Consider the following 57,671-nt stretch of genomic DNA (forward strand, 5'->3'; position numbering starts at 1 on the left):
GCCGGGTCGGCCGGCTCTTCGCCCCGTACCGCTGGCAGCTCGCCACCGTCACCGCGATCATCGTGGTCTCCTCGATCGTCGCCATGGCCTCGCCGTTCCTGCTGCGTGCCGTGATCGACCGGGCCCTGCCCGAGCGCGACCTGCCCCTGTTGTCCCGGCTGGTCCTCGGCATGGTCGCCGTCGCCGTCGTGACCGCCGCCCTCGGCGTGGTCCAGACGTGGCTCTCCACCCGCGTCGGCCAGCAGGTCATGCACCGGCTGCGCACCGACGTCTTCGCCCACCTGCACCGGCAGTCCATCGCGTTCTTCACCCGCACCCGCACCGGCGAGGTGCAGTCCCGCATCACCAACGACATCGGCGGCATGCAGACGGTGGTCACCTCCACCGCCACCTCGATCGCGTCGAACCTCACCACCGTCGTCGCCACTGCCGTGGCCATGGTGGCGCTGTCCTGGCGGCTGTCGCTGATCTCCCTGGTCGTGCTGCCGCCGTCGATCTGGCTCACCCGCCGGGTCGCCCGGATGCGGCGCGAGATCACCGCCCAGCGGCAGCGCGAGCTGGCCGACCTCAACGTCACCATCGAGGAGGGGCTGTCGATCAGCGGCGTGCAGCTCAGCAAGACCCTCGGCGCGGGCGGCGCGCTCGTCGACCGGTTCGCCGCCTCCTCGGCCCGCCTCGTCGACCTGGAACTGCGCTCCGACCTCGCCGGCCGCTGGCGGATGGCCTCGATGAGCGTCATCTTCGCCGCCATCCCCGCGTTCATCTATCTCGGCGCGGGCCTGCCCGGGGCCGCCGGCACGCTCAGCATCGGCACGCTGGTCGCGTTCACCGCCCTGCAGGGCGGGCTGTTCCGGCCGCTCATGGGCCTGCTCGACGTGGGCGTCTCGGTCACCGCGTCGATGGCGCTGTTCGCCCGGATCTTCGAGTATCTCGACCTGCCCGTCGAGGTCGACGACCCCGCCGACCCGGTCGACATCGACCCGCGCCGGGTGCGCGGCCACGTGCGGATCGAGGGCGTCACGTTCACCTACCCGGGCAGCGACACCGCCGCCCTCGCCGGGATCACCCTCGACGTGCCGGCCGGCACCGGCCTGGCCGTCGTCGGGCACACCGGCTCCGGCAAGAGCACCCTTGCCGCCCTGGTCAGCCGCCTGCACGACCCGACCGCCGGCCGGGTCACCATCGACGGCGTCGACCTGCGCGACCTGCGGCTGACCGACCTGGCCGCCGTCGTGGGCGTGGTCAGCCAGGAGACCTACCTGCTGCACACCACCGTGCGGGAAAACCTGCGGTACGCCCGGCCGGACGCCACCGACGCCGAGATCGAGGACGCGGCCCGCGCCGCGCAGATCCACGATCTCATCGCCGCCCTCCCCGACGGGTACGACACCATGGTCGGCTCGCGCGGCCACCGGTTCTCCGGCGGGGAGAAGCAGCGCCTCGCCATCGCCCGCACCCTCCTGCGCGACCCCCGGGTGCTCATCCTCGACGAGGCCACCAGCGCGCTGGACACCGAGACGGAGCGCGCGGTGCAGCGGGCGTTCGACGAACTGGCCCGGGGACGCACCACGATCACGATCGCCCACCGGCTGTCCACCGTGCGCGACGCCGACCAGATCGCCGTGCTCGACCACGGCCGCATCGTCGAGTCCGGCACCCACGCCAGCCTGCTCGACCGCGCCGGCCGCTACGCCACCCTCGCCGCCTGACCCCCGACCCCCCTTCCCTCCCGTCCGCCCCACGTTCGCGCCGGTGATCAAGAGAAGAGCGTCAGATTTGATCTCGACGATGGCGCAAACCTCTTGGTCACCAGGGGTGGGCAGAACGCGGGGCCGGGCGATCGCGGGTGGGATCGGGAAGTTGACAGTTCCGGTGGGGACCTCGATCACCGCCTACCATCGAGCGACCGGTTTCACTGTTCGTTGTGCGGCACGACGGGGTGTTCCTTTCCGGCGAGGCGGCGGGACCGACGATTTCGCGGATTCTTCGGCGGCTTCGGGGCGGGGGACATGACCGAGGAGAGGGTGCCCGAGCAGGGCCGGCGGGCGTACGCCGAATTCCACCGGCTGGTGGAGCTGATCGAGTCGATGGTGCTGCGGCCCGCGCGGCGCGGCTGGCGGCTGCCGCTGCTGTGCCTGGTGTCCCGGCCCGGCACGCCGTCGCCGCTGGCCATGCTGGCGCACGTGTTCGCCGCAGAGGAGCGGCGGGTGCCGCACGTCCGCCTCGACGCCACCGGCCGGGACGTGCGCGCGCTGCTGCACGAGGCGTACACGGGGCTCGTCGCCGGGAACTTCGGCGGCGCGGACCGGCTGGCGTTCCGCCACTACGCGCTGGCCGACGGGCTCATGCAGGTGAACCTGACCGGCGTGGCGACCAACCGGCGACGCCAGGAGCTGATCCGGCAACTGCGCGAGCGGATCTCGCAGCGGGCGGCCTCGGACGGGCAGCAGGCCCCGCCGGACCCGGGCGGTTGGCTCGGGGTGCTGCTGTGGTTCACCCTGCGGGTCCTGCCCCGCCTGATGTTCTGGCTGCTGACCAAGGGCTGGCTGTTCGGGGCGGGCCGCCGGTTCCGCTGGTTCCTGCGCCAGCAGTATCTCGCCCCCGAGCTCGCGGCCGGCGACTTCGTCGCGTTCGCCAGCCGGCTCACCGTCCCGTCCCGCCAGACGGAGGACCAGGAGCAGATCGACCTGCTGCTCGTGCACGCGTTCCTGCAGGACCTGCGCGTGGAGTACCGCCGCCGGCCGTGGCGGCTCAAGCCGTGGCGGCGCACCTCCTGCCCGGTGCTCCTGCTCGACGGCCTCGCCCCGGGCAACGGCGGGTACGCCCTGGTCAGGCTCATCAACGCGGTGCGCGACGAGACGGGCCGCTCGGATCCCCTGCTGGTCATCGCGAACGGCCACGACGTGCCGCCGGACGGGCTGTCGCCCACCGACCCGGCCGTCGCCGGCCAGCTCGTGCCGCTGGACGGGGTGGAGGGGGCGTACCGGGCGTGGCGCAGCGGCCTGGCGCGGGCCCGGCGGGCGCGGGAGGACAACGCCTGGTATCTCCAGGTGGAGGTCCCTGCGGCCGACCTCACCCCGTTCCGCAACCGGCTGTCCCGGATCGTGCCGCCCCGCCCGCCGTGGCTGGCCCGGCCGGTCGCCCTCGTGGCGCTCGTCGCGGTCGTGCTGACCACCTTCGGCGTGTGGCAGATCCCCGGGCAGGTGCAGCGGTGGCGGGCGGACTGCGAGTGGCCGCCGTCGGCCACGGGTGGGCTGGTGCACACGGCGGTCCGCGACGGCCAGTGCATCGGCTACAGCGACAACGGGCGGCAGCTCTTCAGCCGCGACGCGTCCCTGCTCGCCGTGCAGCGGCAGATCTTCGACCAGAACCGGGAGGTCGAGGCGGCGTGGGCCGTCCGCCGGGACCGGCCCCGGGTCACCCTGGTCTACTTCGGGTCGCTGACCAAGCCCGACGCGCTGCCCGGGGAGGAGACGTTCGCCGGGGAGCGGGAGGAGTTGCAGGGCATGGCGGCGGCGCAGCGCCGCGCGTACCTGGAGGCCAACGACGACCGGGCCAACCCGTACCTGCGGATCGTGGTCGCCAACGCGGGCCAGGAGATGCGGTACGCCGCCGACGTGGTGCGGATGCTGGCCGACCTGGCCCGCGACGAGCCGACGGTGCTCGGCGTGGTCGGGCTGGTGGAGAGCCGCAAGGCGGTGCAGGACGCGATCAAGGCGCTGGGCGACCTCAATCTGCCCGTCCTCGCGCCGACCCTGTCGGCCGACCGGATCGCCGACGCCTCCAGCCGCTACCTGCAGATCTCCGCGCCGAACATCGACGAGGCGACCCTCGTGCACGACCACGTCACCGAGGTGCTGAAGAAGAAGCGGATCTTCAACTTCTACACGTACGGCAACGTCGACCCGGACGAGGGCGCGCGCGGCGACCTGTACGTCAACACGCTGCGCGACGGGCTGCGGTCCCGCTTCGGCGGCGACGCCTACCAGGAGACGTACTGGCGGCAGGGGGTCGACCTGACCCCGGTCTGCGCCGACCGCTTCGGCGACGGCGTGGTCTTCTTCGGCGGGCGCTACACCGAGTTCGGCGCGTTCGCCGCCCGGCTGGCCGAGAACTGCAGCGGCCGGGTGCCGCTGCTCATCGGCGACGACTCGGTCAACCGCTACCTGGCGAACACCGCCGCCCGCCGGCCCGCGCCGGACAACCTGCCTTTGGCGTACGTGGTCAAGGGCGAGCTGGCCTACTGCAACCGGGTCATCGGGGCGACCGACATCGAGCGCAAGCTCTTCCTCACCGACGTGCGGACGGTGCTGTCGCTGTGCCAGTCCAACTCGCCCATCGGGGAGCGGGTCGGGCTGGCCTACGACGCGACCCGGCTGCACCTGCGGGCGGTGCGCACCATCGCCGGCAACCTCTCCGCCCCCGCCGGCCGCGAGTGGAACCCCCGGGAGGTCACCCCCACGACGGTGTACGTCACCATCCGCGACGTCGCCGACCCCGCGTACCGGGGGGTGACCGGGCTGATCCGGTTCGACGCCAACGGCATCGCGGTCGGCAAGCGGCTCACGTTGCTCTGCGTGCCCAACATCCGCAGGGCGTTCGACTCGCCGTCGGACGTGCCGAGGGAGATCGACCGGTACCCGATCGACCCGGCGGAGAACAAGCTGTACGGCACCCCGCCACCCGACCGCCGGCCGTGCACCGCGCAGGGGTGAGCGTGGCTACCGCCGCGCCCACTGCTCGTTGGTGATCTCGTAGAGCACGCCGCCGTGCTCGGCGCCCTCGATCATCGCCATGTCGTCGGGGACGGGGGTGGTCTCCGTGAGCGTCATGCCGAGCTTCTCCATGATGTTGCGCGAGGCCCGGTTGACGGTCATCGTCTCCGCCCAGACCCTGCGCACGCCGAGTTCCGTGAACGCCTTGCCCAGCAGGGCCCGCGAGCCCTCGGTGGCGTAGCCGTTGCCCCAGGCCGCCCGCCGCAGGCGGTAGCCGAGCTCGACCTCGTCCAGCGGGCCCTGCGGTGCGGGGCGCAGGATGAACCAGCCGACGAACGCGCCGCCGGCCTTCTCGTGCGCGGCGAACAGCCCGAGGTTGCCGTTCCACTTCTGGTAGCCGGCGAGGATGTTCGGCAGGTAGCGCTCGCGGACGATCTCCGGCGGGGTCGGTTCGCCGCCGCTGAGGTAGCGCATCACCTGCGGGTCGCTGTCCAGCTCGATCAGCAGGTCCGCGTCGTCGGCGGTGAAGTGGCGCAGCGTCAGGCGCTCGGTGTCCAGATAGGTGTCCACGCGGTGATCGTGCCCGAGTCGCGGCGGGCAGCCCAACGGGTTTTCCCGACGCCGCCCTCTCACCTCCGCCGCCCGGAGACCCGACCGGCTCGCGAGGGGGTCGACGCGGACCGCTACGCGGGGCGTGACGACGAGCCACGCGGGACGGCCGCCGTCGCCGGGGCCGCAGGCCGGAGCCCGGCGAGCTGGACGTAGATCTCGCGCTTGGCGGTGGCCAGGCCGCGCTGGTCGAGGACGTAGCCGGCGAGCCAGATCCAGCCGTGGTAGGTCGGCAGGTCGGGCACCGACACGACGCGGAAGGTGACGGCCCGGTCCCCGGCGAACTGCACCGAGGCTCGGCCGTCGACGGTCAGCAGGTCACCGGGGGCCGGGCGCACCGCTACCAGTGACCCCGGTTGGGCCGGGCGTCGTCCGGCGGGACGCACTCCCGGGCGTGTATGACCTGCCAGTCGCGCAGCGCCCGTTTCAGCCGGTCGTTCTCCTGGGTCAGCAGCCGCACGTCCTCGTGCAGCCCGGCCAGCTCGTCGGCCAGCCGGGTCTGGAACTCGCGCACCTGGTCGGCGTCGACGCCCCGCCGACGCGGGTCGAACGCCCAGGTACGCACCTCGTGCGGGGTCAGCCGGTCGGGCCGGCCCGTTCCGTAGAGCCGGCCGCCTCGATACACGTGGGCCACGACGGTCCTTTCCGGGGCAGGGGGGCGGGCGAGGGCCGTGCGATGGGCCGGGGCGGGCGTGCACACCCGCCCCGACCAGGGAGAGAGCCGATCTCGTTGCCACGCGAGGAGCGGCCCGGCACCAACACTAACGGCTTAGCCGTTTAAGTCAACCACTGGCTGTTGTCGTTTCTGGGCGCTTCGTGATCGAATTGGCGAGCCACGCAAGGAGCGCCATGCCTACGACACCCGACTACATCCGTATCGCCGACGACATCGTTGCTGCCGTCAAGGCGCGCAAGCTCAAGCCCGAGGACAAGCTGCCATCGATCGCGCAGATGGCGGCAGACAACAAGGTCGGCACGTCCACCATCCAGATGGTCTACGTGCGACTGGAGGCGCTGCGCGTCATCCGGCGACACCAGGGGAAGGGCATCTTCGTCACCGACCCGAAGACCTGGATGCGGGAGCCTTGACTGCGACACGGAGTAGCGATACCTAAACGGGTCGTGTAAATCGTTGGGTGCGATGCGATGCTGGGGTCTGTGCGACGGAGGGAGGCGCAATTGATCGACAAGGTTCAGGACGCGCTTCTGACGCCGTCTGACACCGCCCGCTATCTGGGCATACCCCGCAGCACCATGCACTCGTGGTTGGCGGAGAAGGCAGCCGGAGCGCCCCTGGTGCACACGGTGCCGCCCGTCAAGCGCGGATGGCCCTCGGTGCCGTTCGTCGCCGTGATCGAGGCGTACGTCCTGCGGTCCCTTCGTGAGCTGAAGCTCGGGAAGGACAAGATCAGGGACGCGGCAGCCGAGATTCGCAACGTCTTCGGCAACCCGTACGGCCTGGCGGACCGAAGGATCGCCACGGATGGCATCGACGTGTTCGTCCACTACGTGGACACCGACGAGCTTGCGCGTGCCGGTGACCGGCAGATGCCCATCCGCGAAGTGATTTCGGACTACCTGAACTACATCGTCTGGGAGCCCTCCGACGCGTATCCCGCCCGGCTGCGGCTGCGTCAGTATCCCGACACTGCCCAGGTGGTCATCGATCCGCGATTCGGTTGGGGTGCTCCTGTCGTCGCACGCAACAAGGTCCCGGTCGAGGCGGTTGTGGGGATGTGGCGTGCTGGTGAGTCGTCCGAAACTGTTGCTGACGAGTACGGGCTGACCGTTGACGAGGTCGAAGCCGTCGTTCGAGTCGCTGCCTGAGTTCTTCGTCGATCGTTGCTTGGGTAAGACCACGCCTCGGACGCTGATCGAGGCGGGCTGGCCCCTGCACCTGGTGACCGATGTATTTCCTGCCGATGGCCAGTTCACCGGCGACGACGAGTGGATCGAGTATGGCCTGAAGCAGGGCTGGACGATGCTGACCCAGGACAAGCGCATCCGCAACCAGCTTCCGGTCCTCGACCGTCTGGCTGCCTCGGGGCTTACCATCCACTGCCTGAGCAGCGCCGAGTTGTCGCCGGCAAAGCGTGCCGAGCGCTTCGAGCGCCACCGCGACAGGATCTGGCGATACGGGACTGAGGGGCCACCCGGGTTCTATGTCGTCTACGAGGACTCAGTCGTTCGGCGTTGGCCATAGGTGGCGAACCACCGCCCACCCACGTTGGGCCTGTGAGCGTCTGCGTCGAAGTGGGGCTGGGCCGTGGGCCAAGGCAAGGCCGTCGTGTTCTCCGAGCAGCCGGCCGACTTCGCGACGCGCCCCGCCCGGAGGCCCGATGTGATCGCAGCCGCGCCCGGTTCGCCTCACGTGCAGGGGCGTGCCCCCAGGTAGGTGCTGCCGTCGCCGGTGCCGCCCTCCGGGTCGAGGGCGTAGACGTGGAGCTGGGTGCCCGGTGTGCACCCGGAGAGCGTGAACCGGAACCCGTGCACTCCGCTGATGCCGAAGTAGGCGTTCACGTCCGGCCGGTTGGTCGCGGTCGGGAAGTCGCCCAGGTGCGTTCCCACGCCCGCCGGCCCGCCCCGGTAGACGGCGACCGTCGAGGAGGTCCCCGGCTGGTCCGGGTCGACGGCCCAGCCCTCCACGGTGGAGCCGGTGAGCAGCTCGAAGTTGCCGCGCGGGGGCGTAGTCCAGCGGAACACCCGGGTGTCGCCCGCGTTGAACGGCAGGTTCGCCAGCTGCGAGCAGTTGCGGCACAGCTCGACGTCACTCGGGTACAGGGCGGTCTCGTACACCCGGGGCATGGCCTGCGGCAGCCGGACGGTCCTCGTGCCGGTGGTGCCGGCGTGCACCATCAGCGTGTTGCCGGCGGCCTCCACCGCGTCGCCGGCCGGCGCGAAGTGGTGCACGCCCGCGTCCTCGCTGATCCTGCGCAGCGCGGCCAGGGGCAGCTTGGGCGCGGCGGCGTACACCGACGTCCAGCTTCCGCCCGCGACGGGGATGGACTTGCGGGCCAGGGAGACCCCGCCCGCCTGGTACGTGCCGAGCGTCGTCGCGCCCGCGTCGGTGACGGTGAACCACGGCGTCAGCGGGTACGCCGGCCCGCCGCTCTGCCCGACGAACGAGTAGTTCTGCCCCAGGTTGGGGGTGCCGGTGCCCTTGGCGACCGTGATGCCGGTGAGCGCGGCCATCGAGGCGGTGGAGGCGGCCTGGTCGCCCTGCACGTACCCGGCGGCGTACAGCGACAGCACGGTGCGGCCGGGGGTCTTCAGCCTGGTGTCGATCGCCGTGCGCACCGTCGGGGAGACCGCGTAGGCGTTCGGCAGGACCGCGAGCTTGATCGCGCTCAGGTCGAGGTTGCCCTTGGTCAGGTCGCTGAGCAGGTAGTGCCGCACGGGTGTGCCCAGCCGGGTCAGGTCGTCCACCAGGTTGGAGAGCTGGTCGCTGGCGAAGGCGTACGAGTTCTCCCCGGCGGGGGTCAGGGCGGGCTGGTAGTTGGCCGACACGTCGTCGACGAACACCGCGACCTGGGGCTGGTAGGCGTTCGCCCCGCCGTGCTGGATCTTGTCGGCGGCCCGGAACACCGACTGGAGGTTCGCCCACATGGCCTCCGAGTCGCCGGCGCGCGCCGGGTCGCCGAACCAGCCGACGCCCTGCAGGTCGAGGAAGTGGAGGGCCCGGCCGCCGATCGCGGCGGTCGTCAGGTCGCGGCGCAGCAGGCGGATGCTGTCCCACAGGTTCGTCGCGGTCTGGAACGGGACGGGCTGGCAGTTCGTCGGCGCGCAGGCCAGCAGCGTACGCGTGTCGTCCTCGTCAAGCCACAGCTTGTTGGCCAGCCGCATGGTGTCCGGCGGCCCCTGCTGGACGAAGCCGTTGCCGAGGCTGCGGCTGTCGCCGTACGAGTAGGGCACGCCGATGATGTCCACGGACGGGCTGTCGACCAGCGTCGCCAGGTCGTTGCTCCCGCTCATGCCCAGTTCGGCGCGCAGGCCGTAGAGGTAGCCGTAGAAGACGGCGGTGAGGATGCGGTTGCCGGTGGCCTGCTTGGCCCTGGCCAGCAGGCGGGTGATGGCGGCGACGTTGCGCGACGACAGGTACTGCTGGTATTTGGCGGCCCGCAGCGAGTTGACGTCGGCCGGGTCCAGCACGGTGCCGCGTGCGGCCCCCGAGGTCGGCGGAGACTGGCCGGGGACGGCATTGTTGCGTTCGGTGGGGGTGGCCGACCGGCAGCCCGGGACCAGGCTCGCCGGCAGCGCGCTCCAGGCGCAGAAGCCGGCCTCGGCGCTGGCGGAGTAGTCGTCCAGGTAGAACGAGTGCCGTCCGCGCGGGCCGGGCCGGGTGCCCGCGTCGTTGGTCCAGGGGTAGAGCTGGCAGACCCGCACGCCGTCCGGGCCGGTGGCGCAGAGGTTCGGGCTGCCCCAGTCCAGCATCTTGTTGGTGGTGTCGTCGTAGCCGTACGGCCGGTAGAACCACTCGCCGCCGTTCTCGTAGGCGATCAGCACCGCCATGACCCGGCCGGGATACTGGGCGTCCATCCGCGTCAGCACCCGGCTGATCTGCTGTTCCTGGTAGGCCAGCCACGCCTCGCTGAACGTCCACGGGTGGCCCGCGCCGTTCGTGTCGTCGCGGACGTTGCCCTGGAGGTCCTTCATCCGCATGGGCTCGGCGCCGGGCGGCGCGTCCTGTAGGTACATGCGGACCATCAGGTACGGCCGGGGGTTGAGCTGGTTGAGCCGGCCGGCCAACTGGTCGATGAACGCGTCGCTGGTGTTGTTGAGGTGCACCTGGAGCATGGGTGCGACGTTCATCTCCGGCGCGGCCGTGTTCGCCGCGGCCAGTTGGGCCTGGTAGTTGAAGTACGACCAGTTGTTCTGCCCGATCGGGGTGCTCTGCGTGTTGAGCGCCATGAAGAACGGCGTGGTCGTCCGGCAGCCACCGCCCTGGTCGCACAACTGGATCACCTTGCGGCCGTTGCGGTTGACGATCGTCGACTGCGGCCCGGACCAGCCGTCGGCGTGGGCGTACGCGGTGGGCAGGACGGGGGTGAACGGCAGCACGATGAGCGCGGCCAGAACGGCGAGCAGTCGTCTCATGCGTCCTCCCGACGCGGCGTGGGGCGGTGGGGTCAGGTGGGACGGGCGGGGCGCGGCCACGGGACCGGGTCGCGCCCCGCCCGTCGGTCAAGGGGCGGGCGGGTGGGGCGGGCGGCTCAGAGGAGCAGGTAGCCGTGCGACCCCTCGGCGATCTGCCCCTCGCAGTTCGCGTCCGGCGAGTCGAAGTGCTCCCCGTTGCTGCGCACCCGGCACCGGTAGAAGACCTGGCTGGGGGCGGCCGGCGGCGCGTCGTAGGCGTAGCCGATCACCCCGAGGAAGGTCTTCCCCTCGCAGCCGGCGGACAGGGAGGTGAACCTGTCGCTGCCCACCTGGCACTGGTAGAGGGCGTGCGTGCCGGCGACGGCGCTGGTGTGCACCTTGCCGAGCGGGCCCTCGGCCTGGTAGCTGCCGCCGGGGTGGGTGGTGGAGCTGACGTGGTCGCCGGCCCCGTAGTACCGGGTGAGCGTGGCGGTGCCGGGGGAGGGCGGCGCGGAGCCGGTGTAGAGCAGGCGGTTCGGCGAGCCCGTGCCCGGGTTGGTGATCTTGCCGGGGGTCGAGGCGTCGAAGAGGGCGCTGGCGACCTGGGCCGGGGTCAGGCCGGGGTTGCCGGCGAGGACCAGCGCGGCGGCGCCCGCGACGTGCGGGGTGGCCATCGAGGTCCCGCTGAGCGTGGCGGTGGCGGTGTCGCTGCCGTTGGACGCCGAGACGATGCCGTCGCCGGGGGCGAAGATGTCGGTGCAGGTGCCCCAGTTCGAGAACGACGCGCGGGCGTCGGCCGTGGTGCTGGCGTTGACGGTGATCGCCTCGGCGACCCGGGCGGGGGAGTAGTTGCACGCGTCGAGGTTGCTGTTGCCGGAGGCGATGGCGTAGACGATGCCGTCGGCGATCGAGTTGCGCACGGCGTCCTCGAGGGCGCCCTGCGCGCCGCTGGCGCCGAGGCTCATGTTGGCCACAGCCGGCACGCCGGCGGCGTGGTGGCCGGTCACCCAGTCGACGCCGGCGGTGACGCCGGCCAGGGTGCCGCTGCCGCCGCAGTTGAGCACCTTGACCGCGACCAGGGAGACCGCCTTGGCCACGCCGTACTGGGAGCCGCCGATGGTGCCCGCGACGTGGGTGCCGTGGCCGTTGGTGGAGCAGTCCGAGTCGAGGCCGTCGCCGGTGGTGTTGGTGCCCCAGGTGGCCCTGCCGCCGAAGGTGGTGTGGGTGGTCCGGATGCCGGTGTCGATCACGTACGCGCGCACGGTGGACGCCGTCGTCGGGTACGAGTAGCTGCCGTCCAGCGGCAGGTCGCGCTGGTCGATCCGGTCCAGGCCCCACGACGGCGGGCTGGGCTGGGTGTCCAGGGCCCGCACCGCGCGGTTCTGCTGGACGTACGACACGCCGGACTCGGCCGCCAGGCGTCGGGCCGCGCCGCGGCTCATCGTGCCGGCGAAACCGTGCAGCGCGTGCCCGTAGGTGTGTTCCACCCCGACGTCGTACTTCGCGGCCAGCCGTCCGGTCAGGGCGGCGATGTCCGCGCGATTGTCGGCGGCGACCCGGTCGTCGAACACGACGAGGTAACTGCCGTCGATGGCACCCGGATCTCCGGTTCCCCGCACCTGTCCCGCAGCAGTTGCCGGAGATGCGATTCCCATTGCCAGGATGGTTGTCGCTGCCGCGAACGCGGCGAGACCGACCACATTCGGTCGACGCACTCGGGAATGATCCATGGTGGTGCATGATTCAGGACCAATAGCCAGGTGTCAATATTTTAGAATGACTTTGCTGGTCAGGTGTAGGAACACGATGCACTGACGATGCCGGCTAGATCCTTTTCGCAGGGCATTGCCGCGTGCAGGGCGATCGGTTATGGTCCATGTCTGCATTGATGGATATTGCTGCCGATCCCGGCGATCCAGGCCACGTAACCGCCATCCTCGTCATAGCTGGAGTAATGCGCGATGGCCGTGAACAATCGTCACCTGCTGCTGATCCACACCAGTCCGTTCCATGGTTGTGAGAACGAGTTCAACCACTGGTACGACGACGTTCATCTCGCCGAGGTTCTCGCCGTTCCCGGTTTCGTCGGGGCGCGGCGTTTCGTCCTCCCGGAGACCGCGGGCGAACGCCGGCGGTACGTCGCGATCTACGAGGTCGAAACCGACGACATCGCGGCCACCATGAAGCGGTTCGAGAAGGCCCGACCGGCCATGTCGACCACGCCGGCCCTCGACCCGTCCAGCGTCGCCATCGAGCTGCTGACCCCAGTGACTCCGCCGGTGACCCCAGGGCAACCGCAGTGACGACGGAGGAGGGACTCATCGAATCGACGACGCCGGTATCCGCAGGACAGGCCGCCACCGGCAACGGGCTGTCGACCCTGGGCCACGACGGGGACCCGGGGTGGCGGGTCGACGCCTCCCAGGCCGTGAGCTACGAGGTGCGCCTCTGCCGGGGGCTGCTCGACCCGGCCTCCGACCTGATGGTGACGGCCGCGAGCACGGGGGACGGCCCCGGCCGCCGCCGCCTGGTCGTGCTGGACTCCCAGGTGGACGTCCTGTTCGGCGAACGCATCAGGGCATACCTGGAGGCGCACCGGGTGACCTACGAGCTGTGCGTCGTCGAGGCCGACGAGCGCCGCAAGACGATGACGTCGGTGTTCCGCGTGGTGTCGGCCATGGACGCGTTCGGCGTGGCCCGCCGCCGCGAGCCCGTCATCGCGGTGGGCGGGGGAGTGCTCACCGACATCGTCGGGCTCGCCGCCAGCCTCTACCGCCGCTCGACGCCGTACGTGCGGGTGCCGACCACCCTCATCGGCATGGTCGACGCCGGGATCGGCTCGAAGACCGGCGTGAACTTCAGCGACCACAAGAACCGGCTCGGCACGTACCACCCCTCCGCGACCACGCTGATCGACCCGGGTTTCCTGGTCACGCTGCCCGTGCGGCACCTGCGCAACGGGCTCGCCGAGGTGCTCAAGATGGCGCTGATCAAGGACCGCCGCCTGTTCGAGCTCCTCGCCGTCCACGGCGCCCGCATCATCGCCGAGCGGATGCAGTCCGCCGGCAGCGCCGACGGCGGCGCGGCGGCGCTGGCCGTGATCCGCCTCGCGATCGGCGGCATGCTGCAGGAGCTGCAGCCGAACCTCTGGGAACACCAGCTCGAACGGGTCGTCGACTACGGGCACTCGTTCTCGCCGGTGATCGAGATGCGGGCGCTGCCGGAGCTGCTGCACGGCGAGGCCGTCGCCGTGGACATGGCGCTGTCGCTCGTGCTCGCCCACCACCGGGGCCTGCTCTCCGCCGAGGACCTGAGCCGCGCGCGCCTGGTCATGGGCGAACTCGGCCTCCCGACCTGGCACCCGGTCTGCTCCACCGAGCTGCTCACCGAGGCGTTGGCCGACACCGTGCGCCACCGCGACGGCCGGCAGCTCATCCCCCTCACGGCCGGCATCGGCCAGGCCCGCTTCGTCGACGACGTGACCCCCGCGGAGCTGGCCGCGGCCCTGGCCCGCCTGGAACCCAACTGGACGTCGATGGCGGCGGCCCCGTCCGCGCCGACGCAGGGGAGCAACGGATGAACGGCGTACGCGCGGTGCTGCTGGCCGGTGGCCGGGGGGAGCGCATGGGCCCGCTGGGCGTCGGCCGGCTCAAGCCGCTGATCCCGTTCGGCGGGACGAGCCGGCTCATCGACTTCAGCCTGCGCAACGCCTGCGACTCCGGCCTCGACGAGGTGCTGCTGCTGTCGCAGTACGAGGAACGCATGCTGATGGACGACCTGCACCGGGTCTGGAACCGGACGCCGGGGTTCCGCGTCCACTTCGGGCCCTACGACGAGGCGTACCGCAGCGTCCCGCCCGGGACCGTCCCCGGCGCGTTGCCGGAGCGGACCTGGCCCGCCGAGCGGGGCACCGCCGACGCCCTGATCAGCAAGGAACGCTGGGTCTTCGGCGGCGCGCCCCGCGACGTCCTGGTGCTGCACGCCGACCACGTCTACCGCTTCGACTACCGGGACATGCTGCGGGAGCACCGGGCGTCGAAGGCCGCGCTGACGGTCGCGTACCAGCGGATCGAACGCCGCTTCGTGCACCTGTTCGGCATGGTCGAGTTCGACGACGCCGGCCGCCTCACCGCGTTCGTCGAGAAACCCGCCGACCCCACGAGCGACCTGGTGTTCGCGGCGTTCTGCCTGTTCGACGCCCGGATCCTGCGCCGCTACCTGGAACAGCTCGCCGGCACCGCCTGGCAGCACGACATCAGCCGCGACGTGATCCCCGCCATGCTGGCCGGCGGGGAGCTCATCCGCGGCCACCGGGTGCCCGGCTACTGGGAGGACATCGGCACCGTCGACCGCTACCACCTGGCGCACCGCTCGCTGCTTCGGCAGCCGCCGTCGATCCCCCTCGCCGACCTGCCCGCCACCGTGCGGCCGGAGGTCGCGCGGCGGATGGTCGATGAAGCGCCGGGGATCCGCCGCTCGCTGGTCCCGGCTGACCTGGTCAACCACGGCCAGATCACGCACAGCGTCGTCTACCCCGGGGCCCGGGTGGGCGCGGGCGCGGTGGTGCACGACAGCGTGCTGCTGCCGGGGGCGGCGGTGGCGGCCGGCGCCCGGATCGACGGGGCGATCGTCCTGGAGGACGGCACCGTCGCGCAGTGCGCCGCCGGAGGCGACGCCGTCGCCGAGGCCCACCGATGACCGACCGGGACGACACGTTCGTCGTCGCCGACATCGGCGGGACGACCCTGCGAATCGGGCACGTGACGGCGGGCGATCCCGTCGTACGGGGGGTGCGCCGCGTCGCGACCGAAGGGTTGGCCCGCCATCCCGGCGCGCCCGTGGCCGAACTCCAGCAGCGGGTCCTGGGCCAGCTCACCACGGAACTCGCCGCGTACCTGGTCAGGTCGGAGGCCGCCGGCAGCCGGGCGGTGGGCCTGTCGTTCGCCGGGCCGACCACCGCCGACGGAGTCGCCCTCGCCGCCCCCACCATCTGGGGCGAGGGCGGCGGGTCCGTGGCGCTGAACGCCCACCTCGGCGCGCGGCTCGGGGTCCCGGTGCTGACCGTCAACGACATCACGGCGGCGGCGTGGCGCTACGCCCGCGCCGCAGACGACGCCTTCTGCCTGTTCACCGTCAGCTCGGGCGTCGGTAGCAAGGTCTTCCGCCGGGGCGAGGTGCTGGTCGACGACGCCGGCTTCGGCGGCGAACTCGGCCACTGGCGGGTCGACTGGAGCGGCACCGGGCCGCCGTGCGACTGCGGCGGGCGCGGGCACCTCGGCGGCATCGCCTCCGGACGCGGCATCCTGCGGGCCGTGCGGGTCGCCGCCCGGCAGCGGCCCGGCGAGTTCGGCGTCTCCGGGCTGGCGGCGTCGTCGGCGGGCCGCCCGGAGGGCATCACGAACGAGGCCGTGGCCCTCGCGGTGCGGGGCGGGGACAGCTTCGCCGTCGACGTCCTGCGCGCCGCGCTCCGGCCGCTCGCGCTGGCGGTGGCGAGCGTCTTCTCCTCCATCGGCATCCGCCGGTTCATCTTCATCGGCGGCTTCGCGGTGGCCGTGGGGCAGCCGTTCGTGGACATCCTCGGCGACGAGCTCACCGAGCTGGGCTGTTTCGGCCTGACCCCGACCCAGGTACGCGCGATGCTCACGCTGGGCGCGGCCGACGACGACCACAGCCTGATCGGTGTCGGCCGGATGCTCGCCGCGGCCGGCGCGGATCCCCGACTCGCAGCGGAGGCCGCGCATGCGTACGTTGATCGTCGGTAGCGGGTTCGTCGGCAGGGCGGTGGCCGACCGGCTCGCCCGCGCGGGCGAGCGACCCGTCCTCGCGTCGAGGCGGCCGCCGCCGCACGCGGCGGCGCCGTGGACCCCGCTGGACGTGACGCGCCCGGCCTCCTGCGCCCGCGCGCTCGCCGACACCGCCGCCGAGCAGGTCGTGCTGGTCCACGGGCCGTCCGACGTGACCTGGTGCGACCGGCACCCGGCCGAGGCGATGGCCGGCCACGAGACGGCGGCCCGCAACATGCTCGCCGCCGCCGGCGACTGCCGCCTGGTGCTCATCTCGACCGACAACGTCTTCGACGGCAGCCGGCCCGACTGCGCCGAGGCGACGCCGACGGCCCCGCCGAACGCCTACGGCCGGGCCAAGCTCGCCGCGGAACAGGTGTTCGCCGGGCACGCCGCCGCGACCGTGCTGCGGGTCAGCCTCGTCTACGGCTGGGAGCCGGCGGACAGCGCCAAGTGGCTCAACTTCTTCGCGGCCTGCGCGCACCGCCTGCTCGCCGGGGAACCGGTGGCCGTCCCCCACGATCAGTGGACCACCCCGGTGCTGGTCGACGACGTCGCCGCGGTGACCGCCGCCGTGCTGACCGCCCGCGACGTCCCGCTGCTGCACCTCGGCGGACCGGACCGGATCTCGCGCGCCGACTGGGCGCTGCTCATCGCCGCGGAACTCGGCGTCGACCCGGGGCTCGTCGTCGCCGAGCCGCGCGCCGCCGGACGCTACGCGGGACGGCCGGAGAACACCTGCCTGACCAGCACCCTGCTGTCCCGGCTGCCCGCCACCGCCGGCGTGCCCGTCCGGGGCGTCCGCGAGGCCGCCCGGCTGTTGGTCGCCGACGGCGTGCGGGCGGCGCGGTGAGCGCCGCGAACGGCCCGGTGACCCGCCGGATCACCGGTCGCACCGTCTACCGCAACGCCTGGATGACGGTGCGCGAGGACGCCGTGGAACGCCCCGACGGGTCCCGTGGCGTCTACGGCGTGGTCGACAAGCCGGACTTCGCCCTCGTCGTCCCCGCCGAGCCGGGCGGATTCCACCTCGTCGAGCAGTACCGCTACCCGGTCGGCGGCCGGTACTGGGAGTTCCCGCAGGGCTCGTGGTCCGAACCGGCCGGCGGGCGCGGCGCCGAGGAACTGGCCGCCGCCGAACTGCGCGAGGAGACCGGCCTGACCGCCGGCACGATGCGCCACCTCGGCCGGGTCCACGTGGCCTACGGCTACGCCAGCCAGGGCTGCCACATCTTCCTCGCCACCGACCTGGTCGCCGGGCCGCCCGCGCGGGAGGCCAGCGAGAGCGACCTGGTGCACCGGTTCGTGACCCACGCCGAGCTGCGGCAGCTCGTCGCCGACGGCAGCTTCACCGACGCCGTCTCCCTGGCGGCGCTCACCCTGCTCGACGGGAGATACCGATGACCGGCCCCGGCATACCCGGCGCGCAGCGGGTCGACCACGTGGCGCTCACGGTCGCCGACCTCGACGCGGCCACCGCGTTCGCCGTCGACGTCCTCGGCGGCGAGGTCGTCTACCGCCTGCCGCCGCTGGCCCGCACCGACGACTGGATGAGCGAACACCTCGACGTGCCGCCCCGGGCCACGGCGGAGATCGCCTTGATCCGTCTCGGCCCCACCACCAACCTCGAACTCTTCCAGTACGCCGTGGCCGGGCAGGTCACCGCGCCGCCGCAGCGCCACGACCCCGGCCACCAGCACCTCGGCTTCCTCGTGGCCGACGTCGCCGAGGCCACCGCCGCCGTCGGTCGGCTCAGCGGACTCACCCCGCAGGACCCCGGCCCGGCCGCCGGGGGGCGGTCACCGCTCGCCGGGGCGTGCCGCGCCCGCTTCCGTACGCCGTGGGGGCTGGCGTTCGAGCTGCGGTCGCCGCCGGAGCCCGCGCCGCACGGGCCACCCGCCCCGGCGGCCCGGCACCGCCCGGACGGGCCCTGGACCAACCGGGGCGCCCGCCCGCCCGGTCCGCCGCCGATCACCGGGCTGCGCGGGGTGGACCACATCGGCTACACCGTCGCCGACCTGGACGAGGCGCTCACCGTGTTCGCCGACGCGCTCGGCGGCGAGCTGCTGCACCGGGGCGTCGAGGCCGACCCCGACGGTCCGGTGGAGGTCGCCGCCCTGCGGATGGGCCCCACCGACAACGTGGAACTGCGGACCTTCGCCCACACCGACCGGGCCGCCCCGCCACCGCGCAACTGCGACGTCGGCGGCCGGCACCTCGCCATCCACGTGCGCGACGTCGACGCCGCCGCGCGCCACCTCGCGGCCCGTCCCGGGTTCACCGTCCTGGGCGCGCCCGAGACCATCGACGACGGGCCGATCGCCGGCGACCGGTGGGTCTACGTGCGCAGCCCGATCGGCCTGCACGTCGAGGTCGTCCGGATGCCCGACGGCGCGCTGCCCTACGAGCGGACCACTGCGGCCCGGCGGGCCCCGGCCGGCGCCCTGAGCTGGACGGACCGGTGACCCGCGCCGCCGGGATCGACGCCGCGCGCCCACGCCGGGGCGCTGGCGGCGGGGGCCCGCCGACCGGCCCGACCTTCGGCCACTACCCGGGGAGTTGACGATGTCCCTCGTCCAACCGTCGCATCCGCAGACCCTCGCGTCGGCCGTCGCGGACAGCCTCGTCGTCGCCGCCGACCCGCAGGCACCCGAGTCCAGCATCTTCTACTGGGAACGCGGACGCCCCTACACTCAGGCCGTGGTGGACGCGGTGCGCGACGTCGACGACGCCGAGGTCCGCCGGCTCGCCGAGGCCCTGCTCGCCGACACCCGCAACCCCCAGGCGTACGCCGCCCTGCACCGGGCCCTGACCGCGCTGGCCGCCGCGCCACCGTCGGACACGGTGGCCGCGCTGTTCGCCCACGGCTGGCGGGCCGAGTCCAACTGCCGCCTCGGCAGCCACCTCGGCGCGTTGTACGGCACCCGGCCGGTGCGGTGCTGGGCGTCCTTCGAGGAGCTGCGTGCGCTCCCGCCGGGGCCCCCGCCCGGCGACCCGGCACGGGCCCAGATCCTCGTCGTCGTCCCGTTCCGGGACCGGACGCCCGACCGGACCCGGCTGCGTAACCTGCTCGCCTGCCTCGCCTCGCTGCGCGACCAGTCCGCCCCGCGCGACGAGTACCGCGTCCTCGTCGTCGAGGCCGACACCGAGCCGCGCTCGCAGCAGGTGATCGAGCCGTACGCCGACGACTACCTGTGGGTGCACAAGGACGGCCTGTTCAACAAGTCGTGGGCGGTCAACGTCGGCGTCGTCAACGCCCCCTGCGACCCCGAGGTGGTGTGCATCCTCGACGCGGACGTGCTGGCCGACCGCGACTTCGTCGCCCGCAACGCGCGCAGGTTCAACCGTCCCGGCACCATGGGCCACCTCAGCTACCGCGACATGTGGTGCCTCGACGCCGAGTCCACCGCCCACGCCATCGAGCAGCGGCTGGCCCAGGGCAGCGCCCAGGTCGACCCGGACCGGCTGCGGGCCTTCGTGCTGCGCCGCCCGCCCGGCTGCTGCGTCTGGGTGCGCACGTCGGCGTTCCTGCGCATCGACGGCATGGACGAACGGTTCGAGGGCTGGGGCGGCGAGGACAACGACTTCAGCTACCGCATGGACACCAACTCGGCGTTCGACTCCTACGACGACCCACTGCTGCACATGTACCACCCGTCGTCGGCGCTGCTGCGCGCCGACGGCGAGCTCATCAACGCCCACATCCCCGCGCTGACCTGGCGGGCCGAGACGCCGATCGGCGACCCGAAGCGCTTCGTCGACGGCGACGCACCCGCTTCCTACAGCGGCGAGGTGCGGCTCGCGACCCAGGTCATGACCGGCATCACCGAGTGAGAGGCGAGCAGCACATGACGACCGCGATTCCCACCCTCGACCTGCCGCGCTGGCGGGCGGCGGGCCCGGACGAGCGCGCCCGGACCTCGGCCGAGCTGGACGCCGCGCTCCGGCAGACCGGCATGTTCCTCCTCGCCGGCCACGGCGTGCCGGCCGACCTGACCGCGCGGATGCGCGCCGTCGGGCATGCGTTCATGCGGCTGACCCCGGAGCAGAAGCGCCGGTACGCGGTCAGCCGCCCTTACGACAACGGGTGGCGGGGCCTCGGCGCGCTGCAGGCCAGCGCGGTGGACGGCATGGCCAGCGCCCCCGACCTGCACGAGGCGTACCACATGGGCCCCACCCACCGCACCGGGGACGCGAAGTTCGACTGGCTCTACTATCCGGACAACAAGTGGCCGGCGGAGCTGCCGGAGCTGCGCGAGGTCGCCACCGAGTACACCGGCCACCTCAACCGGCTCGCGCTGGAGGTCCTGGAGGTCCTCGCCGTCACCCTCGGCGTCCCGGCCGACCACTTCACCTCCCGCTCCCAGCGGGCGACGTGGACGCAGAACGTCAACTGGTACCCGCCCCTGACGGCGGTGGGGCGGCTGGAGGAGGGCCAGATGCGGGTCGGGCCGCACGCCGACTTCGGCACCATCACCTTCCTCGACCGGCAACAGGGCGTCGGCGGGCTGGAGGCGTGGAACGCCGAGGACGGCTGGTTCAAGCCCCCGTTCGTGCCCGGCACGCTGGTGGTGAACCTGGGCGACATGATGAACCTCTGGACCGACGGCCGGTGGCGGGCGCTGCGCCACCGCGTCCTGGCGCCCCCGGCCAGCGACCCCGACGAGGAGCTGGTGTCGCTGGTCTTCTTCTTCGAGGCGGACCCGGACGCCGAGGTACGCCCGCTGCCCGCGCCCGCCGGCGGCGGCGCGGGCATGGCGCCGGTCGTCGCCGGCGAGTCGATCCTGGAGAAGGTGGGGGTCACCCTCACCCTCGCCGACTGACGCGCCACCGACGGCCGGGGGCGGGGCGCGGGCCCCGCCCCCGGCCGGGTGTCAGCCGGTCGTGGCCGCGACCGGGGCGCCGGCCCACACGCAGCGGCCGTCGCGGCAGGTGACCAGCACGGCCACCGGGCCCGCGGTCGCCGGGCCGGTGCCGGCGAACGACCCGTCGTCCTGCCGGGCCAGCGCGATCACCTCGACGGGGTCGCCCGGACACACCAGCTCCACCCGGACCGCCTCGGGGTGGGCCCAGCGCACCGCGACCCCGTCCGGGCCGGCGACCGCCGTGCCGGCGCCGCCGTCGTCGCCGGGGGCGGGCGGCGGCGACAGGGTCGCGGGGCCCGACCGCCCGCCGGGCCACGTGCCCGCCACGCACGCGGCGAACACGGCGAGGAACCGGTCGGCGGCCCGGGACCAGGTGAACTCCCGGGCGGTCGCCACGGCCCGCGAGCGGAGCGTGTCCACCAGCGGCGACCCGGCGCGGACCAGCGCCAGCATGCGGGCCAGGCCGTCGTGCACCGCGTCGGTCAGGTCCGGGTCGGCGACCCGGAAGGAGCGGGGCAGGGCGAGGCCCGTCGCCGTCGGCGCGTCCAGGTCGAAGGAGTGCCGGAAGTGGCGCATGCCCCGTTGCGCCGTGGCGACCGGCACGGCGCCGCTGGCCATGGCCTCGCCCATCGCCATCAGGAAGGTGTCCATCTCGAACTTCGCCGGGAACACGCACAGGTCGCTGGAGGCCGCCCAGTCCATCAGCTCCGCGGGCGGCATCGGCCCGGTGCGGATCCGGACCTGCCCGGGGTGGTCGGCGGCCAGCGCGGCGAGGTCGGGGTCCTGCGGCGGGTGCGGGGCCAGGCAGTGCAGCAGCAGGTTGAAGCGCTCGCCCTCGTCCAGCAGCCGCCGCACCCCCCGGAACAGCTCCCGCAGCCCCTTGTGCTCCACCGAGTACCGCCCGTTGTGGTAGACGGTCGGCAGCGCCGGGTCGAGGCCGAGCGCGGTCAGGGTCCGCCGCCGCTCGTCGCCGCGCGCCACGTCCAGCCACTCGTCGCCGATGGCGCACCCGCCGACCGTCAGCCGGTCCGCCCGCGACCACAGCTCGCGGCGGACGGCCAGCTCGGCGAAGAGCTGGGCGAACGGCGTCTCGGCCTGGGTGAGGGCGTGTTCGAGCTGCCCCTCGGAGAGGAAGTCCACCGCGTCCGCCGAGCGGGCCACCAGGGCCAGCGCGCTGACGTAGTCGTGCCCCGGCCGCTGCGGCTGGTCGCGGTAGAGGAGGGTCTGCGGCAGGAACGCCCGCATGGCCCGGTGCAGCGGCGAGTCCAGGGGTGGATCCGCGAGCCCGTCGACGACCGTGGGGTCGGCGCCGAGGTCGCGCAGCAGGGCCCGGGCCTGCGGCGCGTAGACCTTGGTGTTGACCGGCAGGTTCGTCTGCACGGTCGACACGACGGGGAAGCCGTACGCCGACAGCGCCGCGGGCAGCAGGTGGTGCAGGACGGGCTCGTGCAGGTGCACGACGGTCTGCGCGGTTTCCTGGCCGGAGAGGAAGCGGGCGGCGAGGACCTGGAACACCAGCGGTTTCAGGAACGTCGGGTCGGTCCCCTCGGCGCCCGCCGGTGGGTGCAGGGTGTCGGTGTGGCTGTCGAGAATCTCGTTGCTGAGCAGGACCACGTCGATTCCCTCGACGGTCATCCGATAGGCGCGTGCGGATCCGTCCACCGTGACGCCGTCGGGGTGCCCCGGCCATCTGTCGGGGTCGACCGGAATGGTTATCTCGCCGGTGGACCGCCAATCCGTCTCGACGACGTCGTGGTCACGCCGCAGGAGTGGGATCAGCCCGTGCGCCGCGGTCAACGCGGTGACCCGGTGCCCTCGGTCGCGGAACTGACGGACCAGATTCCACAGGTAGACGGAGGTGCCCGCCTGCACCAGAGAGTCGTCGAATCCGGTGCACTCGAAATGGCATTCGATGATGTGCAAGCGCGGTTCCTTCCAGGTGACATCCGTCCCCGGCGGACAACCGTCAGCGCTCGACCCCCGCTGACGGGACCGGGGCATTGTCCTGCTTTTCGCCGGAGCGGCTCGGTGCCCGCATCGCGGTGGCGCCCGCCGCGACGAAAACTGCGAGCACCACGGGAATCCACAACGCCGACGGCAATCCCACCACGGTCGCCGCGGCGCCGATGAGAATAGGCCCGAACAGGAATCCCAGATAGCCGATGCTGACCACGGTCGACAGGGCCCGGCCGGCGCGGCTCGGGTCCTGGTTTCCGGCGGCGGAGTAGACCTGCGGGGCGATGCACGACAGGCCGGCGCCCAGCAGCCCGAACCCGACGACGCCGGCGACCGGATGGTGCACCAGCAGGGCCGCGCCGAGGCCGCACGCCGCGAGCGCGCCGCTGAACCGCACCAGGGTGACGGGCCCCAGGGCGCGCACCAGCCGGTCGCCGAAGAGCCGGCCCACCGTCATCATGATCGAGAACGCGGCGAAGCCGTACGCGGCGAAGCCGGGGCTGGTCTCCAGGTTGTCCCGCAGGTAGACGGCGCTCCAGTCGGCCGCCGCGCCCTCGCCGACGAGCGTGCACAGCACCAGCACGCCGAAGAAGACCAGCAGCAGGGACCGGCGGGAGGGCCCCTGCCCGGTGTCCGGTGAGCCGGCGGCGGCCTCCGGGGTGCTCGTCGCGGGCAGCACCCACAGCGCCGCCCAGACGGCCAGCACCAGCACCCCCGCGCCGACGGTGAGGAAGGTGGTGCCGACGCTGGCCCCGCTGCGCGCGAAGAAGCTGCCCACGATCGCCCCGAGGAAACCGCCGATGCTGTAGATGGCGTGGAACGACGACATGATCGGTTTGCCCCAGGCCCGCTGGACCTCAAGGGCATTGGCGTTCATCGCGATGTTGAGCGTCCCGTGCGTCGCGCCGAAGAGGAACAGGGCGACGCACAACACCACCAGGGTGCCGCTGTATCCGGGAAGGACGAGCAGCAGCCCTTCCAGGATCGCCGAGGGGATGAGCACGCGGGTGCTGCCGAAACGGTCGGTGAGTCGACCGAGCAACGCCATGCCGACGATGCAGCCCGCCGCGAAGGCCAGGAGCGCGAAGCTCAACCGGCCGTCACTGAGCCCGAGCTTCTCCTTTACCGCCGGAATCCGCGCGGTCCATACTCCCAGCGCTGTGCCGAACAGCAGGAACGCCAGGGACGTGGCGATTCTTCCGCGACGAATCCGACGGCGATCGACTGGTGCGTTGTCCACAGGGCCCCCTACCCAAGGCGGGCCCCGACACTACCGTGCCCGCCAGGGATACGCCATGAGGGAGAAAGCGGGGCGTCGTTGGCGTATCCGGGTGACGGGAATGAACAGGTTGGCGGGAATGGATCGGAGGGCGGGTCGATCCCGGCGTGGGGCACGACCCGGGCCGGGGCGTGGCCGCCCGCCACTCCGGACGCGCTCGCGGCGCGGCCCGTCGCCTTGCTATCCATCGGCGAACATCACTAGATTGGTCGTCGGGCGCCGCCGTGCCGTCGATCGCCGACCGGCCCGACGGCTGATGGTCCGCCCGGAGCCGGGCATCCGCGTCGCGTCGCCGGTCGCGTCGCCATGCGAGCGTTCCCGCAGTTCCCCGTGCCCCCGTCGGCCGCGCCCGTGCGGTGGCACACCCTCGGAAGGAACCCGATGAGGATCTCCCGCGCCCGTCTCACCCCGATCGTCGCCGCCGGGGCGGTCCTGGCCGCCGCCCTGGCCGGCGTCGGCCTGCCCACCGCCCCCGCGACGGCCGCCGCCGGCTGCCGGATCGACTACGTGCCCAACCAGTGGACCGGCGGCTTCACCGCCAACATCCGGATCAGTCCCGGCGACACCGCCGTCAACGGCTGGACCGTCACCTGGACGTGGGGCGGCGACCAGCGGATCACCAACGGCTGGAGTGCCGAGGTCAGCCAGTCCGGTGCCACGGTGACCGCCCGCAACGTCGCCTGGAACGCCTCGGTGCCGGCGGGCGGCTCGACCGAGTTCGGCGTCCAGGGCACCGTCGGCGCGAACACGGCCGGGCCGACCGGGTTCGCGCTCAACGGCGTACCGTGCAACGGCGCGACCCCGCCCCCGACGACGACCGCGCCGCCGACCACCCCGCCCCCGACGACGCCGCCGCCCACCACGCCGCCCCCGACCACGCCGCCCCCGACCACCCCGCCGCCCACGACGCCGCCGCCCACCACCCCGCCGCCCGCCGGCTGCGGCACGGCCGTGCTCTGCGACGGATTCGAGAACCAGACCGGCTCGGTGCCGTCGGGCGACTGGACGGTGGTCAACCCCGACTGCTCCGGCACCGGTACGGCGGCGATCGACACCGCCACGACGCACAGCGGCAGCCGCTCCCTGCGCATCAACGGCACGGTCGGCTACTGCAACCACGTGTTCGCCCGGACCACCCGGGGCCTGAGCACCCTCGGCGCGGTCCGGTACGCCCGGCTCTGGGTGCGGCACACCACCGCCCTGCCCACCTCGCACGTCACGTTCCTGGCCATGGCCGACTCCGCCGACGGCGGCAAGGACCTGCGGATGGGCGGCCAGAACGGCGCGCTGCAGTGGAACCGGGCCTCCGACGACGCGACGCTGCCGGAGCAGAGCCCGTCCGGGGTGGCGCTGAGCCTGCCGCTGGCCACCAACCGCTGGTCCTGCGTCGAGTTCATGGTCGACGGCGCGCAGGGCCGGCTGAACACCTGGGTCGACGGCACGGCGGTCACCGGCCTGACCGTGGACGGCACCCCGACCCACGACATCGACGGGCAGTGGCTCAACCGCACGTGGCGTCCGCAGCTCACCGACCTGCGGCTGGGCTGGGAGAGCTACGGCGAGGGGGCCGACACCCTCTGGTTCGACGACGTCGCGGTCGGACCGAGCCGGATCGGCTGCTGACCGGCCGGGTCGGGCGGCCCGGACCGGGCCGGGCCGCCCGACCCGCGTTGGCGAGGATTTCACCGCCGCGTGCGGATCCGTTCCACCGCCACCCCTGGCCCACGCCGGCCGCCGTGCCCAGACTGTTCCTCGCGCCGGTCCGCGCGGTCCGGCCCCGCGCCGGGGAGGGCACCATGATCGAGGGGTACGCCTTCGGGCTGCCGTCGTGGCTGAGCATCGCGGATGCCGGCCCCACGGACGCGTCGGGGGAGCGGACCGTGTTGCCCGCAGCGCGCGCCCGCAGCCGGGCCGGCCTGTTCACGGCGCTGGTCGGCGCGCTCGACCTGCCCGGCCACGTCGGCCGCAACTGGGACGCGCTCGCCGACAGCCTGCGCGACCGGCTCGACGCCGGCCCGCTGACCCTGGTGGTCGACGAGGCCGCGCAGTTGCTCGCCGACGAACCCGTCGGACACCTCGGCCTGCTCCTGGCGGTCCTCGGCGGCGCCGCCGGTGACGCCCCGCACCCGCTGCGGGTGGTGCTGCGGGACGCGCCGGAACGCGTGCCGGACGTGCGCCGCCGCACGGCGCGCGCCCTGCCGCGCCGCTGAGCCGGTCGGCGCGCCGCCGCGCCGCCGAGGCGACTGCGCACGGCCGCCGCCGCTGAGCGGGTCGCGCCGGAGCCCGCGCCCGCCGGGGCCCGCGCGCTCACCGGCCGGTCGGGGCCCCGGCTTCCCGGCTGGTCGAGGATCGCGGCGAAGCGTTCCTCGGCGAGGTCGAGCTGGCCGAAGATGTGCTCCTTGACCGCCGGCGCGAGCGGGGTGTCCGGCCGGGCGACCAGCTCCCGCAGGACCGGCACCAACGGGCGGTACTTCGCCGCCAGGGAGTGCACCTTCGGCCCGACGGTGTGGATCAACCCGACCCCGTTGTCGGTGAAGTCGGAGACCTTGACCACCCGGGCCCACGGCTCGCGGTCCAGGCTGGCCGCCACGTGCTCCCGGTACTGCGCGTGCCGGTCCCGGCCCGGGTCGTACACCGGATTGGTGACCGCGCCGACCAGCCGCGCGACCCGCGGGCCGAACCGCTCGGCGAGCGCCGCCAGCGCCGCGGCCGTGGGGTCGCCGCCGGCCGCCGGCCCCGCGCGGTGCTGGCCCGCCAGCTCCGCCGGGTGGTCCTCCACCGCGTCGTGCAGCAGGCCGGCGACGATCACGTCCGCGTCGCGCACCTGGTAGTGGTGCATCATCCGGATCGCGACCCGCAGCAGGTGGTTCAGGTACGGCTCGCGCACCCGCCGGTCGTCGCGGTGCAGCTCGGCGGCGAGGTCGAGGGCGGCGGTGAGCCGGGCGCGATCGTCCTCGTCGAACGCGCCGATCTCCAGCCGGAACCGTTCCCGCAGGCCGGGCTCGCCGTGGATCTCGGTGATCGCGTGCATGGGCATCGAGGCCAGGTACGGCGGGAAGTCCATCCACCACTTATAGCTGATCTTCACCGTCCGTGGGCCTCGTCGTCGGTGTTGCGACGGCACGGTCGACACCTCAGCGCCGCCAGGTGGGCAGCTGCCGTTCCGACATCTGCTGCCAGAAGCGTCTCAACGATCGCCGGTTGGCGTTCTGCCACGGCGCCCGGGCCTCGAAGACGTAGCGCAGGGTGGCCAGGTCCCGTTGCCGCGCGCAGAAGTTCTGGTCCATCTCGTGTGGCATCCGCTCGCCCCGGGTGGGCAGCGGGCACAGCCGGAAGTCGCAGTCGTCCAGGCAGGTGGCCCCGGGGTCGCACCGGTCGCTGGCGTGCAGCGTGCGCGATGGCTGCATCGCCGAGCGGTCGTTGGTGAGGCAGGGCGGCAGGTCGCAGCGGTCCGCGCGGGCCAGCCGCTCCTCGCGTGCGGCCAGGGTGTCGCCCCGGTCGGCCAGGTTGAGCAGCAGCATGATGTCGGCGATCAGCCGCTGTGCCCTGCGGTTGAGTTCGCTCCATCCCATGGAATCGGGCACCCACAGCCGCTGTTCGCTTCGAACGTACGCGGAACCGCTGCACGAGCCGACCCGGCTGGCGATCTCCCGCTCGTCGATCCAGCAGTATCGTTCGGGCATTCGGGTCAGGAGGGCGTACGTGCACAGCCGACCCACCTCGAACACGAACGGGTGTCCGACACATCGCTCACGCCCGGGCACCGCCCTCCCCGCGGCATGGATCCACTGCTGGACCAGGCCGTACGGGTTGGAACCGCGCCCCCGTCGAGGCACGGGTTCCAGCGGATCGTCGGGGAGTGAGAGCAGGGTCAGGGCCTGGATGAGGGCCAGATGGCTGTACCAGAAGCGGGAGTTCCGCAGGGCGAACTCCGCCTTCTCGATCAGGAAGCTGCGATCCCAGTGCGGTCGGCCGACGGGCAACCGACGCATGTTGGCCGCGAGGCGAAAGCCCTGTGCGAGCGCCATCTCCGACGTGATCGACATACTCCTGTGCCCCGGCTCGTGGGCGGCCAGCTCACCCAGCCATTCGGCGAGGGCGGCTCGGCTCTGCCTCTCCCGCAGCTCGCCGGGCACCTCCGAGCCGGCGTCCTCGACCGTGGACAGGTACAGCAGCGGCACCACCCAGCCACGGAGTTGCTGTTTCTTCATCGCTCTCTTCTGCTGCTCGGGGCTGATTTCCGAGTGCAGACTCATGCTTACGGGGCGCAGCAGGTCAGACCGGAGCAGGGAAGCACTGGCATCCACTCCGCCGAGCCCCAGCTCCCGGGCTGCAGCCCACCGCACTCGGTACGATCGTTCCCCGGCGGCCAGCCCGAAGAGGGCCTCGTAAGGCGGCGCGAGTAATGGGCGACGTTGGTCGATCGCCGAGTGTCTGCGTCGGTCGGTCACCAGCCGGGCTGCCTCCCCTATGCGCCGCACCACCTCCAGCTTGGCCTCGTCGAGCGGGCGGTCGCGGACGCCGTGCTGATACTGCGGCCATCTGCGGGCCAGTTCCCTGACCAGTCGGCAATGCTGGGGCAGGGAGGCACTCGTGTCGATCTCCAGGGCTGCGGCGTAGAACTCCAGTTGCCAGCAGGGGTTGGGCTTGCGGGGGGGGGGGGGCTTCTTGCCAGAGTCGCTGCACCATATCGGCGGCGTCGTCCGTTCTGCTACGGGTATTGGACCAAACCGCTCGCAACGCGGATGGTCTGGTGAGAAGCGGCTTGTGCGTCGAACGGTCGTGCTCGAGGCACCGGGAGAGCAGGCGCATCGCGGTCAACCCCTCACGGCTGGGTGAGCCGGTGACGAGCAGGGGCAGCAGCCAGCTCCGCAGTTCGGGATCGGCGAGCAGTCGTCCGCCAAGGTATGCCTGGATGTCTCCGTGCTGGAACCGAATCCCGTCGCTCTGCGCATCGACGAGACCCAACTGGCTGCCCTCGGTCGCGGCATGCGCGAGGGTGTCGCGTTCCCGAAGGTCCCATTCGCCGGTCAGTTTCCGCGACAGCAAGTCGAACAAGGGCCTGTTGCGCGATTTTGGATCCGCCCAGTGGCCGTGGTCGGTGAGGTCGTCGTATGTCACCTGGAGCGAGTCTCGTAGGAACCCCGCGCAGGCGAACGCGGAGATGACCAAGAGGGTGTCCTCGCGTTCCCGTCTGTCCCGCGCGAAGTCCTCCCGGAGGTAGCCGTCGAGCAGCGCGTCACGCCAGGCGCTGAGCAGTTCCCAGCGGGCGGCGTAACGGTCCACTGGACGACTCACCACGTCGGGATCCGACTGGTAGCCCGTTCGGTAGCGCAGGCGACCCTGCTGGTTAAGATCCCGGATGATTCGTAGGAACAGCGGGGATTCCGTGACGTCGGCGGCGAGCACCATGTCGATGACCGGCGCCCAGGCGGCCGGATGCGACCGGTCCTTGCTGGTGAGGGCGTAATCCAGGGCGGCGCCCTCGCCCAGCGACTCCACGGCCACTATTATCGCGGGCATCCCGCGCAGCGGGTCGTAGGGACGTGACGCGATGACCAGCGGCAGGTGGTCGTCGGCTGCCTTTTCGATCGCGGCCCGGATGACGCTCTCGCCGCTGCGTGACTTGTCCGCCTTCGTCGTCTCCTCCAGGCCGTCGGCAAGGACCGCCAACCGGTTTCCCCAGCGCAGCATGCGCCAGAGCCGAGCACCCTGCGAGTCGCTGTACAGGCGCGCGTTGATCTCTTGGAGGAAGCGGTCCCGGGCCATCTGCTCGAAGTCCAGGTGGTTCTTGTCCTGGGCGTCGTGCAACCGGATCGGGATCGGCAGGATCCCCCGGCGCGCCAGCTGCCTGGTGAGCGCGACCAGGGTGGCCGTCTTGCCGCTGCCGACCCCGCCCACGATGATCGTCGGGCAACGCACCCGATCGTCGCGGATCCGCTCGATCAGCACCTCGCACAGCTCGCGTCGGCCCACCACCTGGTCGATGTCGTCGTTCGCGGTCTGCACCAACTCGTACGGCCGCGTCTCCGCGCGCCTGCGGTACCAGCGGCGAACGTGAAAGCGGGTAAAAAGGTAGAAAACGAAAAGAGTTAGGGCGATGGAGCTAACCGGGCTTAGGAATCCGGTGATCGAGGTGCAGGCCGCGCGTGCCGGGTCGGCCGTGTCGCCGGGTTGCCCGGAGGCCCGGCAGAAGTTCCACCACCCCGGCACGTATCTGCCGAGTCCCGTCCAACCGAAGATGTGGTGAGCGAACAGGTGGAACAGCGGCTCGATCAACTGGGTGATGGTGCAGACCAAAACGACGATGGTTACGAGCGCGAGGAGGAAGATCCAGTGCCACGGATAGTGCCACCAGCGTGCCCTGGTCGGGAATGCCGTCGCCCGCTGGAGCTGCTGTTCGCGTAGATCGCCGCCCAGTATCGTCTGGGTGCGGCGGGACAGCCGCGATCACCAGATCCTGGGCATCCAGAGCCACCCGCGGAAGAGCGGACCGCGCATGCGCCGAACCCCCCGTCCGCCGTCCACCCGGACCCGAGGGTGAGCGGCGCTCACATGACGTCTTGACTGAGGCTAGTCAGGCGCTACCGGGGCGCGGGCCGTAATCACGGAACCTGGCGGCCGGGCTGAACATGTCGCGTGGCGCGGTCGCGGCGGCGTGCACTGCGGCGTCCGGAAAACATGATCGCCGTCGACTGGCATGCCGGCTGGGCAGAATGATCGGGTGGACCGGGTGTTGGCGGTGCTGGTGGCGTTGCCGCCCGCGCTGGTGCTCGCCCTGGTCTTCCTGCTGCCCGCGCTGGAAGCGTCGACGTTCCTGGGGCTGTTCGTGCCGGGGGAGATCGCCGTGCTGGTCGGCGGGGTGGTGGCGCACTCCGGCCGGCTGCCGCTGTGGGCCGTGATCGTGGCCGCGGTGGCGGGGGCGGCGCTGGGCGACCAGGCCGGCTACCTGGTCGGCCGCCGCTACGGCCGCCGGCTGCTGGCGCGTACGCCCCGGCGGTTCGTCCGCTCGGGCGAACTGCGGCGTGCGCTCGACCTGGTGCGCCGCCGGGGCGCGCTCGCCGTGGTGATCGGCCGCTGGGCGGCGGCGCTGCGGGCCCTGGTGCCGGGGATCGCCGGGCTCAGCGGGATGCCGCAGGCCACGTTCACCCTGGCCAACGTGGCCGGCGGGCTGCTCTGGTCGGTCACGGTCGCGGTGCTCGGGTTCCTCGCGGGCGCCTCGTACCGGCTGCTGGAGCGTCGTCTCGGCCTCGGCGGGGAGGCGGTGCTGGCCGTGATCGTGGTGGTGGTGGTGGCGGTGCGGCTGTGGCGGCACCACCGGGCGGCCCGCCGGGGCTGACCCCTGTGCGCCCTGATCGGGTGGTCGACGTGCCGGGACGGGGAAGAGAGGGGGCCCCCGCCCCGGCACGCCGAGTCAGGTGAGAAGGGGACCCTTCTCTACCGTATGCGTTAACAAGGGGCCCCTCCTTTCACAGCGGCAGGCGGTTTGCGCCGGCGAGCGCGCCGACCACCAGCGGGACCAGCGGCGCGGGCAGCACCTGACCGTGGCGCAGGGCCGGCGTCCAACCGGCGTCGGTGCCCAGGTCGGGGTCGTGGGTCGCGTTGTACGCGGCCACCAGGTCGACCGGGCGGGCCCGGTCGCCGTCGGCGCGCACCCAGTTGCCGCGGGTGGTGACGGCGGTGCCGCCCCAGTCGTAGAGCAGGTCCTCGGCGGCGATGCCCGCGCCGAGGGTGAAGTGGTTGTTCTCCACGTACGCGGCGGACTGCACCCCGACGCCGACGGCGTACTCGAAGCCCTCGCCGGAGAGCCGGTACCAGTTGTTGTAGACGTCGACCTGGCCGAACCGGACGCGCGGCAGCCGCTGCAGCACCCGGTCGAACATGTTGTGGTGCAGGGTCACCTTGAGCCGGCCGACGTCCGGGCCGACGGTGTTCGACGAGCCGATCAGCATGAGCTTGTCCCGGCCGACGAACCGGTTGTACGAGGCGGTGACCAGGCTGGCGGTGTGGGTGATGTCCAGGGAGCCGTCGTGCACCTGGTAGGGGCGGCCGAAGTACACCGGCTGCGCGCTGTCGGGGTTGTCGCCGTCGGTGAACGTGTTGTGGTCGACCCAGACGTGTTCGCTGCGGCGCACCGAGACCTGGTCGTACTGGGAGTTCCAGTTGCCGGTCGCGCCGTCGGTCGGTGACCAGGCCGGGAAGCAGTCCCGGGCGTCGTCGAAGGTGAGGTTCCGCAGGATCACGTTGTTCGCGGTGTCGATCATCAGGGTCAGCCCGGTGAGCGTCGCCCCGCGCAGCCCCACGATGGTGGTGTTCGGGCCGACGTTGATCTGGGTCTGCTTCGTCTGGTTGGCCACCGAGCGCACCCGCGCGGCCTCCAGCGGCCCGGTCGGGGGCACCATGCCCCAGACGGCCGGATCGTACGCGGTGAGGTAGGCCGCCTGCGAGTACTCCGGGTCGGCCAGGTCGGCGCAGCCGAGCAGGCCGCCGTCGGCGGCCTCGAAGCCGTCGATCACGCCGTCGACGACGATCACCTTGGGCGTGGTGTTGGTGCGGTTGGTGGCGTTGTCGCCGCCGAGGGCGTCGACCAGCTCGGCGCGGGTGCGCACGAGGTGGACCTGGTCGGCGGCGGCGGCGGAGCCGCCGGTGGTGCCGACGCCGTCGGCCGCCCAGCCGTCGCCGGCGGGCAGCGTCTGGCGGGCGAACCGTTCGACGGGTCGGGGCACCGGGCCGCCGGCGTCGGCGGGCGCGGCGGCCGCCGCGCCCGGTGTGACCAGCAGGGACAGGGCGACCAGGGCCGCCCCGGGAAAGCGGTGGCGCATGAGGACTCTCCGAAGGGGTCTGTCGGTGCGGCGGATTCCGTAACGGGTACGAAATGCCGGTACGACTGACCGTAAGGAAAATCACTCAAGTGAGTCAATAATCTCTATATGCAGCTATGTTGCATCAAATCGTGACAGGCGGCATTTGCCCGACCGATCGCGGTCGCGAACGCGGTGGTTGCGCCCGATTTGCGGGTGCGGCAGTCGCCCGTCGTTTGCAGTGCGTTTTCACTGGCCCGGCACGGGCCCCGCCTCAGGCCTCCTCCTCCCTCGTCAGCTCGGTGCGCACCGGCGGCACCGCCCACGGCACGCCCAGCTCCGACAGCAGCGCCCCGGACCCGGCCGCCTCCCGCAGCGCCGCGTTGACGCCGCGCACGGTCAGCACCCGGTCCGGCCCCTGGCCGGCCGCGGTCACCAGGTCGCCGCCGAGCAGCGTCGGCTCGGGCGCGGCCTGGACCGCCTCCAGCACGGCCGTGAACGGCGCCGTGCGGGCCAGCGGGGCGATCAGCGGCGTCCCGGCCGGGTCGGCCCGGTGCGCCAGCAGGTTCTCCAGCAGGCCGCGCCGCCCCGGCACCTCGCGGGGCGCGTCGTCGCCGGGCAGCAGCAGCCGGTCCGTCGGATATTCCAGCACCGCCCGCCCGGCCGAGCCCGTCACGATCACCTCCCCGGCGACGAAGTCCTCGCCGGCCAGGGTCACCGCCGCCACGATCGGCGGCCCGGAGCGCGGCACGACCCGCAGGGCCGCCGTGTCGTCCACCTCGATGGGGCGCACCCGGTAGCGCTCCAGCTCGATCGTCGCCGGCCGCACCGGCGTGCCGGTGACGGCCTCGGCCACGGCGAGGCACTGCATCACGGCGTGGGCGAGCGGGTTGGCCAGCGCCCCGTCGAGCACCGGCCGGCCGTGCAGCGTGCGCCGGCCCGCCCAGGGGGCCCGCGCGTAGTAGCCGTCCGAGCGCTGCCAGGCGGCCACCGTGGCGATGCCGGTGACGGTGCCGAGCCGCCCCGCCGTCACCGCCGCCGTCAGCTCGGCCAGCGCCGCCGAGCCGAGGGCCTGGAAGCCGACCTGGCAGGCCCGGCCCGTCTCGGCCACGGCGGCGGCCAGCAGCCGGTGCTCGGCCATCGACAGCACCGGCGGCTTCTCCAGCAGCACGTCCGCCCCGGCGGCCAGCACGTCCCGGGCGATCGGCAGGTGGGTGTGCGGCGGGGTGCAGACCACCACCACGTCCGGCCTGGCCACCGCGAGCATCTGGGCGTGGTCGGTGAAGACCGCCGCGTCGGCCGGCAGCGGCGCCGCCGGCTCCGGCTCGATCGGGCGTACGTCGACAAGCGCGACCAGGCGCACCCGGCCGGCGTCGTGCAGCGGCGCGATCACCCGGCGGTGCCAGCGGCCGTGCCCGTTCGCGCCGATGACCGCCACCCGGGGCGGCGCGCCGGTCGCCCCCGCGCTCACGCCGGCCCCGCGCTCATGCCGCCCCCGCGAGGGTCGCCGTGACCCCGTGCCGCTGCAGGGCGGTCAGCCAGTCGGTGACGTCGGCGCGGACCTCGTCGTCGCCGGCCACCTCGGCGGGGAAGACCTCCCGTAGCCCGAACAGCGCCTCGACCACCCCGGCCGGGGTGCCGCCCGCGGTGGCCAGCGCGCCGGTGATCCGCTCGGCGAGCGGGTCGGCCAGCGGCAGCGCCGTGCCGTCGTCGGCGGTCCCGCACACGAACCGCATCCACGCGGCCACCACCAGCGCCGACCAGCGGGCCGACCGGCCCGCCGCGCGCAGGTCCACGATGGTGTGCAGCACCCGCTGGGGCAGCTTCTGCGAGCCGTCCATGGCGATCTGGAGCGTGCGGTGGCGGATCGCCGGGTTGGCGAACCGCGCCAGCACCTCGTCACCGTACGCGACCATCGACACCCCGTCCGGCGGGGTGAAGCTGGCCGCCACCTCCTCGGCGACCAGCCGGCGCAGTATCCCGGTCAGCCCGGGCACGCCCAGCGCGTCGGCGACGGTCTCCCGCCCGGCGAGGGCGCCCAGGTAGGCGGTGGCCGAGTGCAGCCCGTTGAGGCCGCGCAGCTTCACCCGCTCCCACTGCCCGGCGTCGTCGGTGAGCACCGCCCCGGCCGCCTCCCACGCCGGCCGGCCGCCCGGGAAGTCGTCCTCGATCACCCACTGGCGGTACGGCTCGGCGGCCACGGCCGCCAGGTCGGCGAAGCCCAGCGCGTCGCGGGCCGCGGCGAGGGTCTGCGCCGTGCTGGCCGGCACGATCCGGTCCACCATCGTGCCGGGGAACGTGACCTGCTCGGACACCCAGGACAGCACCCGGTCGGCGGCGCCGGAGCGGGCCAGCGCCTGCTCGACCAGCCCGCGCAGCCGGGCGCCGTTGGCGGGCAGGTTGTCGCAGCTGACCAGCGCGACCGGCCCGGCGTCGGCCGCCGCCCGGGCGGCCAGCCCGCGCACCAGCAGGCCGGGCACCGTCGTCGGCGGCGCGTCGCCGGCCAGGTCGGCGGCGAGCGCCGCGTCGGGACTCAGCCGCCCGGTCACCGGGTCGAGCTGGTACGCCTTCTCCGTCACGGTCAGGGTGACCACCCGGATCGCCGGGTCGGCCAGCAGCGCGACCACCGCGTTCGGGTCGCTCGCCGCGTGTCGGACCCCGGCCAGGGCCCCGATCACCCGGGTGCTGTCGCCCTCGCCGGACAGGGTGGTCACGCTGAACAGGTTGTCCTGCGCGGCGAACGTCTCGACGAGGTCGGTGCTGCGCGGGGCGACACCGACGATGCCCCAGTCGCCGCCGGCCGCGCCGACCGCCGCCTCCGTGTAGACGGCCTGGTGGGCGCGGTGGAACGCGCCGAGGCCCAGGTGCACGATGCCGGCCGGCACGGTGCCGGGGCGCAGCAGCGGTCGGCTGGCTTCGGGCAGTCGGCGCAGCGCGGCCAGCCCGAGGCGGGACGCGCCCACGGTCACCGCCATGCCGGGCCGTCCGGGAAGCGGAACTCGACGATCGACTCGGGGCGCATGGTGGCGCTGTAGCCGGGCGCGGTGGGCAGCAGGTAGCGCCCGTCCCGGGTGCGGACCGGGTCGACGAAGTGCTCGTGCAGGTGGTCGACGTACTCGACCATCCGGCCGTCGAGGCTGGTGCCGACGCGCAGGAAGTCGAAGACGGCCAGGTGCTGGACGTACTCGCAGAGGCCGACGCCGCCGGCGTGCGGGCAGATCGGCACGCCGAACTTCGCCGCCATGACGATCTCCGCGAGCACCTCGTTGACCCCGCCGACGCGGCAGGCGTCGATCTGCATGACGCCGATCGCCTCGGCCTGGAGCAGCTGCTTGAAGATCACCCGGTTGGCGGCCACCTCGCCGGTGGCCACCCGGCACCGGCCGCCGGTCAGCTCGGTCACCGCGCGGGCGATCCGGGCGTGGCCGAGGATGTCGTCGGCGTGCGTCGGCTCCTCGATCCAGTACGGGTCGACCTCCGCCAGCGCCGTCATGTTGGTGATCGCCTCGTCGACGTCCCACACCTGGTTGGCGTCCATCATCAGCAGCGCGTCCGGGCCGATCTCGGCGCGGATGATCCGCGCGCGGCGCAGGTCGTCGGCCGGTGGGCCGCCCACCTTCATCTTCATCGCCCGCCAGCCCGCCGCGTACGCCTCGCGGGTCAGCGCCCGGACCTTCTCGTCGGGATAGCCCAGCCACCCGACCGACGTGGTGTACGACGGAAAGCCGTCGCGCTCCAGCAGGGCGACCCGGTCGGCCATCCCGTCGCGGCCCTTGTCGAGGATGGTGGCCGCCTCGTCGGGGGTGAGGGCGTCGGTGATGTGGTGGAAGTCGATGCTGGCCACGAGCTCCTCGGTGGGCAGTTCGGCGAGGAACCGCCACATCGGCTTGCCGGCGAGCTTGGCCCGCAGGTCCCACACGGCGTTGACCAGCGCGCCGGTGGCCATGTGGATGACGCCCTTCTCCGGGCCCAGCCAGCGCAGCTGCACGTCGGCGCTGAGCGAGCGCCAGAACGTCACCGGCTCGGCGACGATCTCCTCGATCGTGCGGCCCCGCACGTGGTGGGCCAGGGCACGCACGGCGGCGCAGGTGATCTCGTTGCCCCGCCCGTTGGTGAAGGTGAAACCCGCGCCGACCACCCCGGCGTCGGTGCCCAGCTCGACGTACGTCGCCGAGTAGTCGCCCTTGTTGATCGCGTCCGAGCCGTCGCCGGCCGCCGCGGTCGGGAAGCGCACGTCGTGCACATCGACGGAGGTGATCCTGACACTCACAGCTGTTCCCCGATCTTGTAGACCCTCTTGGGCAGGCGGTAGGCGAGGTCGACGATGGTCTCCGCGGCCTCGTCCTCGGTCAGCCGGTGTTCGGCGACCAGCCGGGCGAGGAAGCCGGCGTCGACGCGGCGGGCCACGTCGTGGCGCACCGGGATGGAGCAGAACGCCCGGGTGTCGTCGACGAACCCGGCCGTGTTGTAGAAGCCGGCGGTCTCGGTGACCGCCTCCCGGAACCGGCGCAGCACCTCGGGGGAGTCCAGGAACCACCAGGGCGCGCCCAGGTAGAGGGCCGCGTAGCCGCCGGCGAGCGGGGCCAACTCCCGGGTGAAGGTGTACTCGTCGAGGGTGTAGACCACCACCCGCAGCCGGGGGTCGTTGCCGTGGGCGTCCAGCAGCGGGGTGAGCGCGTGCAGGTACTCGGTGGCCTGCGGGATGTCCCCGCCGACGTCGCGGCCGTGCCGGGCGTACAGCCAGCGGTTGTGGTTGCGCACCGAGCCGGGGTGCAGCTGCATCACCAGGCCGTCGTCGAGCGACATCCGGGCGAACTCCAGCAGCATGTGCGCCCGGAACGCCTCCGCGTCGGCGGCGTCGGCCGTGCCGCGCAGGCCCCGCTCGTACAGCGCCGCGGCCTCCCGGGCGTCGAGGTCCAGGGTCTGCGCGGTCGGGTGGCCGTGGTCGGAGCAGGTCGCGCCGGCCGCGATGAACGCCTCCCGGCGCCGCCGCAGGGCGGCCAGGAAGCCGGCGTACGTGCCGGTGTCCTCCCCGGCGACCGCGCCGAGCTGCTCGACGTTGCCGGCCCAGTTGTCGAACTCCATGTCGACCACGTTGTCCGGGCGGAAGGTGGTGACCACCTTGCCGCCGGGGCCGCCCCAGCCGTCGGCGGCGAGCTTCGCGTGCTGGGCCAGGTCGTCCAGGGGCGACTCGGTGGTGGCCAGCACCTCGATGTTGAACCGGTCGAACAGGGCCCGGGGCCGGAACTCGGGCTCGGCGAGGCGGGCCGCGACCTGGTCGTACACGGCGTCGGCGGTGGCGGGTGACAGGGGGGTGTCGACCCCGAAGACCTCGGTGAGGGTCTGCTCCAGCCACAGCCGCGACGGGGTGCCCCGGAACAGGTGCCAGCCGTCGACGAAGCGCCGCCAGATCTTCCTGCCATCGGTCTCCACCGGGCTGCCGTCCACCGTGGGGACGCCCAGCTCGGCCGGGGGCACGCCCTGGCTGAGCAGCATCCGGGTCAGGTAGTGGTCGGGCACGATGATCAGCCGGGAGGGGTCCGGGAAGGGCCGGTCCTCGGCCAGCAGGGCCGGGTCGACGTGCCCGTGCGGGGAGATGATCGGTTGCTCCGCCGCCAGCGCGTACAGCTGCCGGGCCAGCGCGCGCAGGCCCGGGTCGGCGGGGAGGAGCAGGTCGGGTCGGGAGGTGGTCGGCACGTCGGATGGCTCCTCGGATGCGGTCGATGGTGCGGGGACGGGCCGGCGGGGCCGGGCAGCGCCGGCCGGCCCCGGCGGGGCGGGCCGCTGAGGCGGCGCGCCCCGGGCGCGGTCGGTCAGGGCAGGGAGAGCAGGTCGGCCACCCGGACGGCCTGGCCGGTCTCGAAGGACCGGTTGGCGGCCAGGCCGGTGAGCAGCGCGAGGGCGCCGTCGCGGGCGGTGGCCGCCCGGCGCAGCGGGTCCGTCGCGCCGCCGAAGAGCACCTGCGTCATCCGGGCGTCCGCGCCGCCGTGGCCCTGCCGGGTGTAGCCCTCGACCTCGATGCGCTGCGGCGGCTGCCAGTAGGGGCGCAGCGTGAGCGTGGCCGAGCCGCCCTCGGCGGCGGCCTCGGTGCCGTGCAGCGCCGCGCCCTTGAGCGCGCCGGCGGCCTGCGGGCTGACGAACTCGCTCTCCACGACCTCCAGTTCGAGGCGGCCCCGGCTGCCGTTGACCATCACCCGGTAGCCTTCCCAGGGGGCGTACGCGGTGAGATGGTAGGTCATCGTCGCGCCCGTGGAGTAGCGGGCCAGCACGGCCATGTCGTCCTCGATGGTGACACCGGGGGCGAAGACGTTCTGGTCGCGGTGGTAACCGTCCTCGGCCTCGGCGTCGAGGTACAGCTCGCGCAGCCGGGGGTGCTCGGCCATCCGCAGCGCGAACGGGTCGTCGGCGGCGGCCGGGGCGTCGTGCGCGCGGGCGTAGTCGCGGGCGTAGCCGTGCCGGCGGCCGGCGTCGCCGTAGAAGAACAGCCGGCCGGCGGCGTAGACCTCGACCGGGGTGGCGTCGAGCCACCAGTTGACCAGGTCGAAGTGGTGGCTGGCCTTGTGCACCATCAGCCCGCCGGAGTTGGCCTTGTCGCGGTGCCAGCGCCGGAAGTAGTCCGCGCCGTGGCGCACGTCGAGCAGCCACTCGAAGTGCACCGACCCGATCTCGCCGACCGCGCCGTCGGCGAGCAGCCGGCGCAGCTGCTCGTGCAGGGGGTTGTAGCGGTAGTTGAACGCGACCGTGACGTGCCGGCCGGTCTCGGCGACCGCCTCCAGGATGCGCCGGCAGCGCGGGGCGTCGACGGTCATCGGCTTCTCCGAGACCACGTCGCAGCCGGCGTGCAGGGCCGCGACGATGTACTCGTCGTGGGTGGCGTCGACGGTGGTGACCAGCACCGTGTCGACCCGCTCCTTGGCCAGCATCGCGGCGAACTCGTCGGCGCGGTACGTCGGCACCGGCGCGTGGCCCAGTTCGCCGAGCCACCGGTTGTGCGCGTCCATGCGGGCCTGGTTGACGTCGGCGAACGCGACCAGCTCGGCGGTGTCGGCGTGGTCGCGCACCAGCGCCCGGACGAACATCTCGGCCCGGGCACCGGTGCCCACCACCGCGTGACGGGTCCGTCCACCGGTTCTCGAAGACATCGCGGGGGCCTCCTGGCTGGCTGCAAAGGTTTGCAGTGAAGAAACCACGATCGATCGCGGCGCGTCAACGACGGAAACAAAATCCGCGTGCCTTGCCCCACTTTGGCAGCATACGAACGCATGGTGCGTGCCCGTTCGAAACCTGGTCGTAATCTTCGAGCGTTGACACTGGAGCAACCGTTTGCATTAATTGGCGGCACCCACGTGACCGCAGCCACACCGGACGAAAGGGCCGCCGTGCCAGTCACCATCAGGGACGTCGCGCGGGCCTCCGGCGTGCACATCTCGACGGTATCCCGCACGTTCTCCGCGCCGCACCTGGTCAACCCGGAAACCCGGGTCCGGGTGCTGGCCTGCGCGGAGGACCTGGGCTACCGGCCCAACCGCGCCGCGCGGGCCCTGATCACCGGCCGCACCCACAACATCGGCCTTATCATCGCCGACATCGCCAACCCGTTCTTCCCGCCACTGATCAAGGCGGCGGAGGGACAGGCCCGGCACCGCGACTACCACATCTTCGTCGCGGACACCAACGAGGACCCGATGGCCGAGGAGGAGCTGGTCCACGCCCTGGCCAAGCAGGTCGACGGGGTGCTGCTGTGCAGCCCCCGGATGAGCAACAGCCTCATCGAGCAGCTCAGCCGCGAGGTCCCGCTGGTGGTGATAAACCGCCAGGTGACCGGCCTGCCCTGCGTGGTGATGGACGTCGGTCAGGGCGCCCGCTCGGCGATCGAGCACCTCGCCGGCCTCGGCCACACCGCGATCGGCCTGCTCAGCGGGCCGCGCGGCTCGTGGACCAGCCGGGAGATCCGGCGCGCGGCCGCCGCCGCGGCCCGGGCCGGCGGCGCCGAGCTGACCGTCCTCGGGCCCAACCCGCCCACCGAGCACGGCGGCCTCGCGCTGGCCGAACATGTCCAGCGCAGCGGCGTCACCGCCGTGCTCGCCTACAACGACCTGATGGCGATCGGGCTGATCGAGGGCCTCGACGCCCTCGGCGTCCGGGTGCCACAGGACGTCAGCGTCGTCGGCATCGACGACATCGCCCTGAGCCGGCTCACCCGGCCCAAGTTGACGACGGTGGCCACGCCTACCGCGGCCGCCGGCCGGACGGCCGTCGACATGCTGCTGCAACAGGATACCGACGCGCCGCGGGGACCGCGGGGCGCCGGCAGGGGCACGGCAGTCGGCGCCCGTCGCACCACCGCACAGGTAATGCTCCAGACCGAGTTGGTCATCCGCGACTCCACCGGACCCGCTGCAGGGACCGGTAGCCCCGGTGCCGTCCGTGTCGGCCCGGATCCGCATCGCCCTGCGGACCCGGGCCGCCCGAGGGCGGCCACCGGTGGCGCTGTCGCCTCCTAACGCCAAGGAGTTGAGCGCACATGCACCCCGCCACGCCCCCCACCGCCGGCGCACCCGCCGGGCGTTCCCACCGTACTCCCCGCCGTCGGCTGCTGCGCGGGCTCGTCGCCCTCGCCGTGGCCGCGCCGCTGGTCCTCGGCGCCGCCGCCTGCGGTGACGACGACTCCGCCGGCGACGACGGCAAGGTCAAGCTCTCCATCTTCTGGTGGGGCGGCGAGGCCCGCGCCAAGCTGACCGAGGACGCCCTCGCTCTCTACACCAAGAAGAACCCGAACGTCACGTTCGAGAAGACCTGGCAGGCCAACCAGGGCTACTTCGACAAGCTGGCCACCCTCACCGCCGGCGGCAACCCGCCGGACATTTTCCAGATCGACGACAACTACCTCGCCGAGTACGCGGCCCGCAACACCACGCTCGACCTGACCAGCTACTCCGACTCCGGCAAGCTCGACGTGTCGAAGTTCCCCAAGAGCCTCTGGCAGTACGGCGTGGTCGACGGCAAGCTCGCCGGCCTGGCCGCGGGCGAGAACACCCAGGGCCTGGTCTACAACAAGACCCTGCTCACCAAGAACGGCCTCCCGGAGCCGACCACCGGCATGACCTGGGAGGAGCACATCGCCTGGGCCGAGCAGGTGGCGAAGAAGACCAAGATCCCCGGCACCATGGACCCCAGCGCCGACTACAAGGCGTTCTGGGTGTGGCTGCGCCAGCAGGGCAAGGACATGTACAAGGGCACGGAGCTCGGCTTCACCGTCGAGGACGTCACCAAGTGGTTCGAGCTGTGGAAGGGCGCCCGCGACCGGGGCGCGACCCCGACCCCGGACGTGATCCACGAGGGCAACGCCACCGACATCACCAAGCAGCTCGTGGTCACCGGCAAGGCCGGCACCTCCTGGGTCTGGGTCAACCAGATGCCGGAGCTGAAGAAGAACACCAAGGACGAGCTGGGCGTGGTCGCCTACCCGGGTGACCCGAGCGCCCAGTGGGCCCGCGCCTCCATGTACTGGTCGGTGTTCAAGGGCAGCAAGCACAAGGACATCGCCGTCGACGTGCTCAACTTCCTCGCCAACGACCCGGAGGCCGTCAAGATCCTCGGCACCGACCGGGGGCTGCCGTCCAACCTGGACCTGCGCCGCGTCGTCAGCGACGACACCACCGACCCCGCGATGAAGCAGTCGATCGCGGTGGAGACCGAGCTGGCCCAGAAGTTCGGCCAGTCGCCGCAGGTGCCGATCAAGGGCCACAGCAAGGTCCGCGCCGAGCTGATCAAGGCGGCCGAGGAGGCGCAGTACGGCCGGCTCGCCCCGGCCGCCGCCGCGGCCCTGTTCATGGACGCCTGCAAGTCCGCCATCGCCTGAACCGCCGCACACGCTCGGAAAGGAGCCGGCTCGTGGCCCTGACCACGGTGCCCGACCCGACCCGACGCGGCACCGGATCCGCCCGCGCCCACGCCCCCCACGGCGTGGCCGGGCGGATCCGGCAAAGCGAAGGTCTCGCGGGGTACGTCTTCCTCTCGCCCTGGCTCATCGGACTGATGGCCATCACGGCGATTCCCATGCTCTTGTCCCTCTACCTCAGCTTCACCAACTACGACATCCTCACCCCCTTCTCGGAGGTCGAGTGGGTGGGCTTCGCCAACTACGAGCGGATGTTCACCAGCGATCCCTCGTACTGGCACGCGGTGCGCGTCACCCTGACCTTCGCCCTGGTGGCGGTGCCGCTGAAGCTGGCCGCCGCGCTCGGCGTGGCGCTGCTGCTCAACCGGGCCTGGCGCGGGGTCGGGCTGTTCCGCAGCCTGTTCTACCTGCCGTCGCTGCTCGGCGGCAGCGTCGCGCTGGCCATCGTCTGGGTCAACATGTTCAACCGCGACGGCGCGTTCAACTCGATGCTGGCCCTGTTCGGCATCGAGGGCAAGCCCTGGGTCAACGACCCCGACTGGGCGCTGGAGACGCTGATGGTGCTCGCCATCTGGCAGTTCGGCGCGCCCATGGTGATCTTCCTGGCCGGGCTCAAGCAGGTGCCGACCGAGCTGTACGAGGCCGCGTCCGTGGACGGGGCCGGCAGGTGGCGGCAGTTCCGCGCCGTCACCCTGCCGATGCTCTCCCCGGTCATCTTCTTCAACCTGGTGCTGGAGACCATCAACGGCTTCCAGGGCTTCACCGCGGCCTTCGTGCTCAGCAACGGCACCGGCGGCCCGGTCGACTCCACACTGATGTACACGCTGAACCTCTACATCAAGGGCTTCACCGACCTGGAGATGGGCTACGCCTCGGCGATGGCCTGGGTCTTCCTGATCGCCATCGGCGTCATCACGGCGGTCTTCTTCAGCACCGGACGGTTCTGGGTGCACTACTCCGACGGGGAGGACCGGTGACGACGGCTACCGCAGAAGCGCCGGTGACCGGGCCGCGCCGCCCGCGCGCCGGACGGGGGCAGGCCGTACGCCTGCTCGTCCTGATCGCGATCGTGGTGGTCGTGCTCTACCCGCTGTTCTGGATGATCGGCACCTCGGTCAAGAGCCAGGAGGAGATCGTCAGCAACATCGGCCTGCTGCCGAAGGAGTTCACCCCCGGCAACTACGTCGACGGGTGGACCAACTTCGACCTCAGCTTCGGCCGCTTCTTCCTCAACAGCGCGATGGTCAGCCTGCTGACCGTCGTCGGCAACGCGGTCTCCTGCCTGCTCGCCGCGTACGCCTTCGCCCGCCTGCGGTTCCGGCTGCGCGGGATGTGGTTCGCGATCATGATCGGCACCCTGCTCCTGCCGGGGCACGTGCTGATCGTGCCGCAGTACATCCTGTTCCGCAGCCTCGGGCTGGTCGGCGGCGAATGGCCGTACCTGCCGCTGCTGATCCCGCAGTTCCTGGCGACCGAGGCGTTCTTCGTCTTCCTGATGGTGCAGTTCATGCGGGGCATCCCGCGTGAGCTGGACGAGGCCGCGAAGATCGACGGGGCCAGCGCGTTCGGCATCTTCCGGCACGTCATCCTGCCGCTGAGCCGCCCCGCGCTGGTCACCACCGCGATCTTCTCGTTCATCTGGACGTGGAACGACTTCTTCCGGCAGCTGGTCTTCCTGTCCAGCCTGGAGGACTACACGGTGCCGGTGGCGCTGACCCTGTTCATCGACTCGACCAGCCAGAGCGCGGTCGGCCCGATGTTCGCCATGTCGGTGCTGTCCCTGCTGCCGGTGTTCCTGTTCTTCCTGGCCTTCCAGCGGATGCTCGTCGAGGGCATCAACACCAGCGGCCTCAAGGGATGAACACCGTGCCGCAGGACGTGCCGGCCCGCCGGGACTGGCGGGACGTGCTCCGCGACGCCGCCGACCTGGCCCTGGTCGGGTTCGCGCTGGTGGTGGGCGCGCTGCCGGTGGTCACCGCCGGCGCCGCGCTCGCCACCGCCAGCGCCGCCGTGCACGACCGGATCACCGACGGCGGCTGGCCCGACGCACGGACCACGCTGCGCCGGTACGTGCGGGGGTTGCCGGCCGGCGTGCCGGTCACCCTCGCCGTGCTGGCCGGCGCGGTCCTGCTCGGGGCGGACCTGGCCGCGCTGGCCACCGGCCGGGTTCCCGGCGGGGCACCCGCGTTGCTGGTCACCGGCGTCGTCACGGCGGCCCTGGCCGGATACGCCGGTCTCGTCGTCGTCGAGGTCGGGCGGGCCGGCGGGCGGGGGTGGCGGGCCGCGGCCCGCGCCGCCGCCCGCGCCTGCCTGGTCCGCCCGGGCGGCTGGGCGGCGGCCAGCGGCGTGTGCTGTGTGGCCGGTGTCCTGACCGCGCTGGTCATCCCGGTCGCGCTGCCGATCCTCGCCGGGTACGCTCTGGCCGCCCTGCATGCGGTCGCCCGCCGCCCCGCCGTCGCCGTGGAGCCCTCGTGACCGACCAGCACCCCCGCCCCCGCACCGACGACGCGGGCCCCGGCAGCCCCGACGACCCCCGGCTGCGCGTCGGCGGCGTCGAGGTGGCCCGCTACGTGCTCGCCCCCGACCTCGACGCCACGCACGGCCCCCGCCCCTACCTGCACCCGGTGCGGACGCTGGGCGGGACGGTGGTGACCGACGAGCTGCCGGCCGACCACGTCTGGCACCTCGGGGCGTCCCTGGCCGTGCAGGACGTCGCCGGCACCAACCTGTGGGGCGGGCGCACCTACGTGCGCGACGCCGGCTACACCTGGCGCGACGACCACGGCCGGATCGTCCACACCGGATGGGACGAACGCGCCGACGACGTGCTCGCCCACCGGCTCCAGTGGCGCGACCCGGCCGGCGCGGTGCTGCTCACCGAACGCCGCCGCCTCGCCGCCGACCCGGTGCCCGGCCACCCCGACGCCTGGCGGCTGGACGTGCGGTACGCCCTGACCGCCCCCGCCGACCGGGACGTCCCCCTCGGCAGCCCCGCCACCAACGGCCGCCCCGGCGGCGCCGGCTACGGCGGGTTCTTCTGGCGGGCGGTCGCCGCCGAGCCGCCGCACGCCTTCACCGCCTCCGCCGACGGGGAGGAGCACGTCAACGGCAGCGCCGAGCCGTGGGTCGCCTTGACCGGCACCGGGCCGGGCGGCGGCGCGTACACTCTGGTCTTCACGGGCCTGGGGCCCGGCGACCGGTGGTTCGTGCGCACGGCGATGTACCCGGGGGTCTGCGTGGCGTTCGCCTTCGAGACCCCGGCCGTGGTGCCGGCCGGCGGCAGCCGGCACGGGCGGCACGGCGTGGTCGTGGCCGACGGGGTCCTCGACCGCGACGCGGCCGCCGCCCTGGCCGTCACCGAAGCGGCGGTACGGGCGTGACGGGCGGGCCCGGCCCCGAGGTGGTCACCGTCGGCGAGACCATGGTGGTCATGTCGCCGACCGACGCCGCGCCGCTGGAGCGTGCCGACCGGCTCCGGCTCGGCGTTGGCGGCGCGGAGTCCAACCTGGCCATCGGCCTGGCCGGGCTCGGCCACCGGGTGGCCTGGGTCAGCCGGGTCGGCGACGACCCGTTCGGGCGGATGGTGCTGCGCGAGGTCGCCGGCGGGGGCGTCGACGTCGCCTCGGTCGCGCTCGACGCGCACGCGCCGACCGGCGTCTACTTCAAGGACCCCCGGCCGGAGGCCACCGGCGTGCACTACTACCGGGCCGGCTCGGCCGCGTCCCGGCTCGGCCCCGGGGCGCTGGACGACCCGCGCCTGGCCGGCGCGCGGCTGCTGCACCTGTCCGGCATCACCCCGGTGCTGTCGGAGTCCTGCCGTGCCCTCGTGGCGCACGCGGTCGACGACCGGCCGCTGCGCGGCGCGCTGGTCAGCTTCGACGTCAACCACCGGCCCCGGCTCTGGCCCGCCGACCGGGCCGCCGACGTGCTGCGCGACCTCGCCGACCGGGCCGACATCGTCCTCGTCGGGTTGGACGAGGCCGAGCGGCTGTGGGGGACCGCCGACCCGCAGGCGGTACGCCGGCTGCTGCCCCGCCCCGCGACGGTGGTCGTCAAGGACGGGGCCGTCGGCGCGACGGCGCTGCCGCGCACCGGGCCGGCGGTGTTCGTGCCGGCGCTACGCGCGCCGGTGGTGGAACCGGTCGGGGCGGGGGACGCCTTCGCCGCCGGCTACCTCTCCGCCGTGCTGCGTGGGCTGGACCACGCCGCCGCGCTGCGTTGCGGCCACGTCGTCGCGGTCCGGGCCCTCGCGGTGCCCGGCGACTGCGCGCCCCCGCCCCGGCGGCGGGACCTCGACGGGGTCGTGGACCTGACCGCCGACGGGTGGGCGGCGCTCGACCCGGTGGGGGCCGGCCTGCTCGACGGCCTGGCCGGCTGCGACGGGACGGCCGTCGCCGATGACGGGGGCGCACACGTGGGGACCGGCGCCGCCGGCCCTGGAAACGGAAGGGGCAGCCGGTGACGGCGCACGACTTCGCACCGATCTTCGCTGGCGCGCGGGTCATGGTGATCCTCCGCGACCTGCCGCCGCAGGAGACGGTCCGGCTCGCCAACCGGGCCTGGGACCTCGGCATCGACGTGGTGGAGGTGCCGGTACGCACCCCCGAGGCGGTGACCGCGCTGCGCGCGGCCGTGGAGGCGGGGCGGGAGCGGGACCGGATCGTCGGGGCGGGCACCGTGTTCACCCCGGCGCAGGTCCGGCAGTCCGCGTCGGCCGGCGCGGCGTTCACCGTCGCGCCCGGGCTCGACCTCGCGGTGGCCGACGTGGCCCTGACCTACGGGATCCCGCACCTGCCCGGGGTGGCCACCCCGACCGAGGCGCAGCGCGCCCGCGACCACGGGCTGACCTGGCTGAAGGCGTTCCCGGCGGTGAGCCTCGGGCCGCAGTGGTTCAAGGCCGTCGCCGGGCCGCTGCCCGAGCTGCGCTTCGTCGCCACCGGCGGCATCGACGCCGGCAACGCGGCCGACTTCCTGGCGGCCGGCGTCAAGGTGGTGGCGGTCGGGTCGGCCCTGTCCGATCCCGCCCAGATCGACCGCCTCGCGGAACTGGCCCGGGGCGACCGGGCGGCCTGACCGCCCGGCGTGGCGTGCGGCGGCGGCCCTCGGCGGCGGCCCTCGGCGGCGGCGGCCACCCTGACCGGGCGGGGCGGGCCGGGTTGATGGCGGGCGGGGCCTGGTTGATCGCGGGCGGGGCCGGGTTGATCGACTCCATGCCGGCGACATTGCGGTATCCCGGCGAGTTGATCGCGCGATGTCGCCGACATGGCGGCCGGGCCTGAGCCCCGCCCGGGGCGCGGCGGGCCGGGCCGGGTCAGGCCGGGGCCGGGCCGGTGCTGTCCCGGCGGACCAGCTCCGCCGGCAGGGTCTCGACGCGAGGGCTCCCGCTGGTCGGGTCGAGGGCGAGGGCCATCGCCCGCACCCCCATCTCGACCAGGGGCAGCCGCACCGTGGTCAGCGTGGGGGTGACGTCGGCGGCGATCGGCATGTCGTCGAAGCCGAGGACGGAGACGTCCTCGGGCACCCGCACGCCGCGCGCCCGCAGCAGGGCGAGCGCGCCGACGGCCATCGAGTCGTTCAGCGCCACGATCGCGGTGGGCGCAGGGCTGGTGTCCAGCAGCTCGGCCGTGGCCCGGGCCCCGCCGTCGCGGTCGAAGTCGGCGTACCGGATGCGTTGGTCGGGCAGTTCGACGCCCTGCTCGGCGAGCGCCCGCCGCAGCCCGGTCAGCCGGTCGGTGATGGTGGTGAGCACCCGGGGGCCGGCGACCACGCCGACGCGCCGGTGCCCGAGGCGCAGCAGCTCCCGGCCGATCAGCTCGCCGCCGGTCGCGTTGGCCGGCATCACCGCGTCGCCGAAGTGGTCGTGCCGGCCGATCACCGCGACCCGACCGCCCGTCGCCTCGTACGCGGCGAGCTTCTCGTTGAGCAGCGTGGTGAACGCGGCGTCGTGGTAGCCGGACCCGGCGAGCACGATCGCGGCCACCTGCTGGCCGCGCAGCAGCTCCACGTACTCCAGCTCGCGGACGGGGTCGCGGTAGCTGTTGCAGATGATCAGCAGGCGGCCCCGTTCGGTGGCGACCCGTTGCAGGCCCCGGGTCACCTCGGCGAAGTACGGGTCGGAGACGTCGTGGACGACGACGCCGACCACGCTGCGCTGCGGCCGGGCCAGCAGTTGGGCGTGCGCGTTCGGCACGTACCGCAGGTCGGCGACGGCGCGTAGCACGCGTTCGCGCAGCTCGTCGGCGACCGGCTTGCTGCTGCCGTTGATCACCCGTGACGCCGTGGCGGGGGAGACCCCCGCCCGCCGCGCGACATCGGCCAGCGTCGCCATCCGCCGCCCCTCATGGTCCGCCCGCGCGGCCGGACCCCGCGCGGTCGCGGACAGGTTACCGCAGTCGCAACGGAAAGCCCTTGCCCTGCGGGGCGGCGGCCCCCTACGCTCCCAGGAAAGCGCTTGCCTGGCGCGACGGCCGTCCCTGCCCGCCGGGCGGGTGCCGGCCGCCCGAAGAGAGGGAAGAGAATCATGAGCCGTAGGCCGATAGGGATCATCGTCAATGGCGTCACCGGCCGGATGGGCTACCGCCAGCACCTCGTCCGTTCGCTGCTCGCCATCCGCGAGGAGGGCGGGGTGCCGCTGGCCGACGGCACCCGCATCTGGCCCGAGCTGATCCTGGTGGGGCGCAACGAGAGCCGGCTGCGCGACATCGCCGAGCGGCACGGGCTCACCGACTGGACGACCGACCTCACCGCCGCCCTCGCCCGCGACGACGTCGACATCTACTTCGACGCCCAGCTCACCCAGCAGCGGGAGAAGGCCGTCCGCCAGGCCATCGACGCCGGCAAGCACATCTACACCGAGAAGCCCCTGGCCGAGGACAGCGCCGCCGCCGTCGAGCTGGCCCGCGCCGCCGACGCCGCCGGCATCCGCACCGGCGTGGTGCAGGACAAGCTGTTCCTGCCCGGCCTGCGCAAGCTCAAGCGCCTCATCGACGGCGGCTTCTTCGGCCGCATCCTCTCCGTGCGCGGCGAGTTCGGCTACTGGGTCTTCGAGGGCGACTGGCAGCCCGCCCAGCGCCCGTCCTGGAACTACCGCGCCGAGGACGGCGGCGGCATCGTGATGGACATGTTCCCGCACTGGCACTACGTGCTGGAGGAGCTGTTCGCCCCGGTCCGCGCCGTCACCTGTGTCAACGCCACCCACATCCCGCGCCGCGTCGACGAGGCCGGCCGCGCCTACCCGGCCACCGCCGACGACGCCGCGTACGGCATCTTCGAGCTCGAAGGCGGGATCATCGCCCAGCTCAACTCGTCGTGGGCCGTCCGGGTGCACCGCGACGAGCTGGTCGAGTTCCAGGTCGACGGCACCGAGGGCAGCGCCGTCGCCGGCCTGCGCAACTGCCGCGTGCAGCACCGCTCGGTCACCCCGAAGCCGGTGTGGAACCCGGACCTGCCCTCCGGGGAGAGCTTCCGGTCCCAGTGGAGCGAGGTGCCGGACAACGACGAGTTCGACAACGGCTTCAAGGTGCAGTGGGAGGCGTTCCTGCGGCACGTGGTGGCCGGCGAGCCGTTCCCGTGGGACTTCATGGCCGGCGCGCGCGGCGTGCAACTCGCCGAGCTGGGCCTGCGCTCCGCCCGCGAGCACCGCCGCCTCGAGATCCCGGAGCTGGGCCGATGAGCGGCGGCGTCGTCCTGCCCGACGGCACCCGGCACCGGCTCACCGGCAGCGGCGGCTTTCCCCGCCCCGCCGCCCCGGCGACCTCCCGCATCGCGTACGCCGCCGCGCACGTGGTGGCCGACCCGCGCGCCGAGAACGTCCCCGGCGCCCCGGCCGCCGTCGACTGGGACCGCACCCTCGCCTTCCGGCATCACCTGTGGTCGTACGGGCTCGGGGTCGCCGAGGCCATGGACACCGCGCAGCGCGGCATGGGCCTGGACTACCCGGCGACCCGCGAGCTGATCCGGCGCAGCGCCGCCGAGGCCCGCGCCGCCGGCGGCCGGATCGTCGCCGGGGTCGCCACCGACCAGCTCCCCGTCGGCCCGGCCAGCATCGCGCAGATCCGCGACGCCTACGCCGAGCAGCTCGCCGAGGTGCTCTCCGCCGGGGCCCGGCCGGTGCTGATGTGCAGCCGGCACCTCGCCGCCGCCGCCCGCGGCCCCGAGGACTACCAGCAGGTGTACGCCCACCTGCTGGCCGCCTCCGACCAGCCGGTCGTGCTGCACTGGCTCGGCGACATGTTCGACCCGGCGCTGACCGGCTACTGGGGCTCGGCCGACCTGGACCTCGCCGCCGACGCCGTGCTGGACCTGATCAAGGACCACGCCGAGAAGGTCGACGGGATCAAGGTGTCCCTGCTCGACGCCGACCGGGAGGTCGCCCTGCGCCGCCGGCTGCCCGCCGGGGTGCGCCTCTACACCGGCGACGACTTCCACTATCCGGAGCTGATCCGGGGCGACGAGGCGGGCCACTCCGACGCGCTGCTCGGGGTGTTCGCCGCCATCGCGCCGGCCGCCGCCGCCGCGCTGGCCGCCCTCGACGCCGGCGACCTCACGACGTACGACGAGGTCTTCGCCCCGACCGTGCCGCTGGCCCGGCACCTCTTCGCGGCCCCGACCTGGCACTACAAGACCGGCATCGTGTTCCTGGCCTGGCTGACCGGCCACCAGGACCACTTCACCATGGTCGGCGGCCAGCAGGCGGGCCGGTCGCCGGCCCACCTGGCCCGGCTGCTCGTCCTGGCCGACGCGGCCGGGCTGCTGCCCGACGCCGAGCTGGCCGCCGCGCGGGCCCGGGCCTACTTCACGGTCGCCGGGGTGCCCCAGTGACCGCCGTGGACGGGCCGGCGCTGGCCACGCCGGGCGGGCCGGCGGCGCGCACGGCCGACGGGCCGGCCGCGATCACCGTGGACGGCTCAGCGGGCGACCGGTTCGGCGGTCGGCTGGCCCGGTTCTCGTTCAACCAGGCCACCGCCACCGGCTGGGGCCTGGAGGAACTGGTCGCCGGCTGCGTGGCTGCCGGGGTGCCGGGCGTCGGGCTCTGGCGGGAGCCGGTGCGCGAATACGGCGTCGAGAGGGCGGCGCGGCTGGTCCGCGAGGCGGGGCTGGCCGTCACGTCGCTGTGCCGGGGCGGGTTCTTCACCGCCGACGGCTGGCGCGACGAGAACCTGCGGGCGATCGAGGAAGCCGCCACCCTCGGCACCCGCGAGCTGGTGCTGGTCTCCGGGGGCCTGCCGGCCGGCAGCCGCGACGTCGACGCCGCCCGCGAACGGGTCGCCGACGCGATCGGCGAGCTGGTGCCGCACGCCGAGGCGGCCGGGGTGCGGCTGGCCATCGAGCCGCTGCACCCGATGTTCTGCGCCGACCGGTGCGTGATCTCCACCCTCGGCCAGGCCCTCGACATCGCCGAGCGGTACGACCCGGGCGCGGTCGGGGTGGTGGTCGACACGTACCACCTGTGGTGGGACGACACCGTGTTCCGGCAGATCGCCCGCGCGGGGGACCGGATCGCCGCGTTCCAGGTGGCGGACTGGATCACCCCGCTGCCGGAGGGCGTGCTGCTGGGCCGGGCGCTGCCCGGCGAGGGCTGCGTCGACATGCGCCGGTTCCGCGACGCGGTCGACGCGGCCGGCTACCGGGGGGCGATCGAGGTGGAGGTCTTCCACGCCGCCCTCTGGGCCCGCCCCGGCCCGGAGATCCTCGCCGCCGCGATCACGGCCCACCTCACCCACGTGGCCTGACCGCAACCCGTCCGCCCCCGCGCGTCCGCCGGCCGTGCGGGGGCGGACGAGGGCGCGCGCGAGCCTAGGCTGGACGGGTGATCGAGATCGCGTGCGTGCTGTTGGTGGACCGGGGCGGCCGGGTGCTGCTGCAGTTGCGCGACGGCAACGCGCCGCGCCACCCGAACGTCTGGGCGCTGCCGGGAGGACACCGCGAGCCGGGGGAGACCGTCGACCAGACCGCCCTGCGGGAACTCCGCGAGGAGACCGGGCTGGGCCCCGCCTCCGCCCTGCGGCTCTACGCCGTTCAGGATGGGCTGGAGAGCGACCGGGTGAAACACTACTTCTGGGCCGGAACGACGGCCAGACAGGAGGACGTGGTGCTCGGGGAGGGAGCGGCGATGCTCTTCGTCGCGCCCGACGAACTGATCGACGGTCGGCCGTACACCCCCGGCACCGCCGAGGTGCTCGCCCGTTTCCTCGCCGCCGAGGAGTACGCCGCCGCGCGCCGGTCAGCCGGCGGGTAGCTTCACCCGGCGCCCTCGTCGGGCCGCCTCTTCCACCGAGGAGCACCATGGGCGGTGGTGCGACGGGCAGGGGAGGCGGCCATGGTGCGGTGGAGCTGGTTCCGGGAGGCCGCCGCTCGGGTCCGGCAGGGCTGGCTGCCGGTGGTGGAGGGGACGGTAGCGGCCACGGTGGCCTGGGTGCTGGCCACCCGGTTGGTCGGGCACCCGCAGCCCTTCTTCGCCCCGGCCGCCGCGCTCATCGTCCTCGGGCAGGCCCGGGGCCAGCGGATGCGCCGGGCGGTGGAGGTGGTGCTCGGCGTCGCCGCCGGGGTGCTCGTCGCCGACGTCGTGGTGCAGGCCCTCGGGCCGCGCACCAGCTGGACGGTCTTCACCGTCATCCTGCTCACCATCGTGCTGGCCGTGGCGTTCGGCGCGAGCAGCGTCTCCGTGGTGCAGGCCGCCGTCTCCGCGCTCTACCTCGTGGTGGTCGCCCCGCCGACGGAGTCGCTGATCCCGTTCCGGTTCGTCGACGCGCTGATCGGCGGGGCGGTGGCCCTCGTGGCCAGCCAGCTCGTCGACGCCCGCCGCCCGCTCGCCCCGCTGGTCGCCGAGTTCCGGCAGACCTTCGAGGACCTCGCCGGGCTGCTGCACGAGGTCGCCGACGCCCTCGACGGCCGCGACGAGCAGGCCGCCCTGGCCGCCCTGGACCGGGCGCGGGGCATGGACGCCGCCGTGGAGCGGCTGCGCGACGCCGTGCTCGCCGCCGGGGAGGCGCTGACCCTGCACGTACGCCGCCGCCGGCACCTGGGCCGGCTGCGTACCGTCGACGCGTCCATCGGGCAGATCGACTACGCCGTGCGTAACGTGCGGGTGCTGGCCCGGGCCGGGGTGACCCTCACCCGGCTGGCGACCCCCGTGCCGGCCGACCTCGGCGGGGCGGTCCGCTGCCTCGCCGACGCCGTGCAGGCGGCCGGGGAGGCGTTCGCCGCCGACCTCGACGGTCGCGATACCGCCGCCGACGAGCACGCCGGCCGCGCCGAGACCGCCGCGCTGGACGCGGTCCGGGGCGCCGGGCGGCTCTTCGCCTCCGGCCAGCCGCTGCCGCTGGCGATGATCGTGGGTCAGGTGCGGGCCACCGCGATCGACCTGCTGCGCGGGGTCGGCGTGGACGACGACGCCGCCGTTCTCGGCCGGGTCGACGAGGCCCTCGGCCTACCGGCCGTGTGACCCCGGCACCCGCCGCCTTGCGGTAGTGGGCCGGTCCGGATGACGGTAAGGGGCGGGGGTCATGATCGGTGCTGTCGCGCCAGGGTGTCCAATGGGCGGTCGACGCCCGTGGAACCGAGAGGAACTCGCCGTGAGCAGCACCGACGCACCGCCCGCCGAGCCGGAGGCCGGTCGGGCCGGCGCGCAACGGGAGGTACTGTCCGCCCGCAACGGCGTGGCGGCCGTGTTCGCCCTGAACGGGCTCGCGATCGCCACCTGGTTCGCCCGGGTGCCGGCGGCCCGGGAGGCGCTGGACCTCAGCGCCGGAGGGCTCGGCCTGCTGCTGCTGTCGATGTCGGTGGGCTCGCTGCTGGCCATGCCGACCGCCGGGCTGGTGGCCCAGCGCCTCGGCACCGCCCGCGCGGTGCTCCTCGGCACCGCGCTGGTCTCGGGCGGGTTGGCCGTCGCCGGCACGTCCGCCGGAGCCGCCGGGTTCCTGCCCGGGGCCGCCGTCGGCCTGTTCGCCTTCGGCTACGGCGCCGGCACCTGCGACGTGGCGATGAACATCGAGGGTACGACGGTCGAGCGGCGGCTGGGGCGTACCATCCTGCCCCGGTTCCACGCGGCCTGGAGCCTCGGGTCGGTGGCCGGGGCGGGGATCGGCGCCGGTGCCGCGCGGGTCGGGGTGCCCATCGCCGCGCACCTGAGCGTCCTCGCGGTGGTGGTGCTGGTCGGCACGCTGCTCGGGGTCCGGACGTTCCTCCCCAGCGCCGGCACCGCGCCGGCCGGCGGGGAGAAGGCAGCCGCCTCGGCCCGGCGCGCGTCGCTGCTCGCCGCCTGGCGGGAGCCGCGCACGCTGCTCATCGGCCTGCTGGTGCTGGTGATGGCGTTCACCGAGGGCAGCGCCAACGACTGGCTGGCCGTGGCCTTCGTCGACGGGTACGGGCTCAGCGAGGCGGCCGGCGCCGCCGTGTTCGGGGTGTTCGTGGTCGGCATGACCATCGGGCGCACCGCCGGAACGGTGGCGATCGACCGCTGGGGCAGGGCGCCGGTGCTGTTCGGCACCATCCTGCTCGCCGTCGTGGGTGCCGGTCTCGCGGTGCTGGCCGGCGGCGGGCCGGTGGCCATCGTCGGCGTCGCACTGTGGGGGCTGGGCGCGTCGCTCGGCTTCCCGGTGGGACTCAGCGCCGCCGCCGACCAGGAGGACGGGGCGCCGGCCCGGGTCAGCGTCGTCGGGGTGATCGGCTACACGGCCTTCCTCGGCGGTCCGCCGCTGCTCGGCCTGCTCGGCGACCACGTGGGCACCCTGCGGGCGCTGCTGTTGGTGCCGCTGCTCCTGGTGCCCGCCCTCGCCCTGGTCCCGGTGCTCCGGCCGCCGGCCGGCACGCGCAGTCGCCCGGCCTAGCCCCGACCCACGGGGCGACGTCCCGTGCCGACCGTCGACCCCCACTGCCGGCCACGGGCCCCGGCCACCGCCCACCGCCGGTCACGGGATCGGCCGCCGGAGCCGCCTGCTCCTCAGCCGCCCTCATTACGCAAGGTGATTCGCCGGTCGTCGTCGGTGCCGGAAGGCACTAACCCATCGGGGCGCTTTGCTCTGCACCCACATACGCATTGCTCGCGCAGCGTGACCGCGTCGGTGCGTCGTCATTCATTCGTGATCTACTATTCGGCCAGCTCGACCGAGATGCTGCGTCGGTGGGTGCAGAGCAAAGGGCCGAATGTGAGTGGGAGGGGCGAAACTGGTGGTGACGGAGGGGTAGGCGGGTGCACGGGCGAGCGCGCCGGTGTGCGGCGGTTGCGCAGAGTGGTCACTCGGTGGCGGTCCGGGTCGCGGTGGCGGTCCGGGCGCAGCCAGACGCGCAGCGGACCGACCCGCCGGAAACCCGCCTCCTCGGCCGGCGGCAGGCCGCCGCCGGATTCGTAGCCGACCAGCGGTCGGCCCGGGCAGGCGGCCACGACGCCGCGCCACACCCCGGCGAGATCCCCGTCGGCGGCGAGGACGTTGGAGACCCCGACCGCCGGGCCGCAGTCGGTGAGCACGGCGCCTGCGGTGACCGCGCCGTCGCCCGCGCGCCGGGCGAGGATCGTCACCCGCGGGTCGGCCAGCAGCGCCGGCCGGTGCAGGGCCTCGCTGCCGGCTGCGGCGGACCAGGCGGCCAGCCCTCGCGCCGACGTGACCGGAGCCAGCGCCGTCGGGCCCGCCCCAGGCAGCGCGACGAGCGGCGTGCCGGGCGGCGTGAGGGGCGACGCGACGAGCGGTGTCGCGGGCGGCCCGGCGGGCGGGCGGTGGATCCACTCGGCCGTGAAGAGCACCCGGAAGCCGTGCGGGGCGAGGTCCAGGTCGGCGAAGCTGTCCTTCACCGACGCGCCGGGCCCGGCGTCGATCCGGGCCAGCAGTCGGGCGGCGTCCACGCCGGGGCGCAGCGTCACCGCGTCCGGATACCACGGCGGGGAGCGGCGGGGCACCGTCCAGGCGTCCGTGTCGCGCGCCCCCGCGAGGCCGTGGGCCCGGCCGACCAGGTCGCACCAGTCGGCGTTGTCCCGCGCCGCCACCGCCCGCCACGCCACCACCGGGCGAGTGTACGGGGAGGCCCGGGCGGGGTCAGCTTCCTCTCATCCCGCGTCCAGCAGGCTGCCGGGCGGGGGTGGTCCACTGGAGCGTACGCCGAGGAGAGGAGCCGGGCATGGGCTGGTTCAGCCGCCGCCGACCCGCCGCCGACGGAACCCCGACGAAGCTCGACCGCGAGGCGACGCCGGACGACCTCGCCGCCCTGGAGGCCTTCGTCCGCAGCCGCCGGGGGGTGGAGTTCTATCTGGAACCGGAGACCACCGCGACCGACACCACGGTGATGGCGATCGCCCACGACGGCGAGTGGATCCGTCGGCGGACCGGGTCGCCGCGGGCCGCCGCGAAGATCGCCCAACGGCACGCCGTGCCGTTGTACGAGGCCGCGCGCACCGGATACCCGGAGCGCATGCGGGCCTGGAACCGGGCGCACCCGGAGCGCCGGGCGCACTGACCCGCCGGGCCGGCGCACGGACCCGCGTCGGCGCGCACCGGCCCGCCGCGACGGCCGGGGCACACCGCGCACCCCGGCCCACAGCACCTCGAGACCGGTCAGGTAGCCGCGGAGGCGCTCCTGGGACGCGCCGCCACCGAGGAAGACCTCGTCCAGGACGATCCGCGCCCCGGCGCCCGCCATCGCGGCGATGCCGACCAGCCAGGCGTGCTGCACGGCGAGGAAGTCCTCCCCGACGTCGACC

General features: G+C 73.5%; 49 protein-coding genes and 2 pseudogenes (2 of these 51 cut by a window edge). 32 read left to right on the top strand and 19 right to left on the bottom strand.

Going from position 1 to position 57,671, the window contains the following annotated elements; all coding sequences use genetic code 11:
• Nucleotides 1-1,709: the 3' portion of an ABC transporter ATP-binding protein gene (locus tag GA0070558_RS08940; protein ID WP_091277607.1), read on the top strand. It extends 91 nt beyond the left edge of the window; only the last 1,709 of its 1,800 coding nucleotides appear in the window; its start codon lies beyond the left edge, outside the window; the stop codon is at nt 1,707-1,709.
• Between the two features lie 300 nt (nt 1,710-2,009).
• Entirely contained in the window at nt 2,010-4,715 is a 2,706-nt protein-coding gene (locus tag GA0070558_RS08945; RefSeq protein WP_091277609.1) for a type 1 periplasmic-binding domain-containing protein, read from the top strand.
• A 6-nt stretch (nt 4,716-4,721) separates the two neighbouring features.
• Here the strand turns inward: GA0070558_RS08945 and GA0070558_RS08950 are convergent, their stop codons facing one another.
• The 3 genes from GA0070558_RS08950 to GA0070558_RS08960 form a co-directional block, all read right to left on the bottom strand.
• Complete coding sequence (locus GA0070558_RS08950) at nt 4,722-5,285, bottom strand: GNAT family N-acetyltransferase (RefSeq protein ID WP_091277611.1); 564 nt, start codon at nt 5,283-5,285, stop codon at nt 4,722-4,724.
• Between the two features lie 113 nt (nt 5,286-5,398).
• A complete protein-coding gene (locus GA0070558_RS08955; RefSeq protein ID WP_091277613.1) occupies nt 5,399-5,662 on the bottom strand; it encodes a hypothetical protein in 264 nt (87 codons plus the stop codon).
• Between the two features lie 2 nt (nt 5,663-5,664).
• A complete protein-coding gene (locus GA0070558_RS08960; protein WP_256091828.1) occupies nt 5,665-5,958 on the bottom strand; it encodes a cell division protein DivIVA in 294 nt (97 codons plus the stop codon).
• Nucleotides 5,959-6,173: 215 nt separating this feature from the next.
• Here GA0070558_RS08960 and GA0070558_RS08965 point away from each other — a divergent pair, with 215 nt between their 5' ends.
• From GA0070558_RS08965 to GA0070558_RS08975, 3 genes are all read left to right on the top strand, one after another.
• Nucleotides 6,174-6,413, top strand: coding sequence for a winged helix-turn-helix domain-containing protein (locus tag GA0070558_RS08965; protein ID WP_077937763.1), 240 nt, complete (start codon nt 6,174-6,176; stop codon nt 6,411-6,413).
• A gap of 90 nt (nt 6,414-6,503) precedes the next feature.
• Nucleotides 6,504-7,151 carry a DUF433 domain-containing protein gene (locus tag GA0070558_RS08970; RefSeq protein WP_077937769.1) on the top strand — a complete coding sequence of 216 codons (648 nt, stop codon included), beginning with the start codon at nt 6,504-6,506 and terminating at the stop codon, nt 7,149-7,151.
• On the top strand, nt 7,114-7,527 hold the full coding sequence (locus tag GA0070558_RS08975) for a PIN-like domain-containing protein (RefSeq protein WP_077937764.1): 414 nt from the start codon (nt 7,114-7,116) through the stop codon (nt 7,525-7,527). Before GA0070558_RS08970 ends, GA0070558_RS08975 begins: the two co-directional genes overlap by 38 nt.
• Before the next feature lie 164 nt (nt 7,528-7,691).
• On the opposite strand, the gene GA0070558_RS08980 is transcribed toward GA0070558_RS08975, so the two are convergent.
• Nucleotides 7,692-10,418 carry a hypothetical protein gene (locus GA0070558_RS08980; protein WP_091277615.1) on the bottom strand — a complete coding sequence of 909 codons (2,727 nt, stop codon included), beginning with the start codon at nt 10,416-10,418 and terminating at the stop codon, nt 7,692-7,694.
• A 116-nt stretch (nt 10,419-10,534) separates the two neighbouring features.
• Nucleotides 10,535-12,052, bottom strand: a complete 1,518-nt coding sequence (locus GA0070558_RS08985; RefSeq protein WP_256091829.1) for a S8 family peptidase — start codon at nt 12,050-12,052, stop codon at nt 10,535-10,537.
• Between the two features lie 306 nt (nt 12,053-12,358).
• Between GA0070558_RS08985 and GA0070558_RS08990 the strand changes: the two genes are divergently transcribed.
• The 9 genes from GA0070558_RS08990 (at nt 12,359) to GA0070558_RS09030 (ending at nt 21,003) form a co-directional block, all read left to right on the top strand.
• Nucleotides 12,359-12,700: a DUF4286 family protein gene (locus tag GA0070558_RS08990; RefSeq protein ID WP_091277619.1), complete on the top strand. Its 342-nt coding sequence runs from the start codon at nt 12,359-12,361 to the stop codon at nt 12,698-12,700.
• Complete coding sequence (locus tag GA0070558_RS08995; protein ID WP_256091830.1) at nt 12,697-13,977, top strand: sedoheptulose 7-phosphate cyclase; 1,281 nt, start codon at nt 12,697-12,699, stop codon at nt 13,975-13,977. The genes GA0070558_RS08990 and GA0070558_RS08995 overlap by 4 nt, the downstream gene beginning before the upstream one ends.
• Nucleotides 13,974-15,095, top strand: coding sequence for a sugar phosphate nucleotidyltransferase (locus GA0070558_RS09000; RefSeq protein WP_091277621.1), 1,122 nt, complete (start codon nt 13,974-13,976; stop codon nt 15,093-15,095). The genes GA0070558_RS08995 and GA0070558_RS09000 overlap by 4 nt, the downstream gene beginning before the upstream one ends.
• On the top strand, nt 15,092-16,159 hold the full coding sequence (locus tag GA0070558_RS09005; protein ID WP_091277825.1) for an ROK family protein: 1,068 nt from the start codon (nt 15,092-15,094) through the stop codon (nt 16,157-16,159). The genes GA0070558_RS09000 and GA0070558_RS09005 overlap by 4 nt, the downstream gene beginning before the upstream one ends.
• The gene (locus GA0070558_RS09010) at nt 16,137-17,033 is read left to right on the top strand and encodes an SDR family oxidoreductase (RefSeq protein WP_091277622.1); all 897 of its coding nucleotides are present in this window, start codon (nt 16,137-16,139) and stop codon (nt 17,031-17,033) included. The genes GA0070558_RS09005 and GA0070558_RS09010 overlap by 23 nt, the downstream gene beginning before the upstream one ends.
• Nucleotides 17,030-17,584, top strand: coding sequence for an NUDIX domain-containing protein (locus tag GA0070558_RS09015; protein WP_228986879.1), 555 nt, complete (start codon nt 17,030-17,032; stop codon nt 17,582-17,584). The genes GA0070558_RS09010 and GA0070558_RS09015 overlap by 4 nt, the downstream gene beginning before the upstream one ends.
• Complete coding sequence (locus GA0070558_RS09020; protein WP_091277624.1) at nt 17,581-18,645, top strand: VOC family protein; 1,065 nt, start codon at nt 17,581-17,583, stop codon at nt 18,643-18,645. Before GA0070558_RS09015 ends, GA0070558_RS09020 begins: the two co-directional genes overlap by 4 nt.
• Nucleotides 18,646-18,745: 100 nt before the next feature.
• Complete coding sequence (locus tag GA0070558_RS09025; RefSeq protein WP_091277626.1) at nt 18,746-20,014, top strand: glycosyltransferase family 2 protein; 1,269 nt, start codon at nt 18,746-18,748, stop codon at nt 20,012-20,014.
• 14 nt (nt 20,015-20,028) lie between these two features.
• Nucleotides 20,029-21,003 (top strand): isopenicillin N synthase family dioxygenase, encoded by a 975-nt coding sequence (locus tag GA0070558_RS09030; protein ID WP_091277628.1) that lies wholly within the window; start codon nt 20,029-20,031, stop codon nt 21,001-21,003.
• A 51-nt stretch (nt 21,004-21,054) separates the two neighbouring features.
• Here the strand turns inward: GA0070558_RS09030 and GA0070558_RS09035 are convergent, their stop codons facing one another.
• On the bottom strand, nt 21,055-22,968 hold the full coding sequence (locus tag GA0070558_RS09035) for a glycosyltransferase (RefSeq protein ID WP_141722181.1): 1,914 nt from the start codon (nt 22,966-22,968) through the stop codon (nt 21,055-21,057).
• A 43-nt stretch (nt 22,969-23,011) separates the two neighbouring features.
• A complete protein-coding gene (locus GA0070558_RS09040) occupies nt 23,012-24,241 on the bottom strand; it encodes an MFS transporter (RefSeq protein WP_091277632.1) in 1,230 nt (409 codons plus the stop codon).
• Between the two features lie 420 nt (nt 24,242-24,661).
• Between GA0070558_RS09040 and GA0070558_RS09045 the strand changes: the two genes are divergently transcribed.
• Together GA0070558_RS09045 and GA0070558_RS09050 are read left to right on the top strand one after the other, a co-directional pair.
• A complete protein-coding gene (locus GA0070558_RS09045) occupies nt 24,662-25,903 on the top strand; it encodes a cellulose-binding domain-containing protein (protein WP_091277634.1) in 1,242 nt (413 codons plus the stop codon).
• A gap of 173 nt (nt 25,904-26,076) precedes the next feature.
• On the top strand, nt 26,077-26,490 hold the full coding sequence (locus tag GA0070558_RS09050; protein WP_077937791.1) for a barstar family protein: 414 nt from the start codon (nt 26,077-26,079) through the stop codon (nt 26,488-26,490).
• Nucleotides 26,491-26,615: 125 nt separating this feature from the next.
• Here GA0070558_RS09050 and GA0070558_RS09055 read toward each other — a convergent pair.
• The 3 genes and pseudogenes from GA0070558_RS09055 to GA0070558_RS09065 form a co-directional block, all read right to left on the bottom strand.
• Nucleotides 26,616-27,344 (bottom strand): annotated as a pseudogene (locus tag GA0070558_RS09055) (HD domain-containing protein); the annotation flags it as partial.
• Nucleotides 27,345-27,414: 70 nt separating this feature from the next.
• Complete coding sequence (locus GA0070558_RS09060; RefSeq protein WP_141722182.1) at nt 27,415-28,491, bottom strand: hypothetical protein; 1,077 nt, start codon at nt 28,489-28,491, stop codon at nt 27,415-27,417.
• 64 nt (nt 28,492-28,555) lie between these two features.
• Nucleotides 28,556-30,559: an ATP-binding protein gene (locus GA0070558_RS09065; RefSeq protein ID WP_141722183.1), complete on the bottom strand. Its 2,004-nt coding sequence runs from the start codon at nt 30,557-30,559 to the stop codon at nt 28,556-28,558.
• Between the two features lie 445 nt (nt 30,560-31,004).
• Here GA0070558_RS09065 and GA0070558_RS09070 point away from each other — a divergent pair, with 445 nt between their 5' ends.
• Nucleotides 31,005-31,619, top strand: a complete 615-nt coding sequence (locus GA0070558_RS09070) for a DedA family protein (protein WP_218106971.1) — start codon at nt 31,005-31,007, stop codon at nt 31,617-31,619.
• 130 nt (nt 31,620-31,749) lie between these two features.
• Here GA0070558_RS09070 and GA0070558_RS09075 read toward each other — a convergent pair whose 3' ends face one another.
• The 6 genes from GA0070558_RS09075 to GA0070558_RS09100 form a co-directional block, all read right to left on the bottom strand.
• Nucleotides 31,750-33,102 (bottom strand): pectate lyase family protein, encoded by a 1,353-nt coding sequence (locus GA0070558_RS09075; RefSeq protein ID WP_091277641.1) that lies wholly within the window; start codon nt 33,100-33,102, stop codon nt 31,750-31,752.
• A gap of 253 nt (nt 33,103-33,355) precedes the next feature.
• Nucleotides 33,356-34,552 carry a Gfo/Idh/MocA family protein gene (locus GA0070558_RS09080; protein ID WP_091277643.1) on the bottom strand — a complete coding sequence of 399 codons (1,197 nt, stop codon included), beginning with the start codon at nt 34,550-34,552 and terminating at the stop codon, nt 33,356-33,358.
• Nucleotides 34,553-34,565: 13 nt separating this feature from the next.
• The gene (locus GA0070558_RS09085) at nt 34,566-36,056 is read right to left on the bottom strand and encodes a mannitol dehydrogenase family protein (protein WP_091277647.1); all 1,491 of its coding nucleotides are present in this window, start codon (nt 36,054-36,056) and stop codon (nt 34,566-34,568) included.
• The gene (locus tag GA0070558_RS09090; RefSeq protein WP_091277650.1) at nt 36,047-37,351 is read right to left on the bottom strand and encodes an enolase C-terminal domain-like protein; all 1,305 of its coding nucleotides are present in this window, start codon (nt 37,349-37,351) and stop codon (nt 36,047-36,049) included. Before GA0070558_RS09090 ends, GA0070558_RS09085 begins: the two co-directional genes overlap by 10 nt.
• Entirely contained in the window at nt 37,348-38,778 is a 1,431-nt protein-coding gene (gene uxaC / locus GA0070558_RS09095) for a glucuronate isomerase (RefSeq protein WP_091277652.1), read from the bottom strand. Before uxaC ends, GA0070558_RS09090 begins: the two co-directional genes overlap by 4 nt.
• A gap of 116 nt (nt 38,779-38,894) precedes the next feature.
• On the bottom strand, nt 38,895-40,223 hold the full coding sequence (locus tag GA0070558_RS09100; protein WP_091277653.1) for a Gfo/Idh/MocA family protein: 1,329 nt from the start codon (nt 40,221-40,223) through the stop codon (nt 38,895-38,897).
• Between the two features lie 237 nt (nt 40,224-40,460).
• On the opposite strand from GA0070558_RS09100, the gene GA0070558_RS09105 reads away from it, so the two are divergent.
• From GA0070558_RS09105 to GA0070558_RS09135, 8 genes are all read left to right on the top strand, one after another.
• The gene (locus tag GA0070558_RS09105) at nt 40,461-41,585 is read left to right on the top strand and encodes a LacI family DNA-binding transcriptional regulator (protein ID WP_077937788.1); all 1,125 of its coding nucleotides are present in this window, start codon (nt 40,461-40,463) and stop codon (nt 41,583-41,585) included.
• Between the two features lie 20 nt (nt 41,586-41,605).
• Entirely contained in the window at nt 41,606-42,943 is a 1,338-nt protein-coding gene (locus tag GA0070558_RS09110) for an ABC transporter substrate-binding protein (protein WP_077937789.1), read from the top strand.
• A 32-nt stretch (nt 42,944-42,975) separates the two neighbouring features.
• Nucleotides 42,976-43,959: a carbohydrate ABC transporter permease gene (locus tag GA0070558_RS09115; RefSeq protein WP_043963403.1), complete on the top strand. Its 984-nt coding sequence runs from the start codon at nt 42,976-42,978 to the stop codon at nt 43,957-43,959.
• A 122-nt stretch (nt 43,960-44,081) separates the two neighbouring features.
• A complete protein-coding gene (locus GA0070558_RS09120) occupies nt 44,082-44,843 on the top strand; it encodes a carbohydrate ABC transporter permease (protein WP_228986886.1) in 762 nt (253 codons plus the stop codon).
• Nucleotides 44,840-45,457, top strand: coding sequence for a hypothetical protein (locus GA0070558_RS09125; RefSeq protein ID WP_091277655.1), 618 nt, complete (start codon nt 44,840-44,842; stop codon nt 45,455-45,457). Before GA0070558_RS09120 ends, GA0070558_RS09125 begins: the two co-directional genes overlap by 4 nt.
• Nucleotides 45,454-46,362: a DUF6807 domain-containing protein gene (locus GA0070558_RS33315; protein WP_176734151.1), complete on the top strand. Its 909-nt coding sequence runs from the start codon at nt 45,454-45,456 to the stop codon at nt 46,360-46,362. The genes GA0070558_RS09125 and GA0070558_RS33315 overlap by 4 nt, the downstream gene beginning before the upstream one ends.
• Complete coding sequence (locus GA0070558_RS33320) at nt 46,359-47,444, top strand: sugar kinase (RefSeq protein WP_256091831.1); 1,086 nt, start codon at nt 46,359-46,361, stop codon at nt 47,442-47,444. Before GA0070558_RS33315 ends, GA0070558_RS33320 begins: the two co-directional genes overlap by 4 nt.
• Entirely contained in the window at nt 47,441-48,055 is a 615-nt protein-coding gene (locus tag GA0070558_RS09135) for a bifunctional 4-hydroxy-2-oxoglutarate aldolase/2-dehydro-3-deoxy-phosphogluconate aldolase (RefSeq protein ID WP_176734152.1), read from the top strand. Before GA0070558_RS33320 ends, GA0070558_RS09135 begins: the two co-directional genes overlap by 4 nt.
• 238 nt (nt 48,056-48,293) lie before the next feature.
• Here GA0070558_RS09135 and GA0070558_RS09140 read toward each other — a convergent pair whose 3' ends face one another.
• A complete protein-coding gene (locus tag GA0070558_RS09140; protein WP_091277657.1) occupies nt 48,294-49,310 on the bottom strand; it encodes a LacI family DNA-binding transcriptional regulator in 1,017 nt (338 codons plus the stop codon).
• Between the two features lie 192 nt (nt 49,311-49,502).
• On the opposite strand from GA0070558_RS09140, the gene GA0070558_RS09145 reads away from it, so the two are divergent.
• The 6 genes from GA0070558_RS09145 (at nt 49,503) to GA0070558_RS09170 (ending at nt 55,809) form a co-directional block, all read left to right on the top strand.
• A complete protein-coding gene (locus tag GA0070558_RS09145; RefSeq protein WP_091277659.1) occupies nt 49,503-50,654 on the top strand; it encodes a Gfo/Idh/MocA family protein in 1,152 nt (383 codons plus the stop codon).
• On the top strand, nt 50,651-51,802 hold the full coding sequence (locus GA0070558_RS09150) for a dihydrodipicolinate synthase family protein (RefSeq protein WP_091277661.1): 1,152 nt from the start codon (nt 50,651-50,653) through the stop codon (nt 51,800-51,802). Before GA0070558_RS09145 ends, GA0070558_RS09150 begins: the two co-directional genes overlap by 4 nt.
• Nucleotides 51,803-51,915: 113 nt before the next feature.
• Nucleotides 51,916-52,713 carry a sugar phosphate isomerase/epimerase family protein gene (locus GA0070558_RS09155; RefSeq protein WP_091277829.1) on the top strand — a complete coding sequence of 266 codons (798 nt, stop codon included), beginning with the start codon at nt 51,916-51,918 and terminating at the stop codon, nt 52,711-52,713.
• Between the two features lie 77 nt (nt 52,714-52,790).
• The gene (locus GA0070558_RS09160; RefSeq protein ID WP_256091832.1) at nt 52,791-53,219 is read left to right on the top strand and encodes an NUDIX hydrolase; all 429 of its coding nucleotides are present in this window, start codon (nt 52,791-52,793) and stop codon (nt 53,217-53,219) included.
• A gap of 57 nt (nt 53,220-53,276) precedes the next feature.
• Nucleotides 53,277-54,425: an FUSC family protein gene (locus tag GA0070558_RS09165; RefSeq protein ID WP_256091833.1), complete on the top strand. Its 1,149-nt coding sequence runs from the start codon at nt 53,277-53,279 to the stop codon at nt 54,423-54,425.
• A 91-nt stretch (nt 54,426-54,516) separates the two neighbouring features.
• Nucleotides 54,517-55,809: an MFS transporter gene (locus GA0070558_RS09170; protein ID WP_091277665.1), complete on the top strand. Its 1,293-nt coding sequence runs from the start codon at nt 54,517-54,519 to the stop codon at nt 55,807-55,809.
• A 260-nt stretch (nt 55,810-56,069) separates the two neighbouring features.
• Here GA0070558_RS09170 and GA0070558_RS09175 read toward each other — a convergent pair whose 3' ends face one another.
• Entirely contained in the window at nt 56,070-56,978 is a 909-nt protein-coding gene (locus GA0070558_RS09175; protein ID WP_256091835.1) for a hypothetical protein, read from the bottom strand.
• Nucleotides 56,979-57,091: 113 nt separating this feature from the next.
• On the opposite strand from GA0070558_RS09175, the gene GA0070558_RS09180 reads away from it, so the two are divergent.
• A complete protein-coding gene (locus tag GA0070558_RS09180; RefSeq protein ID WP_043963412.1) occupies nt 57,092-57,427 on the top strand; it encodes a hypothetical protein in 336 nt (111 codons plus the stop codon).
• A gap of 15 nt (nt 57,428-57,442) precedes the next feature.
• Here the strand turns inward: GA0070558_RS09180 and GA0070558_RS09185 are convergent.
• Nucleotides 57,443-57,671 (bottom strand): annotated as a pseudogene (locus GA0070558_RS09185) (phosphotransferase-like protein) (its annotated part continues 118 nt past the right edge of the window); the annotation flags it as partial.

It is taken from the genome of Micromonospora haikouensis (assembly GCF_900091595.1).
GTDB classification, from domain to species: Bacteria; Actinomycetota; Actinomycetes; order Mycobacteriales; family Micromonosporaceae; genus Micromonospora; species Micromonospora haikouensis.

Bases quoted from the DNA above. Each gene is read 5' to 3' on its own strand.
- GA0070558_RS08945 (WP_091277609.1), top strand. From the start codon at position 2,010: ATGACCGAGGAGAGGGTGCCCGAGCAGGGCCGGCGGGCGTACGCCGAA.
- GA0070558_RS08965 (WP_077937763.1), top strand. From the start codon at position 6,174: ATGCCTACGACACCCGACTACATCCGTATCGCCGACGACATCGTTGCT.
- GA0070558_RS08980 (WP_091277615.1), bottom strand. From the start codon at position 10,418: ATGAGACGACTGCTCGCCGTTCTGGCCGCGCTCATCGTGCTGCCGTTC.
- GA0070558_RS08985 (WP_256091829.1), bottom strand. From the start codon at position 12,052: ATGGGAATCGCATCTCCGGCAACTGCTGCGGGACAGGTGCGGGGAACC.
- GA0070558_RS08990 (WP_091277619.1), top strand. From the start codon at position 12,359: ATGGCCGTGAACAATCGTCACCTGCTGCTGATCCACACCAGTCCGTTC.
- GA0070558_RS09000 (WP_091277621.1), top strand. From the start codon at position 13,974: ATGAACGGCGTACGCGCGGTGCTGCTGGCCGGTGGCCGGGGGGAGCGC.
- GA0070558_RS09005 (WP_091277825.1), top strand. From the start codon at position 15,092: ATGACCGACCGGGACGACACGTTCGTCGTCGCCGACATCGGCGGGACG.
- GA0070558_RS09010 (WP_091277622.1), top strand. From the start codon at position 16,137: ATGCGTACGTTGATCGTCGGTAGCGGGTTCGTCGGCAGGGCGGTGGCC.
- GA0070558_RS09020 (WP_091277624.1), top strand. From the start codon at position 17,581: ATGACCGGCCCCGGCATACCCGGCGCGCAGCGGGTCGACCACGTGGCG.
- GA0070558_RS09025 (WP_091277626.1), top strand. From the start codon at position 18,746: ATGTCCCTCGTCCAACCGTCGCATCCGCAGACCCTCGCGTCGGCCGTC.
- GA0070558_RS09030 (WP_091277628.1), top strand. From the start codon at position 20,029: ATGACGACCGCGATTCCCACCCTCGACCTGCCGCGCTGGCGGGCGGCG.
- GA0070558_RS09045 (WP_091277634.1), top strand. From the start codon at position 24,662: ATGAGGATCTCCCGCGCCCGTCTCACCCCGATCGTCGCCGCCGGGGCG.
- GA0070558_RS09050 (WP_077937791.1), top strand. From the start codon at position 26,077: ATGATCGAGGGGTACGCCTTCGGGCTGCCGTCGTGGCTGAGCATCGCG.
- GA0070558_RS09060 (WP_141722182.1), bottom strand. From the start codon at position 28,491: ATGAAGAAACAGCAACTCCGTGGCTGGGTGGTGCCGCTGCTGTACCTG.
- GA0070558_RS09075 (WP_091277641.1), bottom strand. From the start codon at position 33,102: ATGCGCCACCGCTTTCCCGGGGCGGCCCTGGTCGCCCTGTCCCTGCTG.
- GA0070558_RS09085 (WP_091277647.1), bottom strand. From the start codon at position 36,056: ATGGCGGTGACCGTGGGCGCGTCCCGCCTCGGGCTGGCCGCGCTGCGC.
- GA0070558_RS09100 (WP_091277653.1), bottom strand. From the start codon at position 40,223: ATGTCTTCGAGAACCGGTGGACGGACCCGTCACGCGGTGGTGGGCACC.
- GA0070558_RS09110 (WP_077937789.1), top strand. From the start codon at position 41,606: ATGCACCCCGCCACGCCCCCCACCGCCGGCGCACCCGCCGGGCGTTCC.
- GA0070558_RS09120 (WP_228986886.1), top strand. From the start codon at position 44,082: ATGATCGGCACCTCGGTCAAGAGCCAGGAGGAGATCGTCAGCAACATC.
- GA0070558_RS09125 (WP_091277655.1), top strand. From the start codon at position 44,840: ATGAACACCGTGCCGCAGGACGTGCCGGCCCGCCGGGACTGGCGGGAC.
- GA0070558_RS09140 (WP_091277657.1), bottom strand. From the start codon at position 49,310: ATGGCGACGCTGGCCGATGTCGCGCGGCGGGCGGGGGTCTCCCCCGCC.
- GA0070558_RS09145 (WP_091277659.1), top strand. From the start codon at position 49,503: ATGAGCCGTAGGCCGATAGGGATCATCGTCAATGGCGTCACCGGCCGG.
- GA0070558_RS09150 (WP_091277661.1), top strand. From the start codon at position 50,651: ATGAGCGGCGGCGTCGTCCTGCCCGACGGCACCCGGCACCGGCTCACC.
- GA0070558_RS09170 (WP_091277665.1), top strand. From the start codon at position 54,517: ATGGGCGGTCGACGCCCGTGGAACCGAGAGGAACTCGCCGTGAGCAGC.
- GA0070558_RS09180 (WP_043963412.1), top strand. From the start codon at position 57,092: ATGGGCTGGTTCAGCCGCCGCCGACCCGCCGCCGACGGAACCCCGACG.